The sequence below is a fragment of the Brevibacillus laterosporus genome (assembly GCF_030489605.1).
Lineage (GTDB): Bacteria > Bacillota > Bacilli > Brevibacillales > Brevibacillaceae > Brevibacillus_B > Brevibacillus_B laterosporus_E.
In genome coordinates, this window is the sequence record NZ_JAUKFY010000011.1 from 115,344 (window position 1) to 160,503 (window position 45,160).

Genomic DNA, 45,160 nt, shown 5'->3' on the forward strand with positions numbered 1-45,160 from the left:
CCAATGGAAGTAGTAAGTAAGAAAAAAATCTATGAACCGGGTGAGCGAGGAGAAATCCGAGTCGAATTACCTGAAGCTACTATTAAGAAACAGGCAATTGCTAATGTTAGCATGGTTGAAACAAAGAATAGACAGCTTTTGGCTGCAGATGATTATCTGAAAATTAAGGAAAAGGACGATGAGATTCAAGGAACTTTTAAAGCTCCTCGGAGACCAGGGATTTACAACATTTGCTTAGAAATCACTGGGGTTAATGAATTGGGGGAAGAGTTTTCACGGTCGGTCTGGTATAATTTTGCGGTCGTAGATGAGGATACAGAGGAAGAGCTATAGGTGCATTTTGTAATAAATTTTTCGTATTACGTTACAAGAATAGAGGAATGGCACAATTATGATATTTTTAGTAAAAAAGAAATACTGTATTGTATGCGCTTACATTGTGTGGTATTATTCATTATACAAAAATGAAAATCAGTTATACGCGTGTTACTAGTACGACTAGGCATGAGCTAAAGGGTGCGAAGGGAATGATTTCTGCTACCTTTTTAGTTCATGCTTTTTTGCTTATGAAAGCCATTTTCCTTAGGCATGAGGGATCGTGCAAACCCGTACTTCTGATTAACCTAACAACATAGAGCTGCTCATAAGGAGGAATTTTTTATGGTGTTACGCAACAAAAAATTACTAGCTAGTGTAATTCTAGCAGCATCCTTGGTAACAACGTCTAGTGTATTCGCGAACCCAAGTACCACTACTGTAAAAAATGATGAGCCTACAAGCTACCGTATTAACCAGCTAAAAGAAACAGCGATGTACTATTACTGGCACGGCGGAGATTTAAAGAAAGCAGAAGCGGAGATTTTTAAGGGGATTACCCTAAAAGGAAAATACGATGTTGTTGAAAACGCTTACTTAGAAGCGACTATGCTTGACCCTTTTGATAATGACCTGAAATTCGGACTTGCTTCTACTCAAATCATTCAAAAGAAGCTTCCTGAAGCATTAGAGACCTATAAGCAAATCCTGAATCTTGACCCTACTAATTTTAATGCTAATTTATTATACGGTGTTTATTCCAAGGTGAATGGCGATACCAAAACATATGATGCTCAAATGGCTAAATTAAAGAAATTAGATGAGAAAAAAGCAAACGAGTACGCAGCAAAGCTTGCCTCTGCTGAAGCATATATGCAGACTGTTTTTAACAAGGACGTACCAAAAGGCTTGCCGCAAAAAGATCATGCCATCGTCATTCTAGGCTATGCGCTAGCAGAGGATGGAACCATGCGAGAGCCATTAATTGAACGTCTAAAAGCAGGGCTTGCTCTAGCAAAGCAGTATCCACATTCTAAAATTATCGTGAGCGGCGGGGTACCGAAAAAGGGTGTAACGGAAGCGGACGCTATGAGCAAATGGCTCATGGAGCAAGGTATTGATAAGAGCCGCATTCTATTAGATAACAAAGCAACTGATACCGTTGAAAATGCGCTTTTTTCCATTGCAATCATGGAGCGTGAAGGCTTAAAGGATATGACACTGGTATCCAGTGCAAGTCATATGCGTCGTGGATTAAGTGTGTTTAAAGAAGCGAGCGAGCATTATGCGAAGCAATTAGGTAAAAAGAACGATCGCAACATCACCAATATGGTATATCTAGATTATAAATCCTTGGAAGAAGCCCATAAAGTAACAAAGGATGAGCAGTTAGTTATTTATCGTGATTTATTGAGAACAAGCGGAATTTGGGCGTACCCTGGTATGCAGCGTTAGGCTTTATTTTTCACTTATTGTAAGCTATTTAATATAATCTGAGACTTTTATTAGTAGAGTAATGCTGATGCTGCAAAACAGAATTGGACATACGGGTAGATGTAACTAGCAGAGAGCGCACACTGTATTTTATTTCTTCAAGTAAAAAAGTCAAAAGGCTGTGGAGCCGTCTTGTCTGCAAGTTTATCTGTGGATGAGACGGTTCTTTTTACGTGTTTTTTTGTGGTATTTACTATAATTAACTTTAATTACATTCAGAGGTATATATTCACAATAATGTTTTTTAAAAGAATTTTCCTAAATAGTTACATAAAAGTTGGAAAAAAACCGATGTAAGTAATAGATATAAAGTCCTAGTCAGCTATACTGTCAGGCTGATCTACTATCAAGGGAGGGCATAGCTAATGAAATGGCTAGACATACGAAATAGTATATTTAATCGAAAGACCTTGCGGAGTAGGCTGATGTTTCTGATTATTGTTGTCCTAATATTACAGGGAATCCTCATCGGCTATTCCTCCTACTACATTTCGAAATGGCAATTGGAACAAAAATTAGAGGAAACAGCTAAGTCGAATGTAAGCTTATTGAACCAAGCAATTGACCAGATTATCCAATTAGAGATTGCTAATCTCGATACTCTGGTCCTACAAATTACCTCTAGTCAAATCGACGCACAGAGTCCTGAGCTTCGAAAAATAATGGAGGACTTTGCAAAACAACATCCTGAGATCGAAATCGTAACAGTTGGGAATCAAAATGGTGCATGGATGAAAGCTCCTAACCCAGGTAAACAAGACTATGATCCACGAACACGAGATTGGTATAAACAGGTGATGAAGGATCCGAGCGCCATCGCTATCCATAATCCTGTCATTTCGATGACAACAAAAAATTACGTATTGAATATCGGTAAAGCGCTTCCAGATGGACAGGGTGCTGTAAGTATTAGTTTAAGCATTAATAAGCTTCACGAGTTAGTGGGAAGCGTAAAATTTGGTTCTGAAGGATATGCCTATCTGCTAGATCGTACGAACAAATTCATGTCCCATCCTACGCAACCCATGGGAAAACAGATAGATGGTGAGCAATACACTTACATACAGCAAAATGATAAGGGTTCGATCAGCTATGATTCCCCCGAGAACGGTAAAAAATTAAAAGCGGTGTTTGAGACCAACCCTTTAACAGGCTGGAAGATCGCAGGGGTCCTTTCAAATGAAGAATATGCAAAGGCTTCTGCCCCGATTCTGAACCAAACGGCATTCATTTTAGTTGTCTTTCTTGTAGCCGCTTCAATCTTAATATTTATCTGGACAAGTAAAATTACAAAACCATTAGAACTGCTGGCTGTCTCTGCCAAACGAGTCAGCGATGGTTATTTAGACGAAAAGGTGAATATTAATCAAAACGATGAGATTGGTCAATTAGCCGCCAACTTCAATGAAATGGTCGGTTCTCTGAGAGGGATTGTCACAGAGATGATGGAAACATCTAATCAATTGGCGGCGTCCAGTCAACAAATGACAGCTAGTACGCTGCAAAATTCTAAAGCGGTTGAATATGTGACTGAACTAATAGAGGAGTCGGCAAACGGATCAAAAGCGCAAGCAGTAGCTACATCTGAAAGCGCTCGGACCATGGAAGAAATGTCATCGGGTATTTTTAAAATCGCCGAGTCAGCAAATGCCATTGTAGATTCATCGGCTAAAACCTCAGAGGATGTACAGAATGGTAATCAAAAAGTAATAGTAGTGACAGAACAAATGGAAGCGATTCGTCAATCTGTGGAAGAATCCGCAAGTATTATGGAACAATTGCAAAAGCATAGCGGACAAATCGCTGAGATGAGTACGGCTATCGTCGATATTGCGGAGCAGACGAACCTTTTATCATTAAATGCAGCGATTGAAGCAGCACGGGCAGGAGAGCAGGGAAGAGGCTTTGCTGTTGTTGCGAATGAGGTCAGAAAGCTTGCAGATCAATCCAAGCAAACGGCAGATCGCATCCAAGAGATTATCATACAGGTAACCAGCTTGACCCAGAATGCATCAGAAGTCATGAAAAAGAAAGTTCATGCAGATGTTCAAAAGGGTATTGTGGTGACAACAGAAGCTAGAGAAGCTTTTACTAACATCCAAGCATCAACACAGCATATCGTTGAACAAATTCATGACGTATCAGCCATTACCGAACAAATGTCGGCAAGTGCACAAGAAGTCTCTGCCTCAATGCGCGAGATTGCCCAGATTGCCCAAGGCATGGCGGCCTCTTCACAGAGTGTTACCGGAGCATCTGAGGAACAGCTTGCCTCAATGGAGGAGATTACTTCATCTGCAACTGCATTGACTAAAATGGCAGAAGGAATGCGTCGTGCTGTTGAAAGATTTAAGATAAACGAGTAAGAGAAAAGCAGATAAGATAGATAAGATAGAGAAGCAATATGGAGTGCCTACCTGGCAGAAAAGTTCTGTTAGGTAGGCATTATTCATGTAGAAATAACTTTTATTATTACAAATTGATCTAGAGTATAATGTGAGAATGAACAGAACCAACAGAAACCAGAGCTCTGGTAGGATGGGCAGATCCTTACAGGGAAAAGCTTAGCTTAGTAAAGAAAATGATGAGTGTTACTATTACGATAAAAAATAAACGTTTGGGGAAAATTCACAAAAAAAAGCAGAAAAAGTTTTATTTAACTATTGAATCTTAGATGAAAATGAGTTATACTTATTTTTGTCAACAAACAATGCTTATATATGTTTTACATAACGTTTTAAGCACAAGGGCCCTTAGCTCAGTTGGTCAGAGCGGTCGGCTCATAACCGATTGGTCGTAGGTTCGAGTCCTACAGGGCCCACCAAATACATATTTCATTCCCAGAAAAGTTTGATCCGGTAGCTCAGCTGGGAGAGCACCATCTTGACAGGGTGGGGGTCGCTGGTTCGAACCCAGTCCGGATCACCATAAAATAAGCGCTAAAACCCTTGAGAAATCAGGGGTTTTTCTTATTTTATCAACTCCCGCCCTGACAACATGATCCCTCTTAACAGTCGCTTGACAACATTTTGACAACCTTTACTCAACTAAAGTCTTTTAGGTTGCTTTTGTTTCATCATTTTTTCAAAGTTGTCAGCTGCATCTTTTTGCATGTCTGGCATGACGTGACTATAAACGTCCATTGTGATACCAACTCGACTATGGCCTAATCGTTCAGATACTACTTTTGGATGCTCTCCCAGCTGTAGAAGCATTGTTGCGTGAGTATGTCGTAAATCATGAAATCGTATAGGCGGCAATTCGCATCCTTTGATTAAACGTTCATAATGTCTCAGGAGATTGCGAGGATCTTGTGGTCTTCCATCATCATAAGCAACAATCAAATCAAAATCTTGATACCCCTCACCATATTGCAGCTTGTTTTTATTTTGTCTTACCTTATGAGCTTTTAACTCATCTATCACAAAGTTAGGTATGGAAATTCTTCTTTTTGCGCTTTTAGTTTTAGGCTCTTGAAAAGTAATTCCTTGTTTAGCAGGTCGGTATAATGTTTGTTGAATGCTTATTTTTGCTTGTTCGAAATCAACGTCCTTCCACCTAAGACCAAGTATCTCCCCGCGTCTCATTCCTGTATATATTGCTAAAACAAAAGCAATAAAGTATTTGTCTTTCCTGGCATAATCTAAGAACTCATTTGCTTGTTCGGGGCTCCATGTAACAATTTCTTTTTGTTCTAATCGAGGTGGGTCAACATTGTCCATAACATTTTTTGAAATCAGTTGCCATTTCACTGCTTGATTCAATGCTTTTTTTAGTACAGAGTGAAGATATTTAATATAGTCAGCAGAGAGATTTTCTTTTTGAAGATCAGAAAGATATTTAGTCACCTTAATAGGGGTTAACTTATCCAAATCAACCGCACCAAGAACAGGCTTAATGCGACTATTTACAGCTATTTCATGGTTAGCATAAGTAGATGAGCGAAGTTTATTTTTTGCATAGTTCTCCAGCCAAAATTCCAGATAGCTCCCTAGAGATTGTTTCTTAGAAATAGTTAAATCACCATTTTCATATTTCGTTATCATTTCCGCACAAGCTGCTTCGGCTTCTTTTTTTGTTTTAAATCCTGATTTGGTAATCTGTTTTCGTTTTCCCGTTTCCGGATCAACTCCTAAAGAAATGGCAAATGACCACTTGCTTCCTCGTTTCCTGAAATGTCCCTTCAAAATCTAACTCCCCCTTTTTGAAAAATAAAAAATAATGAAGGCGTATCTGACTTGATACGCCTATTCACTTTTATCTGGAACATGCTCGATAATGTCCTCGATCTTGCAGTCCAAATGAGTACAGATCTTATCAAGTACTTCTAGTGCTACATATTCGTCCTTGCCCATCTTTGCAACGGTAGACGCAGAAAGGAAATCCCTTAAATCTCCTTTTTTAATGCCACGGTCAATCATCATCTTAAAAAGCGGCTTATAGGTGAAAGGCAATTTATTAACACCTCCTTAAAAGGTTTTAAGACCTTTTAAAGTATTCTAAAACAATATTTTGAGTTTGTACATGTTTTTTTGATTTCGCAAACATTTATATTGACATTTCATACTTCATAGAGATAATATTTGCATAGTAATATAAAAGTATGAGAAATCGAATAAAAAGGTGTGATTGCGTTGCTTACTTCTGATAAAATTATTGAGATGGCTAAGCATAGTCATTTCAAATCAAAGGTTCAGCTACGAGAGTCAATTCAAGACCATCTTATATCTCTTAAGGAGAAATTAGCTCCTTCAACGTTGAAAGTGCTAGATGTAATTAGAAAGCGTGCAATGAACTCCTCACAGGGAACTCTAGGTGTTGCCTATCTCTTAATTGATTCTATATGTAAGATGGCTAAAACCAGCCGCGCGAGCGTTGAAAGGGGGATAAGAAAGCTAGAGCAGTTGTGTATCATCAAGCGTATTACCACAGCTAGAAAAACGGGGCTTCAAGGAGCTAATATGTTTGTCTTTTTACCCTCAAATGACGGGGTTGGAATGAAGGGGTTAGATGATGGGAAGAAGCCAACAGTATCAAGCTCTGAGGCTGACAAAGGGAAGTCTAATACAGGTGTTTTTAATACTCCTAAAAACAAAAAAGAAATGAATAAAGATAACGTTAAAATAACACGGCTGGAGAAGGATTTCTCAGTTACTCCAAGCTACATTCCAGGAGATTTTGTCAAGGCAATCAAATCGGCATTCTCTTGTGGGACAGTTATTAAGCAGTTCTGGAGTAAGGTTGTGATGTTTAAACGCGTAACAGGCTGGGAAAGAAACAAGAATGTCGTACCTGTGGCCTTAGATGCCTGGGAATACACGAAAAATGAGTATAAACGGGATCAGAAGGAATGGGGGATAGACAGATTTTTGAAATGCTTCTACGGTACGATGAAGCGGATCGAGGAGAAGAGAACCAAAGAGTTGGTTGCTCAGTGGACATAAAAAAGTTATATACCGAATATTCCATTTACTGCTATAATTCACCTTAATACAATAGTTCGGCTCTCAAGGGTGGTCGGCTCACCTCGCTTACTGATTGTTGCCATACTGTCTTTCCACAAAAGGAAATAGACTTCCCTTGATACCTGACAAGTAGGGGAAGTCTATTCTTCTGAAAGTCATTGAGCCGACCCTTTGCAGGGACAAACTATTGTACCGACCGTGGGTGTTAGCAGCACCTGCGGTCTTTTTTATTATACGTATTTACGTTTAGTTTAACACAGAATCGGACTAAACTAAATTATCGCACAAAGAAAAATGGGTTTTTTATCTTTTTTAACAAAAAAATTTATGACGAGTAATATTTATAAGTAAAGATAAATCGTTCCGGGTTAATGGCTAGACCAAAACAGACAAAAAAACAATAAATCAATCCAATTAGCGCCATAATATGGAATTTAACAAATAACTATTCCAAAATTTTCATGGTTAGGTCTAGCCTAGAAAGTTAAATTTTGTTAAGATAAAGAAAAATTTAGTGAAAATAAAAAGCAAGCCAACATGCCTAACTAGATTGGCGAATCTAATTAGGTCTGACCACCGACCTCAGCTCGGTGAACAGAAGCACTTTTCGTACCCGTCGGCTTACTTGCTATCCATTGTAGCGAGTTTTCAAATTTTTGTCATTAGAAATAATTTAGTATGTGACAAAAGTTTAGTTGGTGGGCAAAAGTTTCCTTGCGGAAAAGCTCTGTCACCAGAAAGCAAACGGTGATGGAGCTTTTGTTTTCAGAAGGGGAGATTTTAGTGAATAGTTGTACTTTAGGTCAGTTAATTCACACTTATCGTAAGAAATGTGGAAAGTCTATAGCTGATATAAAAAATGAAACGAACATATCAGAGAAAGTTCTACGCAGACTAGAAAATGACCTGACAAATCACCCAAAACTAGAAACGATTGAAAAAGTTGCAGAATCATTAGTTATTCCATATACGGAGATTGCTGAAAAGGTTGTGCCGATACAAAGAAGCCAAGAATGTGTAAGAGAGATATTAATTCGAGTTTTACCTGAAGCATCTAAAAAGCTTTTAACTGAGGTTGTCCACCAATATGTGACGTTAAGTAATGATATACGAGAGGGATTGATTGAGGTCTTAAGTATTGCTAAGACAGCCAAAAATATTGATAATGCTGAAAAGCTATATTCAGTTTTGGGAAAACATGCGATGAATTACCAAGAAAATGACATTATGGCAATTGCTATGTTTGAGGAGTATCTTATTGCACGTGATAAAGATTTATCAAATAGTTATTATCTAGGAAAGCGATTATTTGAAGTTGCTCACTTTTTGCCAGAGGAAAATCGTATAATAGCGTACTATAAAGTAGGAGTCCATGCTCGTATTATTAAGAATTACCATGAGAGTAATGAATACTTAAAAAATATTATTGATAATCCTAAATCAAAAAATAAGCAGTTCCAAGAGAAAGCCTACCATGCTTACTACAATAACTTAATAACGCTAGAAAAGCTTGATGAAGCTGAGTTTTACTTGGAAAAGTACGCTAAGTTATTTAATAGATATAACAGTGCGTATTACAAGATTGATAAAGCTATTATTTATGCCAGAAGGAACCAAATTACTCTCGCGATAAGTCTACTTGAAAAATACCTAGAGGATTATGAAAATCACCATAATACAATTTTTGTGATCTGCGAATTAATGCAACTATACATCAAATGCAACAAAATATATGATGCCAGAGAAATGTATCGTTTTGAAAGTGTGTTCGATAAAATTTTAGAGAGTAATAACCTTAAAGGACCTTTTAACCAGCTTTACTATGGGTTATACTTACGTATTAAGGGACGTATAGAATTTCTATTAGGTAAAGTAAAAGAAGCTGTTAAGTTCCTTTTAGAGAGCATGCAGACTTTTGCAGATCTGGGGCATAAGCAAGAATTTTTAGAAACTATGAAATTATTATTTGATCTTAATGGATCGCAACTTATGGGAATCCAAGCTCCAGGAAAATCAATTATGGATACAAACGTACAACTAAGAATTTCGGAATTATTGCATGTAATTACAAGCAATGAAGAAAAGGGGTGTATGAGATGAAGAAAAAAATGGTGGTCTTTTCGCTTGCTCTAGTAACTTTAGTTGCTTTGACATCGGTAGCTGGTGCTGAGAAATCTATCAAGATGGTATCTAACAAACCGACTGCTATTCACTATATAACAGAGCCTGATTGGTGAAAACTGAAATATTTGTTAGTGAAACCCCTTGAAAAAGGGGTTTTTTCATGTCGAATTTCCATATAATTTGTCGAAAGCACAAAAACGTGTCCCTCATAATATAATGGTTTCAGGAATAACGTGTAAAAGAGAAAGGCTTTTTTAGAGGGGGAAAAGCAATTGAATTCAGACAGCAATGCCAAGATCGAGTTTGTTATTTGGGAGGTAGCAAAACTGTTAAAGCAATCAGAAACATGCGAGGAGTCAAAAGAAAAAATAGAAAAAATAAAAACCCTTCTCCATAACTAATTAGAAGAGGGCTTTATGATCTTAATTAAAGCATCCACGATATCTGGTCTATTTTTTATTTCTTCTAGAAGTTGTTTTTGATTGTCAGTCAAGGCAATATCTTTGTGGAAATCGTAATCGTTTGGTTGTTTATTATCTGTTCGACCGAGGATATAGTCAGTAGAGCAATGATAGAAATCCGCAAGCAGCTTGAGCGTATCTACATCTGGTTTTGATCTACCTATTTCGTAATGCCCAAGCCTTGCCCTTGATATACCTATTTTATCAGCTACTTCTTCTTGGGTCAGAGAGCCTCTAAGTTCTATCAACCTTTTACCGATCATAATGATCACCCTTTTTTTACCCATTTGTGTATCATTATAGATACTTCTTGTATCATTTTCTAGCATATTTCATAAATACGATTGACGTTTTTTGGTTTTGGGTGTATCTTGTGTATTATGAATGATACGTACGGTATCAAAAAAGGAGGTGCATGATGAGACGAATTGCATTAAAAGCAGCAAGGTTAGAGAAAAATAAGTTACAAAGGATTGCCGCAAAAGAGATAGGAATTTCTACTGTGTTTCTTGTAAAGTTGGAATCTGGAAAGCGTAAACCAGGTAGAGATACATTGATACGTATATCAAATTACTATCAAAAACCTGCTGAAGAGCTATTCCCCGATCTTTTTTGTGCCTTCGATGATACGTAGCGTATCAAAAAAAGAAGAGGAGCGAAATCAAATGAACCAATTGGTTTTCATTCAGAACAATCGGGTAGTTACGGATAGCTTAACAATTGCTGAGGTTTTCAATAAGGAGCATAAAAATGTAATGCGTGATATTGAAAATCAAATTGATAAGTTAACAGAAGCGGGAGAACAAGAATGGGGTCTGCTCAACTTTGAGCTTACCCAATACCAGCATCTACAGAACAAGCAAATGTACCCCAAATACGATTTAACAGAAGATGCTTTCGCAATTGTGGCAATGAGCTATGTAACACCTGAAGCCATGAAAATGAAGGTTAGATTTCTAGAAGAGTTTAAGCGGATGCGTGAGCAACTTCAGGAAACGGACAAGCCAAAAACACACCTCGAAATCCTACAAGCCTCTATATCGCAATTGGTTGATCAAGAGAGGCGTCTAGCTGCTGTGGAAGCCAGACAAGAGCATATTACAGAGGTTCTCAGCCTGAACCCAACAGAGTGGCGAAAGAAGGTCAATTCACTCATTAACAAAATGGCAAAAAAACTAGGCGGTTTTGGAGCTTACTCTGATATTCGGAACGAGAGTTATCAAAGGTTAGAGGAACGATCAAAATGTAAGCTCTCTATTCGTACAACCAATATACAGAAAAGAATGGCTTTAGAAGGTGTATCAAAATCAAAAATTGATAAGGTAAACGCTTTGGATGCTATCGCTGAAGATGCGCGCTTAACCGAAATTTATCTAGCAATTGTAAAAGAAATGGCTATTCACTACAAAGTGGGAATGGTCTCAGAAACGGACAAGCAAATTGCGAATTAAAAGGAGGGAGTTTTTATGCAAACATTTGAAGAGCTGCCACCGATTTTGACAGCCGTGCACATTGCGGCATATTTAGGAATCTCTAAACGTAGAGCATATGAATTAATGGATCTAAAGAACTTCCCGCTGATTAGATTGGGTAGAAGTAAAAGAGTTAATAGAGAAGGATTTATTCGCTGGCTTCAAGATCAAGAGGGGGCTAATCAAGTTCTTTCTTAGGGTAGTTAACAGCCTATGAAATCTGATCTATCAATAAAAAGGAGATGGTAATTTGAAAATCAACCACATCGTCCGTCGTGGTCACTGGCACTTGGTTGTTATTGGAAAGGCTAAGGACATCCAGAGATTTGCGAGGGAGAACATAAAGACTTTGAGGGGGATGAAGGAATAGATGAACATTCAGCCGATCAATTATTGGTTTGAATCCTTAAAGAATCAGGTTGTGGGATTAGATGAGTTAACAGTTAACACACAACCTGAAATATTTAAGGTAGAGATTGTAATGAAAGGTACTGTTGAAGCATGTACCTATGTAAAACGCGTGCTAGAGGAAAATAAATTAGCTCATATCTTTTTAAAATTCAATCACAAATAAGTTGTTAGCCCTTAAAAACTTTTACTTTAGCAGTAGCGTGAATAAGTTCTAATCCTAGAAGATGGATTTCTTCAATTCTTTCGGGGCTCACATCAGTATTAATTTCTATGCCAATGACGCCTGGTTCAAGAGGAGAGTGTAACTTGAAATCTCCTAGTTCAGGAAATGCCTCTTTAAATTTCATTTCAACACCATAAGCAGTGTTATCGGGATTCATAGCGAGTTCTCTAACTAACTCAGGTAGTATAGGTTCCTCGGGAATTTGATCTGTTTCTACCTCGGAATACGCTTTGTATCCATGTGCAGTTCCAGCGTCACGGTACTGCCCTAAATCAGGAATTACGACGTTATTTATATAATCATCAAGTTGACCATCTTCATTCCCTAAATAAAAATTCATAATCCAAGGCTCTTTTGGATCTGGATAGACTCTAACCTTACTTACCTGAGGAAATTTAGCTTTAACTAATTCTTGAAAAAATAATTTTGTGCTCATCTGAACAACTCCTTTTTCATATTTAAAGACCGACACTCGCCAAAGTTCACGGTCTTACGACATAGTTCTACATTCGTGAGTAAAATCCTGTAACAAATAGGTTTATTTACCTAAAAAATTAACTAGGAGGGATTAGTGTGAAAATGAATGTGGTCTTACAACGGATCTTTGCTGAAATGGATAAATGCATTGAGCAGCGTATTTCAGTCGCCAAAATGGAACTCGACTACGAGCTGGCTGTTTTATTTGACGCATTGGAAATCGGGGATCAGGAACAAGTTCAACGGTCAAAAGTAAAGCTAGCAGAATTAAGAGAGGAATTACTTGTATTAGAGAAGTGAGGAGGAGGTTGCTAATGAATATCCAAGAGATTGAGCGCAGGGAAGGGCTAATCAAAAAGGCTAGAGACATTTTGGAAAGAATCGAGGAACTAAAGGAACGTATCAATAAGGTTAAGGGATGCTTATTCGGACACATAGTGATTTATTTTGGAATAGAAGAGAGTAGTTTTTCTATGAGTGATTGGAGTTCCAAACAACGCTCAAATGATTACAACGATGAAGTTGAGGCGTACATGATTAACGCTTTTATTGATATCACCAAGGCTGAAATTGCACGTCTTGAAAGAGAACTAGCGGAGTTGTGGATATGGGGCTGAATAAACTGAAAAAGACCCTGCGTAGCACCGCAGAGTCCCCGTTCAAAACACTTATACACCCAGCCCTATAGTACCTTTTTCGGGTTGGAATTTCAAGTCGGATTAGTAGGAAACCAGAAATTCAAATATTTCTATAGGGGGACAAGCTTTTGACAATTGATCATCGATTGAGAGCTCTCGAAGCGGAAATGGATCGAATAGTAGCTATACAGGAGCAAACAAGGGAAGAGATCAAGCAACTTGTAACTAGCCTGGGAGCAAAATACTCAAAGCTTCAAGAGTTGCTAGCGTATGATGCTGAGTTGACAGAGCTCTTTCAGTTTAAACGGGCAGAGATCACCAGACTGAAGATAGATAAAAGCTAACTTCACTAGGTGTAGTTGAAATATAGGATCGGAATAAACCATTTAAAAATTGGAGGGGTTATTTATGAACGCTAAAGGTGTTGTAAGAAAAATCGATGATTTAGGAAGAATCGTTTTACCAAAGGAGCTTCGCGACTCAAACGGTTTACCTTCTGGTACACCTATGGAGATATTTGTTGATGGGGATCGAATCGTTTTAAGAAAATACGAGCCTGGTTGCGTCCTATGTGGAGATGTAGATGATCTGGATATGCACAAGAGCGGGAAGCTAGTTTGTAAGAGTTGCTTATAAGCTAAGGAGGTATTTTGATTATGGGGAAATTTTCTCAGATGGAACAAGAGGAGCAAGAAGTAGAGGTTTTTGATTATTGCGATAAATGCGAGAAGGAAATTTACGTAAATCAGAGAGCTTGGAAAGCTGGAGATGAATTGTTTTGCGATTGGGGGTGCTTAGTGAAAGGCTTGAATCTTGATTATGTGAGGCTCAGAACCAAGCGCAAGTAGTCGAAACCAGGAGTCGTCTCCTGGTCGCAGGGAGCTGACCTACCCTGCCTGATGAGACAGGTCTACATAGCGAGGCAGAAGCGTGGAGCATCCCAGGAGGTGCAACGGTCGGCAGAGAGGTTGGGCTGCTGGCGGCCTCGTGACTAATAGAAAGGGGTGAGAGTTGTGGATTTGCTAGAGAAAAGGTTGAAAGAAGAATTAGAAGCGCTAGACGACGATTCATTATTAGAACATTTCTGGATCTTCTGCATGAAATGTGCAGAGGGGCGGGTTGGGCACTGTTATGTGGAAAAAGTGAAGGATGTAATACTACGAAGACTTGAAAATAAAAATGACCCGTCTGCCAACGGGCCATCAGTAGAAAACACTTATCAGCCCTAGTCTACTACGACAGCAGTAAGGGCACAAGAGGGAGGTTGCATCGATGAATCTCTTCTGGAAGCTTTCTAACCAGAATGGAGGGTTCGCAGAATTACGGATAAACAACGCATCAGACGAACTAGGTAGACTTATGATCGAAAGAATGGAAGCTTTGCAGTTTGATAGGGGTATTTCAGATGTACCAGAGTTTAAATCTTCACCAGTTGTGGAGAAGACACCCCAGGAAGAGAAGCAAGAAAGCACTACAGATAAAGATGTAACGGTGGTACAGTCTCGACCGAAACAGCTTCCTTATGTCAATGGAACAAGCTCTCTAAGTCAAAACGTAGGCGAGAAGCTAAAAGAGGCTCTACAGAAACAAGTTGGTTCAGGGACCAGAGAGGTGGGCGGAGTCACGCTATACCAAACCGGTTATAGTTGTCCATCATGCAATCATACCGGTATTCGATATATGCAAGAGACGTGCGATTTTTGTAAATGTCACGAGTGCAAAACAGAGATCAGAATGCACAACGCTACCCCAGAGGGCTTCCCGTCTAGGGACGAAAAGGGAAATTACTTCATAGCAGAAACACCGTGGAATTAAACCACGATAAATAAGGAGGTTTCATATATGAACATCACTGTCACGATCAGCGCACCAGAGCTGGCAAACGCTATCCAAACATTAGCTCAAGCTCTTAGTACCGGTTCAGCTACAAAGGTTAGCCCATTCAGGATACCATCTGATTCAACTGAGAGCGTGGCTGATAAAAAGGGAAAGCCTACAGATGAGAAAAAAGCGGCTAACGAGGAGAAGGCAAAAGAAGAAGGGACCGGAGAGCAAATTATCCCTTTGGAGCCTGTGCGTGCAAAGCTGGCCGCGTTAGCTAAGTCAGGTAAACAAGCTGAAGTGAAAGAGTTAATTGCCTCGTTTGGTGCGTCTAAGCTAACCGATATTCCAGCAGATAAATATTTACAGCTCCTTATGCAAGCGGAGGCGATTAAATGAGTGTAGCCCACTCTGAACGCGCCCATGCTGTTTTATCAGCATCTGGCTCTAAACGGTGGATGTCATGCACACCAAGTGCCCAGCTGGAGCAGCTGTTCCCGAATTCCACCAGTGAATTTGCAGAGGAAGGGACAGCAGCGCATGAGTTATCAGAGCTACATTTGGGGCTTTATCTTGGAGAAATAAGTAAGAGGGCTTTTAACAAAAAACTGAAGGAACAACAGGCAGGGAAGTATTATTCACAGTCCATGAGTGATTACGTACATCAATACGTTGATGCGGTAGTTGAGAGAATCAATGAAGCGCGAAAGAGATCAAAAGACGCTACTGTCTTAATCGAACAGAGGTTAGACTACAGCGCTTGGGTTCCGGAAGGATTTGGGACGGGTGACGTGGTTATCATCTCAGACGGAATCATGGAAATTGTTGATTTGAAGTATGGGAAAGGCGTTCCTGTATCTGCAGAAAATAACACACAAATGCGTTTATACGGTCTTGGAGCGCTTAACTTGTTTAGCTTTCTTTATGATATCGAAACTGTTCGCATGACCATTGTTCAGCCAAGATTGGATAGCATTTCTACAGATGAAATCACTGCAGAAGATTTGCTTCTATGGGCCGAAAGTGAAGTAAAGCCTCTTGCTGAAAAGGCGAATGCAGGTGAGGGAGAATTCATTGCAGGAGAGCACTGCAGGTTTTGCCGTGCAAAAGCAATATGCCGAGCTCGAGCTGAAGCCAATCTCGAAATGGCCAGGTATGAATTTAGAGAGCCAACTCTATTAACCCCTGAAGAGATTGGAGAAATTTTGGCCCAGGCAGATGAATTGCAGAAGTGGGCCGCAGATGTGCAAGCTTATGCGTTTAACCAAGCGGAGAAACATGGGGTTAAGTTCCCAGGCTGGAAACTGGTTGAAGGCCGTAGCAATCGAAAATACGCAAATAAGGATATTGTGGCTGAAGTGTTACTCGCAGAAGGGTTAAGCAAGGATGTGATATACGAGCCTAAATCAATACTGGGGATCTCTGCTATGGAAAAAGCAATCGGTAAGAAGTTATTTAATCAACTACTTGGCGAGCATGTCATAAAACCAGTTGGGAAGCCTACCTTAGTTCCTGAGTCAGACAGTCGGCCAGAGCTTTCAACGGCTGCATCAGCAAAGGCGGATTTTGCAGATGATTAAACATTTAGCAATTCAGGGAGATTACCCTGGCGAGACCATCTATGTTTCTAAACGTGTGTTTGAAACGATTCAAAGAAAATCAGTTATTACCAATACCAAGATTATCGATAGAAAGATCGTTATCGAATATAAAGCCAAAAAGGGCGAGAGTTACGGTGTCATGGAGCTGTACGACATTGGACCCGCACCTATAAAAAAGGAGAAATCAAAATGACAACGACAAATAAAGACACAAAGGTAGTTACCGGAAAAGTTCGTTTCAGCTATGCCCATTTGTTTAAACCGACTGCAATTGATGATAACCAAGAACCTAAATATAGTGTTTGCCTACTGATTCCAAAATCGGATAAAGAAACACTGCGAAATATCAAAGCGGCAGTAGATGCAGCTAAACAGGCAGGTGCAGGTACGTGGGGTGGAAAGATACCAGCGAATTTAAAAACACCATTACGTGATGGGGATGAAGAGCGTCCAGATCAGCCTGAGTATGCAGGGCATTACTTCTTAAATGCAAACTCCAAACAGAAGCCTGGAATCGTAGATAAAAATTGCAGTGAAATCCTCGATTCTACTGAGGTGTATAGCGGTTGCTATGGACGTGCAAGTGTCAACTTCTATGCCTTTAATACAGCTGGTAACAAAGGGATTGCTTGCGGACTTAACAATGTTCAAAAGCTTGCAGATGGCGATTACCTAGGTGGTCGTTCCAGAGCTGAAGATGATTTCGATGCTGTTGAAGACGATGAAGAGGATTTTCTAGGGTAACTGGAAAGCGGGGGAGACGAAAGTTTCCCCTTTCTTATCCAAAAGGAGGAGTAATCGAATGGGCACCTACGTAAGAATAAAGCCTGAGACAGAAGCATGGGACTTGATGAATAAGATTTTCACCTTTCAAGAAAAGTGGGTAGAGCATCGTGAAGAGATTGAATCGTTTCTTGGATTTTCTATAGACGGCAATTTATATTTTGATATCAATGATCTAGTTATTGATCGCAAGATGGTCAAACCAGAATGGGAGAAGGAGTTCAAAAAGAACTCTCATCCAGCAGTAACAAAAGCCAGGTCGAAACTAGGAAAACAGTGGATTGATCTGTGTAAACGTCTAGGTCTTGAAGTTTATCGAACAAGTGATTTTTACATCAAATTTGGATTTTGGGGAACGTCTTCTAAATATCACAGTATTAACAGCGATTACTTCGTAGAGTTTGATAAAGATGTTGATCTAGGACCGCGCGAGTGGGCAGAAGAAATTAGCGAGCTGGAGTTTCTACGATTAAGAGCTGATTGGATAGAAAAGTCGAACAGCTCAAATGTGGAGAGTGGAAACATTGGGTGAACTAGCTGATTGGCATGTAGAACAAATGCAAGAAGGGCGGATTCCTAGCGGATATTTAAGCAGCTCAACCCGATCTGTAAGAGCTAACCCAAGAGAAGACTTTGACAAGTGGGACGGCACGACAACTTTAGCAATTGATATAGAAACATATAGCAGTGTAGACCTTAAAAAATCAGGGGTATATCCCTACACAGAGTCGTCAGATTTTGAAATTTTACTTTTCGCCTATGCCTTTAATGATGATCCTGTTGAGGTAGTTGATCTGACCAATTTTGAGTTTTTACCTGACCGCGTTGTTCACGCTTTACAAGATTCTTCCATCATCAAAACGGCATTTAATGCAAGCTTCGAACGGACATGTATTGCCAAACATTTTAAAATGCAAATGGCTCCAGAGCAGTGGCGTTGTACTGCTGTTCATGCTCTTACCCTTGGGCTCCCAGGTACTCTTGATGGCGTAGCCAAGGCACTCAAATTAACACAGCAAAAAAATAGCGCTGGTATGTCTTTGATTCGTTATTTTTCGATCCCTTGCAAACCAACAAAAAGAAATGGACAACGTACCAGGAACATGCCAGAACATGATTCAAAGAAGTGGGAGCAGTTCAAAGAGTATTGTATTCAAGACGTAGTGGTTGAAAGGGATATCCGTAGAAGACTTCTGCAGTATGAAATTCCTGAAAATGAACAAAAGTTATGGGAGTTAGATCAACGGATTAATGATAGAGGGATACGAGTAAATCCCCAGCTTGTTCAGAATGCAATCGCTTGTGATGTAGCAAACGAGGAGCGTCAGTTAGAAGAAGCTATCAACCTAACTGGATTAGAGAATCCAAACAGCGTGGCTCAGATAAAAAAATGGCTATCGGATGCAGCTGGTTTAGAAGTGGAAAGTTTGAATAAGGATGCCGTCCCTGATCTACTTGCACAGACGGATGATGAAACCGTTAAAAGGGTGCTTCAATTGCGTCAAGAGATGTCAAAAACCTCTGTGAAAAAGTATCAAGCCATGCAAAGAGGGCTTTGTTTAGATGAACGTGTGAGAGGGCTTCTGCAGTTTTACGGAGCCGGTCGAACAGGACGGTGGGCCGGTAGATTAGTCCAGGTTCAAAACCTTCCTAGAAATAAGCTGAAAGATTTGGATTTAGCCCGTAACCTTGTGCTTTCAAGTGATTACGAATTGCTTGAGCTATTGTTCGGAAATGTATCTGATACCCTTAGTCAATTAATACGGACAGCGTTTATTCCTTCGGAGGGTTGTCGCTTTATTGTATCGGACTTTTCAGCGATTGAGGCGCGGGTAATCGCTTGGCTGGCTAATGAGCAGTGGAGGCTAGACGTGTTCAACACCCATGGAAAGATTTATGAAGCGTCAGCTGCACAGATGTTTAAAGTGCCTATTGAAAGTATCGGTAAGGGTTCCGATCTGCGCCAACGCGGAAAGGTAGCAGAGCTCGCCCTTGGGTATCAAGGCGGTCCAAATGCATTGATCAATATGGGCGCTCTTGATATGGGGATTCCTGAAGAAGACTTACAGCCCCTTGTAGATGCTTGGAGAGCCGCTAATCCTGCAATTAAAAAGCTATGGTATGACGTTGGCAATGCGGCAATTAAGGCTGTAAACGAAAAACGGACTGTTAAGCTTCAGTATGGCCTTGCGATTTCATCAGAACCTGGTTACATGTTTATCCATCTTCCATCAGGTCGCCGTCTTGCCTACGTGAATCCACGATTAGAACAAGATAAGAAATTTAACAGGCTATCTCTCACCTATGAGGGTGTGGAACAGGGTCAGTGGCGTCGCCTTAAAACCTATGGCGGGAAACTCGTGGAGAATATCGTGCAAGCTGTAGCACGGGATTGTTTGGCCGTAGCAATGCTAAGGCTAGACGCCAACGGTTTTAATATGACCATGCATGTTCACGATGAGGTAGTTATCGATGAAAAGTGCGATTTAGATACGTTGGAAAAAGTGGAATCGATAATGGGCGAGCCGATTGAATGGGCTCCACGTCTTCCACTTCGAGCAGAAGCATTTGAAGCGAACTACTACATGAAAGATTAGATTAGGAGGATATCAATGCGTGAGATTACTCTCGTTTGCATGAGTTGCGGATCGGAAGAATCAAAAATACCAATTGGCAAACAAAATTCCTTTTATGACACTTTTTCAATTCAGTGTAAGTGCGGTAAATGGCTGATAGAAAATGGGGTGTTTGCGCAAAAAGAAAATCATATTCGTGCAGATTTCACTAGTAATCAGGCTCTTTAAAAACGTAGGGAGGGCGCGGAATGATCAGGGCTTGGAACCGCTTTTGGTGGAAGAGAAGAAGGAAAAGAGCGCTACGAAATATTAGGAGGGAATTTACTCTCTGGGGAATGTTTGTTGATGATATGTCCGATGACGAGCTGGAGAAGCGGATTGTTAATACATCCCGATTTTTGGTTAGGGGGATGCCGCACGTGTATAGGCTTAGCGTCTCAATCGAAGAAGTAGCTCACGCCCTTCAAAAAATGATGGGGGTTAAGACAGATGACGCGTGAAGAAATTGAAGCGATACGTAAGCGTGCGGAGAAGGCAACGGAAGGACCTTGGCGAGTGGTTCCTGGTAAGATGGTGTGTTTCGATATATACGACGTATACGATAAGTTGGATCGCTCGCTTATTCATCGGGAAGAAGACGCAAAGTTCATTGCCCATGCTCGGGAAGACATACCGAAGTTACTAGCGGAGATTGAACGATTGCAGAGGGGCTGGGGAAAAGCAATGACTTATTTGGAGCAAATAACTAAAATCACGGGACAACTACCACTAGAGGTATTAATAGACATTAATCAACGTATAGGAGACTGGCTTGCAAGTGGAGGAAAAGAGGACGATCCGTATATACAGCAACAACTAAGATTCGCAGAACGGTTTTTGAAATCGACTAGCAGGGGCTGAATGAAAGAGAGGGGTTCAATATGAATACATGCACTTGCGGAGGAACACCGTTTACAGATTCTAAATGTAAACCTTGCTTAGAGGCGCTTATCCAGAAAGGAAAGGCAAAGATTGTCGAATTGCAAGAACGGATCAGTGATATCGAAAACGATTTGGACGATGCTGAATATTATTCTGAACTTTGGAGCGAAGGGAAGCACCCTGAGCAGGAGGATGTGTAGACAAAATCATTGCTTGAGGAGGCTGACAGCATATGAACATTTCAGAGATTGATCAATTGGCTGCGACTTTTACCGATCATGCCAAGGTGTTATTCGAATATATGAAAAAGCTACAAGATGTAGGCTTTTCCAGAGAAGAAGCCTTACAACTAACTATAAACTTTCAAACAAACTTGGCAATGCTTAATCAGAAGTGAGGCGAGAGGATATGGAGGAGAAGGCTACAGAGTTATCGTTTGCTGAGTTTTATAAAAGGCTTAAACAGTCATTAAGTAATTTCTACAAACGTATCTCCGTGTTCTTCAAGAGGCCTTGGAAGGTTTTATTCGATAAGTCAGTGCCCATCACACGACAGCTTGCTGAGATAGAAATTAAAAGAGGGATACAAAGAAGGCTGTATTTCAGGAAAAAGCGTAGCCAAGCGAAACGAAAAGCGCGGAGGAAATGGGGGTAAGGGACAGGCCGTGTCAAAGACGCGAATAGATAACCCGCACCTTGGATGTAGGGACACGTTTATTAGAGAGAATAGAAAACTTGTGTATATGATTGTTCACAGATACTTTCTTGACGTTGCTAAGAGTACGGGAATTTCCCTGGATGATTTATATAGTGAAGGATTTGTCGGATTAATTAAAGCCTATGACTCATATGACCCTACAAAATTTCAGGGTGCCCCAAAGTTTTCTACGTATGCAGTACCTTCTATTATCGGGAGAATTAAAGAGTATCTAAAACGTGACGGCAGCCTTGTTCGTGGTCCAAATTATATCATTCGCATGCTGCCAAAAGTCGTAAAAATGGATGAAGAAGGAAAGTCGGTTAAAGAGATTTCAGAAGCACTACAGCGCAGTGAGCAAAAAGTGAAAGACACCCTTGAATATGTCAGTAAACAGATCCCATTTACTTTAGAGCAACAAATCACCGACCGTAACGGGGATCAAACAACCTTATTAGATTCTTTAGGGGTTCAAGATGATATCACTGAGATTTACGTCAACGAGTTTTTAGACAAATTGTCTGATCGTGACCGCATGATTGTTGATCTTGTGATGAAGGGCTTTTCTCAAAGTGAGATTGGAAAAAAGATGGGGGTGTTTCAAAGTCAAATAGCACGTCGGGTAGCGAAGATTAAAAAGGTATGGAAGAGTATCCGTGAAGGTACTGAGACCTCCAAAAATACAGGTACCGTCAATAAGAAGCGAAGTAAAGTGACAGAGTACAGGACTAAAAAAGCAGAGAGAAGGGATAGCGTGAAAGCACAGGAGGCAACGCCTGAAGGAATGAAAAAACACAATATTCAAACGATTGTTGATCTAGCTGACTGGTTTACAGATGTGAAGCTACCAGATGTGCCGTCTATTGGGATCAACCGTCATGGGATATCTTTCAACGCTTCAGCCGTGGAGATGATGGGATTAGCGAAAGGTATGAAACTAGAAATCGGCTTCTCATTAGATCATCTGTCTTTAGTCTTCAGGGTAGGTGATAAAGGTGCAAAATTAAAACAGCTAAGTGGCCAGAAGTCTTTAACGATTGTTAATAAAAGATTGATTAACTGGCTTTTAGCAAGATCGGTTATACAGAAACGGTATTCTCTTGAAGTTGATCAGCTTACAGGTGTTTGGATCTCGAAGGTTGAGCTTGGAATGAAAAAGGAGAAACCAAAGGGTAATGTGAGCTAATGGAAAAACACCCAAGCAAATTTAATGGTAAGCCTACAATACAGACGCGGGAAACCCAACTCGTTATCGATAAAACAGAAGAGGATTAATTAAGCATTTTATATAAAGCCTACCCCGTCGTTTTAGATGACCGGGTAGGCTCAAGGAGAAGTTAGCTAAAGAATTTTAATATTTAGTAGGGTTATGTAATTCTACTGTATCTGTAAAAGTTACTTTTTTGTTAATATCCAATATTCTTAACTGGCCTTTCAAGTTTTGAACTAACATGTGTTCGTAGAATAGACGTTTTGGTAGTTTAAAAATTAGTTCAACTCTAACTGCATCATTAGGAGCTATTTTTAAAAAATTTTCGTTACTGACGTTATGTGATGAGGCCATTTCTGAAGTTGAGAAAGATACTAAATTAAGTGTAAATATTTCCTTATCTCTATCGTCATAAACGATCAAAGATGTATCAGTAAGCATGTTTATCCTTGAACCGGTATTTAAAAGATTAATGGTGCATGACCACCAAAAGCCATCAGAAATTTTGGGATAAATAGCAAGAGGTGTACTTATAATAGAGGGCTCTAATCTATAAGGTGGAGTTACTTCTTTATCTTTCTCTGCATACATTTGATCTAAATCAAATTTATTCGCGGGCACCGTACGAGTACCCTTTCGAATAGGGATAAAGTTTTCTCTATTTTTATAGCGCCGTAGCATATGGGGTTTATTGTTTGAGCTAGGAATGTGAACAACTATGATGTTTATTCCATCTACATCTACTTCTAAAAACTCAACAGGAAAAGATTCTTGCACCTTATTAGCGATAATGTCTGAGAGTTGAGCTGCGTCTGTAGGGAGTGTGGTGTGTGTTAGTTCACCTGTATCGCCATCAATTCCTACAATGATATCACCGCCACCGTATGGCGAGTTAGCGAAGACAGTTAAATCCTTAGCAAATTCCTCCTTACCGTCGTTAGTTGATACATCCCAGAATTGCTTTTTTAATTCTAATTTTGGGTCTTCGTTTTGAACACCGGTTCTTATAGTGGTGCTAATTCGTAGTATTCTCTCAGGGGTAATTTTCGAAAAAGAATTAGGCAAGTCATACACTCCTTTTAGTAGTATTTACCTATTGATTATAGCAATTCTAAAAATTATCTGAAAGGGTGGCGGTTATTAAAAATCAAAGAAAGCAATCAGCCATCAAAGGATAATATGGGCTGATCAATCATCAAACGCTCGTATGGTAACAGTGTAATAAGAGAGTGAGGTCGTGTCGTGAAAACACAGGATAGCCGAAGAATAAACCTAAATCGGATAAAAAAAAGAAAGGCCAAACAAGCATTGAAGCGACTTTATTCGCTCCCTGGAATGGGATCTCTAAAAAGTCAGGTTGATGAGTTTATCTATTTCGCTAAGATTTCTAAGCTGCGTGAAGAGAACGGGCTAAAATCGGAGGCCCACTCCAATCATATGCTTTTTCTAGGAAATCCAGGTACAGGAAAGACAACGGCTGCAAGACTTATCGGAGAGGCTTTCGGCTATATGGGGCTATTGAAGACGAAACATGAAAATATCCCTTTTGTTGAAATGCACCATTCAGACATCTCATCTGAATTCGTAGGGAGAGCTGAAAAGAACGTTGCGGAAAAATTCGAAGAGGCTAGGGGCGGCGTATTGTTCATTGATGAAGCGTACACACTTATTGGAACAGATAGCCATAAATCCAGTGAGAAGGTAGTAGCGGCCATCGTTCAAATGTTGGAGGATATGCGTGACGAGGTGATGGTAATTGCGGCTGGTTATCCAAAGGAAATGGAAGACCTTATGGACTTTAATCCAGGACTCCGTTCACGTTTTCCAAACAAGGTTTATTTCCAAGACTACGGCATACCTGACTTGCTGAAAATAGCTGAATTCATTTGCGAGGAGCGAGATTACCGAATGTCTTCAGGGTTTACGGATCGGCTATCTGTTCACCTATTACAAGAAATAAATCAACCTAATTTTGGGAATGCCCGTTCCGTTCGAAATATTGTTGAGAGGTCTATAAAGCGTCAAGCGATACGTCTTTCAGAGGTGGAAGACCCACAGGTAAACGATCTCATGCTTTTAACTGATCAGGATCTGGAAGAGCCTACTACAACAAAAGAGGTACCTGAAAAAGAAGAGCTGATACATCAATTGAAGCTCATTCATAAACGATTAGAGGAGTTAGAATTACTAGAAATGTTGGGGTGACTAGCGTGCTTGAAATCTCATTCGGACGCAACCGAAGCGACATAAATTGGAAACCCGACTACTTAACGTGGGAAGAGTTCGTAGAGAAGCTACGTAAAATCCGTCGTACCAGTGAGTCGATGGCTGAATATGATCGAATGACAAAGGCTCAAAAAGGAAAAATCAAGGATGGACCTGCTTATGTGGGCGGGTTCATCCGAGGTGGTAGACGGAAGAAAGAGAACGTGGAGAATCGCTGGTTAATAACGCTAGATGTTGATCATGCAGATGAGGATTTCTGCTTTGCTGTGGATTTAATCTTAGGCGGTCAAGCCTATGTTATCTATTCCACACACAGCCATCGATCAAACGCTTGTAAGTATCGATTAGTAGCTCCTGTCTCCCGTCCCATGTCACCAGATGAGTACGCCGCAGTAAGTCGTAAACTGGCGGATCAAATTGGCATGACATCTTTTGATAAAACGACATTCGATGTTCATCGATTAATGTATCTACCTAGCTGCTCTAAAGACGCTAAACCGTTTTTGGAAGAGTCGGAAGGAGATCTGATAGACGTTGATGCCGTTCTAAACAGCTATGTGGATTGGCGAGATCCACTAGAGTGGCCACGACATCCAGGTGAAGAGGCAACAGAGAAGAAGCGCAGTAATCGGATGGAAGACCCACGTAGTAAAGCCGGTATTGTGGGGGCATTCTGCCGAGCGTATACCATTAGCGAAGCGATCGAAACCTACTTAGAAGGTGTATACGAGCCTACGGCTCATGATGGACGGTACACCTATGTAGGCTCTACATCCTACGGGGGTTTGGTTGTTTACGATGAGGATACGTTTGCCTTTTCACATCACGAATCTGACCCGATTAGTGGTCGAGAAGTAAACTCATTTGATCTAGTACGCCTTAATCGATTCGGGGCGCTGGACGACAACGCTAGTGACCGGACAAATGTGTCGAAGTTACCTTCTTACAAAGCAATGGTGGATCTGGCCATTAAAGATATAAAAGTAAAACGCGACATCATCTCCGAAGAGTTTGGAGAACGAGAAGAGATAGACGAATCAGACTTAGATTGGATGACCCAGCTGGAGATGCATCCGAAGAACCCAAAAGTGGTGTTGTCGAACGCATGGAATGCCGAGCTCATCTTAACACATGGGGATTTTGCAAACGTGCTTGCTTATGATGCGTTCGGGAATACAGAGGTAATCAGAAAGGATCTGCCTTGGCGAAAACGTGAGCGGGTTAACGCCGACTATGAACCGTGGCTGGGGGCTGATGATCGGAGACTGCAGCATTATTTCGGGAAGAGATACGGGTTCAAGTCGGAGGCCGTAATCAAGAATGCGCTAACGGAAGTGGTCCACCAAAACACCTTTCACCCTATTAAAGAGTATCTAGAGGAGCAACAATGGGATGGGGTAAAGCGGCTTGATACTTTGTTTATCGATTATTTAGGGGCAGAAGATTCTCCCTATACACGTAGCGTCACGCGGAAAATGTTTGTCGCAGCTGTGAAACGTTTATATGAGCCTGGGTGTAAGTTCGATCAAATGCTCGTTCTTGTAGGCCCTCAAGGATGCGGGAAAAGTAGTCTTCTGGCCATGATGGGCCGGCAGTGGTTTAGCGATTCTCTACGGACATTTGACAATAAAGAAGCGGGAGAACACCTACAAGGCTCTTGGATTTTTGAGATCGGCGAGCTGGCGGCCATGAAGAAAGCAGAAGTAGAAGAGATCAAACTATTTCTATCTAAGGAAAACGATAAATACCGAGTCGCTTATGATCGACAGGTATCAGAGTTTCCGCGTAAATGCGTTTTTTTCGGGACTACTAATAACCATAACTTCTTGAAGGATACGACAGGGAATCGCCGCTTTTGGCCTGTAACAGTTGAGCCTGAACGTCGAACGAGAAACCATTTTGAACAGCTGACAGACAAGGAAGTGGGGCAAATATGGGCGGAGGCCTTGAGCCTATACAGGGGCGGTGAATCCTTGAATCTTACGAGGGAAATAGCAGAGATGGCACAAAAGATTCAAGAGGGACACATGGATACTGATCCACGTGAGGGCTTGGTTCACGAATACCTAAACACCTTACTTCCAGACAACTGGGACGATATGGACTTATGGGCAAGAAGAAGTTACTTAGAGAAGCCTACAGGCATGATTCCAAGAACCCGTGTTTGTGCAGCTGAGATATGGGCAGAATGCCTTGGTAACGACCCTGCGAAAATGAATGCGTGGGAGGCTCGGAGCCTATATGACATCCTGAGAGGGGTGCCAAATTGGAAAGAAAGGGTACCAAGCAGAGGCCAATTTAAAATCTACGGCAAGCAAACCGTGTTTGAAAGGATTGGACAGTAACATCTATTTTCGTGGACATTGCGGACACTATGAAATTTTCACACGGACAGCATGGACAGTAAAACGGACAGTAGAATTAGGTGTACTGTCCGTGTGAAAAAGCTTAATCGTCAAGAGGTTAAGAGCTATCGGGACAGTAAGGACAGTAAATCTATTAAATATAAGAAATATATAAAAGAGCATATAAAAACGCGTATAGGTACACGCGAAACGCATGCTAACGCGTATATTTGCGCGCGTAAGGAAATTTAGAGTCATTCTGTCATGCTGGAAATTACCAAAAAGTTGAAGGTGATCAGATGAGAGAGTCAGCACTTGAGCGGAAATTAAAAATGGCTGTAGAAAGCCTTGGTGGGGAATGTATAAAATTCACTTCTCCTGGTAGGAGGGGCGTACCGGATCGCCTATGCCTTTTTAAAAATTCCCGAATGGCTTTCGTTGAAATGAAGGCGCCTGGAGGTAAACTTCATCCGTTGCAAGAGAAATGCAAAAGAGACTTTGAAAAGCTAGGCTTTCAGGTATGGGTGATTGATTCTGAGGTTGGCATAAGGGATTTTGTGGAGGGGTTCAGGTGAGATTCACACCGCATAAATATCAAAAATTTGCGATAGAAAAAATCTTAGATACACCTGCAGTTGGATTGTTCTTAGAAATGGGTTTAGGCAAAACTGTTATCACGTTAACGGCTCTTGAAAAACTTTTATTCGATTCTTTTGAAGCCTCTAAGATTTTGGTAATTGCCCCCTTACGGGTAGCAGAGGATACCTGGAGTCGAGAATCTCAAAAGTGGGCGCACACAAAGCATCTACGGATATCGAAAATACTAGGTGATCGTAAAAGACGTGAGAAAGCTATACAAGCCGATGCTGATATTTACGTGATTAATCGGGAGAACGTAGAATGGCTGGTTAGTACAACAGGTAAGGACTGGCCCTTTGATACAGTGGTAATCGATGAGCTTTCTTCTTTCAAGTCAAGTAATTCTAAGAGATTTCGAGCACTTCGACGAGTTAGACCGATGATGAACCGTGTTATTGGATTAACGGGAACACCGGCACCAAACGGGCTAATGGATCTGTGGGCGCAGATTTATTTACTTGATCAAGGTGAGCGACTAGGAAAAACAATTACCGGATATAGGGACCGATATTTCGATGCAGGAGCTCGAAAAGACCATATAGTGTATGAGTGGAGAGAGAAAAAAGAAGCGGAGAAGAATGTGTATGAAAAGATTGCAGACATATGCATGAGCATGAAAGCGGAAGACTGGTTGGACCTGCCTGAACGAATTGATCGAGTCGTTCCCGTAAAACTAACAGGTGATACACAATTACAATATCAAAAACTCGAGCGGGATCTACTACTACCTTTTGTAGATGGTGATGTGGTAGCTAATACGGCAGCTGTTCTTAGTAATAAACTACTTCAAATGGCAAACGGTGCGGTCTATAACGAAAAGAGCAGCATTCGAGAAATCCATTCGGCCAAGCTTGAGGCCTTACAAGATATTGTCGAGGCGGCCAACGGGAAACCCGTTCTTGTATTCTATGCCTATAAGCACGACCTGCAGAGAATAAAAAAGGCAATCCCTGAAGCACGAACACTAGATACCGCTGAGGATATTGCTGCATGGAATAAAGGGGAAATTCCTGTTTTATTGGCGCATCCCGCTAGTGCTGGCCACGGTTTAAATTTACAAGACGGTGGGAATCAAATTGTATGGTTCGGGTTAACATGGAGTTTAGAACTTTATCAACAAGCGAACGCCCGTCTTCACCGACAAGGGCAAATGCAAAAAGTAATTGTTCACCACATAGTAGCCGAGGGAACAATGGATGAGGACGTCATGTTGAGATTAGAAGGCAAAGCGGATGATCAAGACGCACTACTTGAAGCGGTAAAAGCAAGAATAGAACGAGTGAGTAGCGAAAACGAATCTGGAAAAGGGGAAACGTAAATGGGCACACCAATTCCAAAACGAGAAAACGAACTTATGTCTACGCGATCATCTCCAATGAAAACCTATATACTGTCTCCAGAAGAGCTTGAAGCAGAGCGAGCTAGACTAGCGATACTAACCAAAGACCAAATAGTAACCAAAGGGAAAAAACCAATCGAGTTGATAACTCAAAAGCAAGCAAAAGAGAGAAGAGACAGTGGGAAACTTCCTTCCCCACGTAAAAAACTTTCATAGGTTTAAAACTCAGGGGGTGCTAATAGAATGGATCAACAACTAATTGAACAAGTAACCAAGCTATCTGCTGAGATTGCTATTAAAGCAGCGATGGATCACCTTGAAAAAGAAAAAAGAAAACAAGAGAAAGTAAAGAAAGACTGGCGTTTACGGAACACTAGATTGCTACTTAAAAACTATCGATCTTTTGTAGTACATTGTGGAAAGATTGAAAAAGAGATTGAGCTTCTAGACATGGCTGAGGTTTTAGACGAGCTGTACACGGAAAACTTTGCCGTTGAATCAATTAGACGTAGTAAACAACGAACAAAAGCGATGATGAAATTTATAGGTCGTATGTTAAACGCCTATAAAGACATGTGTGAACAATCAGGGAAGACAGAAGAGATTCGACGGTATAAAATTATCCACGCTTTATACATCTCTGAGCAAAAACAAGAGATTGATGATGTAGCCAAATGTCACAAAATCGATATCAGAACAGTGTATAGGGACATAAACGAGGCGGTAAAAACCTTGTCAGTATTGATATTTGGCGTCGATGGCATCAGACTTGAGGCATAGCAATAGCGTTACAAAAATCCGCCCTATTAAAGACATACAATCCATGTTAATATGATAGTGTGCAATAAATAGGTAAACTATTAGAGCCACTCAAAGTGAGGTATCATGCGAAATGTATGACCTAGCAATGAGTGGCTTATTGATTAAAGTTTTAAGTAAAAAAGGGCGTAAGCCCCCTGTTACGTACCGAACTAAAAATCGAGAAATTAAAGGATAAAAAACACAAAATATAATATCTATTATCTTTTGAGTATGCTATACTAGCCTTACATTATATAAGGCTTTTTAGACTCGTTATAGCTCAAAAAACTCAAAAGATAATGGGTGATGATATGATAAATGAGTACCTTAATCGTTTGGCCGCTGTTGGCAAAAGTGATAACACGATAAAGACATATCGTAGACAGCTTACTAGTTTCTTTACCTGGCTTGAATCAAACAGTGATTGTAGCGATCCGAAAAGCATTACTTCTATCGATGCGGTAGAGTACAGAAGATACTTACAAGAAACTAAAAATCTAAAGCCCGCATCCATAAACACAGCTCTAGCAACCATTGAAGCTTTTTGCATCTGGATGCAGAAAGAAGGATACATAAACCACAACCCGCTAGCTGACGTGAAAAGAGTGGAGCAGGTACAAGAAGCACCAAAGTGGCTGAGTAAGAATGAAAAGTATCGGGTTATCCGTACAGCTCTTAACGAGAAAAACAAACGTAATGCGGCAATTATCCTTACCCTCCTAATGGCCGGACCTCGCGCGGAAGAGCTAATCAATCTTCAGCCTGAAGACGTGCTGATCAGTGAGCGCAAAGGCTCGCTCGTGATTAGATCAGGTAAGGGTAATAAACGGCGTGTCGTGCCAATCCCTAACGATTTACGTAAATGCTTAGGGGAGTATCTGGTGACAGAGAACGCTACAGGGAAATGGCTATTCAGAAGCCAACGCGCAGACCAGTTGACCTACGATGGACTGTATAACTTATGCGTAACCATTGGTAAAAAAGCTAATGTGGAAACCTTAACCCCTCACGTTCTGCGGCATACCTACGGACACGATTTAGTGGTTAGCGGGGTACGTATCGATATTGTTGCTAAGTTAATGGGCCATTCAAAGATTGATACAACACTTATCTACACCCAACCAGGCGAAGAAGAGTTGCAAAACGCCGTTGAAAAAATTAGTTTCACATAGACAGAAGTCACCTATCAGGTGGCTTTTTTGTTTACAGAAAGGAGGCGATTACATGCACGATGGAAAAAGCCAAGAAAACGGACCGCAACACATGGGAGAGCTTGATGAAGAATTTATCACAGCAACCAACGAGGATTATGAGAGTAAAGTAAATAGCGCTATGCTTGAAGTGGCGCAAGCCCAAGTGGAAGAAAAAAAGAAGAGGACGAGAACGTACCTTTCTTCAGAATTGCCCGTCAGACCTTGTACAGGGGATTGTCCTCATCGTACTACTTGTAAAGATTTCGTGAAAGGCAGGGTAAAAGATTTAGAACCGTGCAGGCCTGAACTACGAAATATCAAGAAGTGGCAACGGGCGTTCAGAAGCGGAAACCTTGACGAGCTGAAGGATGAGGCGGGAGCAGTAGCGGGTTCTATGGCCGTTCAGATCGGGAGGCTTCTGGAAGCAGTAGTGAGGGACGGGGTAGTAGTAGAATCTACAAGGTATACAAACAGTGGAATCCCATATATCGAAAAGACAGCTCATCCAGCTTTAGCCACGGCTACAAAAATGGCCAAGGATCTCGGTATTGATCTCAGTCAGTATCTCATGACACCAAAAGCCGCTAAGGATAATGGGACACAGGTTCAGGTGAATATAGGTATTTCTGCTGAAGAAGTACAAGCTAGGTTCTCAGCTAGATTTTCTAAAAAAGATGATAGCTCATGAGTAAAAAGAAAAAACCAACAGTTATCACTCCTAAAGAGATCACAAGCCAAACACTGCTCGATGCATTAGCAACCGAAACAGGCTATATTGAGCTCCTAAGTTCTGACGGGCTAATCTTTGAAGACTATCAGCGGGACTTTCTGGAATCCAATGATAGATTTCAGATATGGCTTAAAAATAGACAATCGGGTATGTCTTTTGGTTCAGCTGCTAGAGCATTAGCAAGGTCGCAGAACTTAGACGATTATACTTGCATCATAGCGTCGTATAAACAGGACGACTCTAAGGAAAAGATCAGGTATGCCAAACAAATATACGACTCGCTACCAGACAGTTACAAGAAGCGTAAGCTGGTCGACAATACTACCTCACTAGAATTTGTAAGCAGGTCTGGAAGACAATCCACAGGCACACGTATCATTGCGCAAGGGAAAGGGCCTATTCGGGGGAAGGGGTCTAATAACGTTCTCGATATCATTTTAGATGAATTTGCTTTCTTTGGTGGCTGGGACAGTACCGTATACACGTCAGCGGTCCCTGTTCTTACAAGGGTAAAACACGGGTCTTTAACGATCATTAGCACCCCGCTAGGGAAAGCAGGAAAGTTTTACGAGCTGTGGTCAGAGGATAAGAAATACCGGAATTACAAGCGTCGCACTATTTACTGGTGGGACTTTTCGTTGTTGTGTAAAGATGTTGCTAGGGCTCGCTTAGAGGCCCCTGGTATGCACACGTTACAACGGGTTGAAGAGTTTGGGACCGACCAGCTGCATGAGTTATTTAATGCCATGGACCTAGAAGCTTTCCAACAAGAATTTGAGTGTGCGTTTATCGACGATAGTACCTCCTACTTCCCTTTGGAGATGGTGTATAAGTGTGTAATGAACGATGAACGTACTGATAATAAACCAAGCCAACAAGAAGAGCTCATGGCGAAGGACTTCAATGCTTTACGTGAAAAAACAATAGGCTCACTTGGTGGTGGCTATGACGTAGGACGCCGTAAAGATGCATCCGAACTAACCTCACTAGACGGCACAGGAAACGGGAAGATTCTACGGTTTATGGAGACTTATAAGCAGTCAGATTTTGATTTACAAGAAAGGGAGCTTGGTAGATTCCTTGAAATAGCAAAACCGGTTAGGCTATGCATTGATGAAACCGGTCTGGGCATGCACATGGCAGAGAACTTGCAAAAGAAATACAGCGGCCAGGTTGAACCGATTCCTTTTACTAATGCTACAAAAGAGGCTATGGCCATTGCACTACACAAGGAATTCGAAAAAGGACCTAGCGGAATTCTAATTCCAAATGAACGGGATCTCATTACACAGATTGTGGCCATTAAACGTGAAGTCACGAGCACAGGGGCGTTCAGGTATAGTGTGGAGAGAAACAACAATCACCACGGGGATAAGTTCTGGTCCTTAGCATTAGCTAACTGGGCCATCAATGAGAATAAAGCATACAGCAAACCTGTTGGCTTTTCGATTATGGCGAATCCTGAATCGATACTTTTCCATTAGGAGGTGAACTTATTGAGTCGGATAACGCAATTGACAACGAAAATTTTCGATTACTTTGGATATGCAAAAAAAGAAGTAAGTAGCGACAGCAGAAAAACTGATCGGGTTTCTTATAGCGAGTCACCTCTAACACAAGTTTTTGATCAATATAAGGTTTCGACTGAACGTATACAGATCATTCGAGATGTAAGAAAACTATTTAAAACAGACGCTCGGTTCAAGATAACTAATTTACGTTTAGGAGCCGATGCAACCCGTGGGGGCTGTCAAGTCATTGTCCAGGGAAGCGAATCCCATCGCAAACATCTCAGAAAATTAGGCAAACCACAGCCAAAGAGATTAGTTCCTGGAGCCAATATAGCCCAGCAGGTAATAGATGATTTTATGCGTCGAACTAAGCTGTCTGCTAAATCTACCGAACATTTACAGGTACTTTTACGGGATGGTGATATCTTTCTCAACCCTATTGTGGATTTAGGCTCAGGGCTTGTTTTAGATGTGAAGAGAGGACCTGCAACAACAATTAAACGAAACAGTGATGAATTCGGCGATTTCCCTGATATAGAAAGAGCATTTAGTCAAATAGATCCCCAAACGCAGATACATTCGTTAATGGATATCGGACCGCCTAAGTCGTCCCGCGAAGACTTTGCCTTATATCAAATGAATCACATCCGATGGATGTCAGAAGAGACGGAACTATATGGGACCTCGCACTATGCAACGGCTCGACAGCTTCATAAAATTCTTTTGAAGATGGAGATTGCAGCCGCCATACGTCGGGAATTCCGATCGGTTCAAAAGGAGTATCACCGGCTACCTGACACTGCTGGGGAATCGGAGGTCGCTGAATACACAAGACGCGTAGGTTTGGTTGATGACAAAGGGAATCCCACAAAGAATGCTCATCTGCTATCGACTTTTGTTGGTAATGCGGATCTACAAACCATAAAAGCAGATGCAAATTTGTCAGAGATGGGCGACATCGAATATTTCGATGATCTTCTGTGGCTTAATCTTGGTGTACCCAAAGCCATACTTACCAGTGGACAGAATTTGAATAGGGACATTTTAAAAGTTCAATACCCCCAATACCTGCAATCACTGGATAGCATGACGGATTTACTAGAGTATGGGGATATAGGACAGTACAGCGGGTATCGCGCTTTAATAGATTTACAGCTAATGTTAGCGGGCATTAATCCTACCTCTATTGCCTATGACGTTGTTTGGAGTACGAAGACAACAGAGACAGCCTTAGAGCGCTTAGAGCGTGTTCAAAAAGCTCGTGGCGCTAATGGTGGCGATATCCTTATTACAAACGTCAAAGCTATTCAAAGCATTGCTGGAGACTTCGATATTGAAGATCCAGTGGAGATGGCTATGATGATTGAAGAGGAAAGAGCTCGAAACGCTGTTTTAGTGGCCAAGTCTCTGCCTCCAAAAGAAGAAGAGAATGCAGATGAAGAAGAGGACAAAGAACCGATTACAGACGTGGCGGCTGAAGATCGATCAAAACTTAAAAAAGAAGAGGTCGAGGCGGAGGAGGCAGTCCTTCGTTTTTTTAATGCCGTTAACAAGCGGTTCACCAATTATGAGTCTGATAATGAAGGTATAACGGACTTTGTTATCTTAGACTACGCTGAAGATGAGATCCTAAATGCTCTTGAAGAGACGTGGGAAGCTGAGCAAGGAAAGTTACAGCTTTCATTAGTCAAAGCAATGACCATAGCTGGGGCGATGGGTGCAGAAAAGGCGGCTTCCTTACTCGCAACAGAGATTAAACCACGTATTGCACGTAGCGATATCAGAGAAGATCTGCTTCAGCAATCTGCGCAGCGAATTAAAGGCATGAAAGAAACGACACTGAAAAAAATCCAAAAAGAATTAGCAACTGGCTTTGATAATAACCTTGGATGGCGCAAGATAGCAAAGCGACTGGAGCCTATTATTTTGGATGAAGTGCGAGCCAATTTGATTGCCCGCAATGAACTAAGCTGGGCTTACGATCGCATGCAAATCCGAACCTATAAAGGCGCTGGCGTTAAAAAAGTCCAATGTGATGAGGTTATAGACATGCGTACCTGCGATAAATGCCGATCTAGGCACGGTAATGTCTATGATATTGATGATTACCCTGGTCTTGCTCATCCGTTATGTAGGGTTAGCTGGTTGCCTGTAGATGAGTAGTAGTTGAAAGGTGGTGGTTTTGTGTGACCGGAATAGTATTCTCATCATAGATTCAATGAAAGGAGGAAAACGTGTGTTTACAAATTTACCGTTTGAAATGAATCTTCAATACTTCTCCAAAATAGGATTCGTATCAGGAGAAGAGCCCATCAAGGACGCCTTAAAGGACGATCAACTAATGCAACAGATTTTAGAGGCGAGTAGCGCCATTGCTCTTCTATCCATAAAGAGAAATTTGGCCAACACTCCACTCACTGAGGTGGATCGGCAAATCTACTATGAAGCAATTCATGCTAAATGTAGATCAGAATTTGGTTACTACGATGTCGAAGAAGCTGCACAAATAGAGAAGGTGAACTCAAAGCCAAACCTTGGTTTTGCGGTAGAAAGTGAAAAGATGACAATCGTAACAGATGCGTCTGAACCAGTCATGGGGGCCGTCACTGACTCAGCAGGAGAGGCGGTCGATGTTTGTGTCTCGAAAGCCGTTGCTATTGTGGATCAAGCAGGTAAAACTTCAGGGTGGTACAAACAAATTGTGGCCAAGGTAGATGCTATCAACGGCAATATGAGGCTGTACCCTAGAGGCACTTATGAACATGCTCTCAAAAAGCTAAAAAGTGCTGGCTTTCCATACGCTGGGGAACACCCACACCCAAGAAGCTATCTCACAGCACAGGGAAAGACCATGTTTGATTCGAAGATACCTAATCAATGTGTTAAGTTTCGAGACGCATATATCGATGATTCAGGATATGTTTGGGCGGAGTATAAAACCATTGATACCGATATGGGAAGACAGGTACAGACCATGATAGATGAAGGTCTTCCAATTGGTTTTAGCAATCGTATGACAGGAGTGATGGTACCGATTAATCTTCACGGTAAAACGGTTAAGGTACCAAAAAGCCTGGATATAAAAACGTGGGACGTACTTCTAAATCCTGCTGAAAGTGAGTCATATCACTCACCCATTGCGTTAACCGATTCAGCTATATGCGAAATTCTTGATTCATTAAAGGAGGAAGAACCATTGAACTTTTTTACAATGACACTCTCTGCACTGAAGGATTGGAAGAAACAAAATCCTGGCCACGCTGATATGGCGGTATGTGATGCCGCTATCGAAGCTAAGGAAAAAGAACAAGCATTAACAGATGAACTTGAAAAGTTAAGACTTGAAAAGCAAACACGTGAACAACAAGAAGAGGCAAATCGCAAGAAAAAGGAAGCACAAAAAGCTCTTGTTGATGCTGTTAACGAGCTTTCCTATGACAAACAAGTAAAAGACGGGCTACTTCAAAAAGGCGCTGCTATTACGGACGCTTCGGAAGTAGCCTCTTTTATTGACACCGAAAAAGCCTTTGTCGATGCTATCCAAATCGATAGACAAAAACAGAGCCTTGGGATTTCTTCTGGAAGAGCTGCTATTGTTAATCAAGAGGTTCAAGTCGGTGCAGAAGGTCAGCCTTGGAAGCCGATTATGGATAACTTGATGGCAGCATTTGATGATCGATTACGTTCAACAGAACGTAACTTCCACGTGGATACGGAAATGCGAAAAGCAAATACGGAGATCCTCGATCGTGTTATGGCTAAAATGGAACGCGACAATCATGAACAATACCGGCGACATATGCAAGATCTAACAGATTCGGCCCAATCCATTGAGAATGGAGCCATTACCGACAGTGCCATGAGTTCAACCGGAGACTTCGCACAAGCCGCTTTGATTTCACGAGCGTTCATGTATCAAGTATGGCAGGATTTAAAGTTTGCTCAATTAGCAATGGCAGAACCGTTCTCAGGTTCAACCTATAAAATTCCGGTTGAGTTCCAGGGACATGACCTGTACACACAGGATGATTTTGTAACGGGAGAATACGAGGGTATCGTAACCGAGGGTGTCGAAACCTTCTTCCTAGAATTTGCAGCGGAATGGTTCAAGCGAGGAACGCTACTTTCGAAAGAGGCTCTGACCGAACTACAAAGCGGCCCGATGAATTACGACTCACTTGCTCGCAATTTAGCCAATCTAGCAGCGCGTTTCCAACGAGTCAAAGATCAAAAATTAGGTTTGGAAATGATACATGTTTCCGATGAATACAATGCAAAAACAGTAACAGATGAGAAGGTAGAGGTTGCTGAATTTACTAAAGCCTCTGGCAACGTTCCTTCTGGTTCGAATGTTGCCTTTATCGCTACTATGCTTTGCGGGAACCCATCGGGAACCGTAACAAAACAGGTACCACCAATTGTACGTCCACGTACAAAAGTATGGCTTGACCAGTTTGGTAGAAAGCAATCCGCTATTGTAAACGATATCGTGGTTAAAGTTGGGTCAACGGTGCTTCAACGTGGAACATGGGACCCGATTAAAAAGTTAATTAATAACGGAGATTATGCGATTGATTTTGAAAATGCGAAAGCTTATTTTACAGAGTCTTCGAGAGTAAGCGAGTCTAAATTACCTACCCTTACTTACGCCTATGCAACAAACGTCTCCTTCTTTGATTTAACTGTCCCTACATCCTATAACGGTCGAAGCTCTTTGTATTACAACAAGCTCTTGGAGCAACTAGACTACGAAAAAGCCTATATGGGTAGCGCCCCTCGCTATGTAACACCTGACTTTGCACTTGGTAGCCTTAATGCGATGGTAAATCTTAAAAATGCAGAGCTGTTTTACAAGTGGGCAAGCCCAGAGGGTACGAATCTTTTAAAAGGTAAAATGTGGTTTGCAGATCGCAATGGTCTGGACATTGGAGAAATGAACACCCCTTGGGCTGCTGGAGATCAACGTATTCTCCTTGGTAAAGTTAACGCTACTCGTCTTGGTATTGGTAGCCCTATGGCAATTGAGGGGCCAGAAGCCTATTACGATCCAAAAACAACGAGAATAACTTCTGCCCGTCAATACTTTGCGACTGAACAAGTTGCAATTGCTACGCCTCTTGTAATTGACGATGCAGGTAATACGTATAACCCTCCTTATCGTACAATCAAACTGTTCAATAGCTAGGAGTTGATAACTGTGAAGATTAATACAGGATGCTCATTTCTTCATCCGTTAACTGGTCAGATGATTCACCCTGGCCAGTCTTACGATGAACATTATAGATATCCAGATCAAGATGAGTCGGTAGAAGTGATTGAAGATGAAACCGAGTTTGCCACTGAAGAAACTCCTGAGGAAGTAGTAGCCCAGGAGTTTCTTACGTTAGAGGAATTCGACAAATTGGAGGCAGTCAAACAAAAAGAAGTGTTAGTGGAGAATCTAGTTGTTTCTACCGAGGATGTAGACGCGGTTAGCAATAAAGAAAAACGTCTGCAATTGTATAAACAGTTTTTGGAGGCGAATGCACATGATGGAGCTGGTCAAGAAGTTACGCTTTGATCTAGGAGACATGGAAGAACCCTTTTTCTATTCTAACGATGACTTAATCAGTAGATTGACAGAAGCACTCTACGATTATTCTCGCTACCGTCCAAGAAGACGAAAGGGCTTAATCAAACTAGTACCAGGTGTGACAGAATACGAGCTTCCCGAAGATTACCAAACATGGATAGAAGGCTTAGCGGGGTATGAGATTCTTGATCGTACCCTGATAACTCCTGTCACACCTGCTGGCTATTCTAAACTAAGCTTTTATTACTACGCAGACCATACAATTGAAAGCCTATCAGTAAGAGATCACCGAATTTTACTAGATTACTGCATGGCGAAGATCCTATATGAGATTGTTCGTGAGGGCGCAGAGATCAGCGGCTTAAAACTGGGCAAAGGGCTACAAATTAACTTTGACAACTTTGATAAAATCGCACAAGAAGCAATTTTTCGTGAGAAACGCTATGAACAATCGGTGAAGAAGCCTATAGGGATGTGGTCATAATGAACGCCTCAAAGTTGGCCAAGAAAATCAAACGAATTATTGATCGGCACATCAAGCAAAAGGGCTACGAGGTAGAAGCTGTCTTGCAAACGTTGACGGAAGAACAAACATCTAGCGGGCTTTCAATTATCGATAGAAAACAGCCTGATCCTATAAAAGAAACCATCAAAATAGTTGTTACGGGCCATTCTATCGATGAGGAGGCTACTGCGTTAGGGGATAATCCTGTACAAAAACTAGAGTTTATCTCTATTGAAGATGGCACGGAGCCACCTGAAAAAAGAGTAGAAGAAGGAAAGGTTCTCGTTTATGACGGCAAGCAGTTTAATATCATATTAGCATCTCCTGCGACTTTAGCGGGTGAGCTAATTATTAAGGAATGTCAAGCGAGGTCGATGCCATAATGGGTGACTTTAACGACTTGTATCGTGTGCTAGGGAATATCCCGCATTTGATGGCGAAAGCAGAAAGGAATACGCTGAAAAAAGGCGCAGCCGTTGTCATGGGTGCAGCTAAAAAGAAACTGGGAACCTACCAAGGGGAATCCGGAGGGTATAAAGCGTGGGTAACATTAAAACCAGAAACGGTCCGTAAAAAGCACATGTCCAAAACAAAGGCAGGTGTCTTAACACGAGCAGGGAAAAGGTACAAAGAGAAACATGGAGCATGGGGAGCTGGTGGAAATGACGATTCGCCATTAGTTGATTCTGGTAGCTTGCGACAAGCAATTACTACGGACGAAAAACAGATTAACAAAGGCGTTGCATATGTAGGAGTGGCTTCTGGATCATCTGATAGTAAGAAGGGTGATCCAGGAAGCTACGCGGCTACCCATGAATTTGGATACGAACCCAAAAATATACCGGCACGTCCTTTCCTACGCCCAGCACTTCACGAAAATAAGGACCAGATTAAAGAGATTGCTAAAAAAGAAATCATTAAAAGCCTAAGGAGGCTCTGACAGTGAGAGATCCACTTGTGTCAGTCTACACCGCCTTAGAAAAAGCCATTAAGACTGTTCACGGCTCAAGTTACCTAGTGACTAATGATACACCGAACCCTATAGAGACTAAAAAAAGAGTCCTTCCTGCTGCTAATATCACGTATGTTAGCGGGACATCTGAAAAGGCCCTCATGAGGGAACACCAGCCACACGGAGTGCTTTCGAACGGGAATGGTACTTTTACTGTAGGGACGGAAGCAGTACGGTTTCATTATCTTATCCAGGTTTCCTTTTTTGCTGAACGGCCAAGCCAAGCGCAACAGTTATCTACCAAGTTTTTAGCTTACATCGAAACAGAAAATGAGATACCCATCCCTGAAGATAAGTGGGGGGACCTTGTACAGATTTTCATTGCTTCTCCACCTCTACCACCACGCGGTGAACCTAACCTATACCAAGTAGATGCAACCTATCAATGTCTGGGACAATTGATCATAGAGGAGCAAGTGAATGCGATTGATGTAAGTAAGTTCAAACCAAAAATAACGTAAGGGAGCTGGTCTTGTTGACCATATTACGCGGAGTAACTTCGCTACAGGATTATCCTCCTGGGCTATATGTGAATGAGCTACCTGTACCTCAAAGCGAAGAAATTAGTACACCACAATTTATCTTGGGTTTTGTAGGCGAATTTGATCGTGGCCCAATCAATAAATACATGTTGATTTCTGAAACACCGTCCAAACGGTTAATTGAAATAGCCGAGCCTATTCTCGGCTCATCTACCAAAAAACTTGCGGGCAATCAATTGCTAGACCATCTACACCATGCCCATATTAAAAAGGCAGCTTTCGTGCGAGTTTTAGGAAATGGACACCAAACAGCTAGTTTGCACTTGAAAGATCGACAAGACAAAGAGACAGCACATGTTTACCCAAAAGCCGGTCCTGGAGAGTACGCAAACATTTTTACTGTTGAGGTACAAGAAGGGACTAAAGCAAACACCTTTAAGCTGATCTTATGGTCAGACTTAGGCGGGTTTGAAACCTACGACAACCTTTCAAAAAACCCAGAGGATGCTCGTTATGTGGAGAAAGTAATTCAATCCACTAGCGAGCATTTTGTATTTGAAGATGTCAAAGCGGAAAAGGATTTCGACACAACACGTCCAGCAGTCATGGCCAGAACTCAATTGAAGAATGGATCAAATGGGGCTCCTTTAACGGATCAAGACCGTATAGGCTCCTTTGATCCAGGTACCGGTATCCGGACGGGCCAGAGGTTACTTGGTGTTATCGGGAACATTTTAACGGATGTAGCTCATATTAACTATTCGAGTCCAGAAGTAGACAAAGCATTGATTGCCCTAAGTGAGAAGTATAATTTTATTGCTTACATTGGGACAAACAAAGCTCAAGCTATTGCAGATACTTTCGAATATCGAGATCAGTTTGACAGCGACTTCGGTCAAATGGTCTACGGGTATTATAACTCTACGACTGGCCAACGGATCTCCGGAAGTTGTCTTTCAGCTATTGCGCACGTGAAAGGCCAAATAGAAGACTCTGGACTTGCTGTGGAGTGTAACTGGATTGCTGGTACTGACCAAGAACTTGAATTTGAGGACTACCAGGAGCTTTTTGCTCATCAAATAGCGGCTTTCCAACTCAAGCCTTCTGCTAAAGGGGATGGATCTTATGCTTGGCGCATGGCTAACGATTACACTCTTGCGAAAAACGATGTAGCGGGCGATCCAATTGCTGATAACAAGAATCGAAAAGTGAATCGTCGTCGCTTGAATAGCTGGATTGAGAAGCAATTGGAGGCTGTAGCCGCACCTTGGCAGGGAAAGGCTATGACCAAGCCGATGAAAGAAGCAGCAGACATGCGCATTCGTACTTTCTTCGATAACCTAGTTAAACCGACCAATCCATTAGAAACAAGTAAAATCGAAGCTTATTCCATTCGGTTTAATCAAAAAGCTCAATCAATCGATCAATTCGTGCAAGAGTTGAAAGTCAAACATTATAACACTGCTGAGTGGATTCTGCTGAATTATCAAGGCGGTACTAACGTGGAGGTGGAGGTTTAATGGCACAGGCGGGCTTACTTGGCAAAAAGTTAGTAATTGCAGTAACAGATTCGAACGGTAACGTCTTGAAAAAATCACCTGAGATACTGAAGTGGTCTGAAGAGGAAATTACGACCGAAGACAAAAAGCATCCTATTGGTGAGGAGACTGAATACAGCACCAGCACGATAGATGGATGGAAAGGCTCATTTAGCGGCCAAGACACGAACGGTGCTTATGACGACATTGTAGATGCTAGACTCAAATATCAAAAAGAGACAGGTGATACACTCTCTTTTTCGATGTTTACAACTAGAGTCTACAAAGATGGAACGGTAAAAAAATACAAGTTTACAGGCGTAACCTTTAGCGGATTTAAAGCTGATGTAGACGGCGGCAATAAAGCAATTAACAACTCAATCAATTGGCATGCGACCGAACGCATACCACTATAGGAGGCTTACAAATGGAATACACACTATCAACTGGTAAAAAAATTGTTATTCGTAAAAAGAAAGGCCCGCACCATTTTATTGAACGAAAGCTTCTTTCAGTCGTGCAAGGGGATGGTGGAGCAAATCTTGGTGGAGTTATACTAACAGTATTAGTTAAAGCAGTAGTAGGAATTGAAAGCGTAAATGGGGAGAAAGTTGAAATTCCTGAAAATCTTACTGGAATTTTGGAATTTATGGCTAGCTTTGAATATGAAGAGTGGGAGGAAGTAGAGAGAGTTGTACTAACACCGGAAGAAAAAGCTAAACTTGAGGAAGCGGCAAAAAACTTGCAGGAGAGTCCTGGTTCCGAAAAAGAGTAGAACTAGCTATGGGCTCAGGTGCAGGTATATCATATTCCGATACGATGGAAATGGACGACGAAACAGTAATGGCGACAACGATTATTGTTAACGAATGGAATGAGAAGAACCCTCGAATGTTTTAATTTGGGGGTTCTTCTCATTTTAGGAGGGAGGTCCTCTTATTAGTACGATTTTAGATTTAGCTATTGCTATTAGCTTAACTGACCGTGTTTCAAGTGCTTCTCAACGGATTGTTAGTCAATTCAAACTGATGGAGCACGCCACAGATCAAGTACAAAGCAAAATGAACCGTTTAAAAAACATGGCCTTTGGCGGCGGGGCTCTTGCGGTAGGTGGAGTCCTGGCATTTAATTCGATTGTAAACGCGGCAGACGAGGTTGTTACTAGAGCTGGTAACTTGCAGGAGATCATGACTGAGATTAAAGCACAGACATTTGGCAAGCAGTTGTTTGATCCATCAAGTGCCAACGAAATTACGCAGAAGATGAAAGAAATTGAAGACCTGTCTACCCGTTTAGGGCTAGAAACCACATTTTCAAATCTGGATGCTGGAGAGGTCATTCGAGATCTTCAAAAAGGTGGTTTGCAATATAAAGACATCATGGATGGTGCGGCAGAGGCGACTATCAAGTTTGCACAGCTAAACCAAATGGCGCCAACGGCTGCGGCTGAACTAATGGTACAAACACGAGCTGGTTTTCAACTCACTGGCCAGCAAATGTTAGAAGCAGCGGACACAGTAACGAAAGTGGCAGCGGCTTCAAGCGCTGGAGCTGAAGATATCAACCGTGGTCTTGGTAATATGGCGGGTGTAGCCTCTCAGATGTGGGGCACAAGAGGAAAGTTTGAACAGGTGATGGATTCCTCAGCCTTGGTAGCATTAACCCGAACGCAGACAGCAGAGGGCTCCAGTGCGGGTACATTTGTACGTAACTTCTTAGAGCGACTTGTACCTCAGACCAAACAACAAACCGCGTATATGGCTTCTGTAGGCTGGCTAGATAAAAACGACAAATCGCTTTTCTTGGATTACTCAAAAGACCCCCGTGGGCAATTAAAATCTGCCACAGAAATAGCAAAAATTCTAAGGAAAACAGTAGGTAGCAATAAAATTATTGCGGATGAAAAAGCTGTAGAGAAAGAATTCGCCTTAGTTGAACAAGGAATGGGAACAGATAAACTAATCAAGCTATTCCACAAGGTTTTTGGTGAGCAGGGCGGTCGTACTGCCTATACGTTACTTCGAACGGGAGAAGGATCTCTGGAGGAAATTCTTGATAACGTAGATAAACAACTGTCTTTAAACGATCGAGTCAAGATGCAGATGGAAAACTTTAATCAGGTAAAAGATACAGCGGGCGAGGCATGGAATACCTTCTTAACCTCTCTTGGCTCTCCTTTACTCGAATCAGGAACAAAGTTTTTTGCGTTTCTAAACGACCAGTTATCCGAGGCGGCTCTGTATTTCCAACAGCACCCTGAAGTAAGCAAGTACATGTTTGCAATTGCTGGTGGGGTTGCGGCTTTAGCTGGAATTGGCGGTATTATCACAGTGACGGCGGCTTCTTTTGGTGCCTTGTCGCTAGGATTAAGCGCAGCCGGTATCGGTTTAGGAACCATCGCTTTGGTAAGTGGCGGAGTCTTGCTTGCAATTGGGGCAATAGCAGGCGGGGCTTACCTGATCTACAAGAATTGGGATGAACTCCAGCCCTATGCAAAGGCTGTATGGGATGGGATTAAGGATGCCATATCACCAGTTGTGAATTGGGTGAAAGTTAACGTTATACCCGTCTTTACATCG

The 45,160-nt window shown here is 41.5% G+C and carries 56 protein-coding genes and 2 tRNA genes (1 of these 58 running past the window's edge); 53 read left to right on the forward strand and 5 right to left on the reverse strand.

The window, feature by feature from the left end; all coding sequences use genetic code 11:
• The 5 genes from QZ995_RS13785 to QZ995_RS13805 all read left to right on the forward strand — a co-directional run.
• Positions 1–333, forward strand: partial view of an esterase/lipase family protein gene (locus QZ995_RS13785; RefSeq protein WP_301807798.1) — the 3' end only. The gene continues 1,314 nt to the left of window position 1, outside the view; the window shows 333 of its 1,647 coding nt (coding positions 1,315–1,647); the start codon falls outside the window, past its left edge; the stop codon is at positions 331–333.
• Between the two features lie 327 nt (positions 334–660).
• On the forward strand, positions 661–1,770 hold the full coding sequence (locus tag QZ995_RS13790; protein WP_301807801.1) for a YdcF family protein: 1,110 nt from the start codon (positions 661–663) through the stop codon (positions 1,768–1,770).
• Positions 1,771–2,174: 404 nt separating this feature from the next.
• A complete protein-coding gene (locus QZ995_RS13795) occupies positions 2,175–4,175 on the forward strand; it encodes a methyl-accepting chemotaxis protein (RefSeq protein WP_301807804.1) in 2,001 nt (666 codons plus the stop codon).
• Positions 4,176–4,556: 381 nt separating this feature from the next.
• Positions 4,557–4,633 (forward strand) — tRNA-Ile (locus tag QZ995_RS13800).
• Positions 4,634–4,661: 28 nt separating this feature from the next.
• Positions 4,662–4,737: transfer RNA gene (locus tag QZ995_RS13805), tRNA-Val, on the forward strand.
• A gap of 119 nt (positions 4,738–4,856) precedes the next feature.
• On the opposite strand, the gene QZ995_RS13810 is transcribed toward QZ995_RS13805, so the two are convergent.
• Positions 4,857–5,996, reverse strand: coding sequence for a site-specific integrase (locus QZ995_RS13810; protein WP_301807807.1), 1,140 nt, complete (start codon positions 5,994–5,996; stop codon positions 4,857–4,859).
• A 60-nt stretch (positions 5,997–6,056) separates the two neighbouring features.
• Positions 6,057–6,263 (reverse strand): helix-turn-helix domain-containing protein, encoded by a 207-nt coding sequence (locus QZ995_RS13815; RefSeq protein WP_301807809.1) that lies wholly within the window; start codon positions 6,261–6,263, stop codon positions 6,057–6,059.
• Between the two features lie 180 nt (positions 6,264–6,443).
• Between QZ995_RS13815 and QZ995_RS13820 the strand changes: the two genes are divergently transcribed.
• The 4 genes from QZ995_RS13820 to QZ995_RS13835 all read left to right on the forward strand — a co-directional run bounded on the left by QZ995_RS13820 (position 6,444) and on the right by QZ995_RS13835 (position 9,799).
• A complete protein-coding gene (locus QZ995_RS13820; RefSeq protein ID WP_301807812.1) occupies positions 6,444–7,253 on the forward strand; it encodes a hypothetical protein in 810 nt (269 codons plus the stop codon).
• A gap of 735 nt (positions 7,254–7,988) precedes the next feature.
• The gene (locus tag QZ995_RS13825; protein WP_301807814.1) at positions 7,989–9,374 is read left to right on the forward strand and encodes a helix-turn-helix domain-containing protein; all 1,386 of its coding nucleotides are present in this window, start codon (positions 7,989–7,991) and stop codon (positions 9,372–9,374) included.
• Positions 9,371–9,511 (forward strand): hypothetical protein, encoded by a 141-nt coding sequence (locus tag QZ995_RS13830; protein ID WP_301807817.1) that lies wholly within the window; start codon positions 9,371–9,373, stop codon positions 9,509–9,511. The genes QZ995_RS13825 and QZ995_RS13830 overlap by 4 nt, the downstream gene beginning before the upstream one ends.
• A gap of 159 nt (positions 9,512–9,670) precedes the next feature.
• Positions 9,671–9,799, forward strand: a complete 129-nt coding sequence (locus QZ995_RS13835; RefSeq protein WP_301807820.1) for a hypothetical protein — start codon at positions 9,671–9,673, stop codon at positions 9,797–9,799.
• On the opposite strand, the gene QZ995_RS13840 is transcribed toward QZ995_RS13835, so the two are convergent.
• Positions 9,796–10,122, reverse strand: a complete 327-nt coding sequence (locus QZ995_RS13840; RefSeq protein WP_301807823.1) for a helix-turn-helix domain-containing protein — start codon at positions 10,120–10,122, stop codon at positions 9,796–9,798. The two genes, QZ995_RS13835 and QZ995_RS13840, sit on opposite strands and share 4 nt — an antisense overlap.
• A gap of 155 nt (positions 10,123–10,277) precedes the next feature.
• Between QZ995_RS13840 and QZ995_RS13845 the strand changes: the two genes are divergently transcribed.
• The 4 genes from QZ995_RS13845 to QZ995_RS13860 all read left to right on the forward strand — a co-directional run bounded on the left by QZ995_RS13845 (position 10,278) and on the right by QZ995_RS13860 (position 11,905).
• Positions 10,278–10,493 carry a helix-turn-helix transcriptional regulator gene (locus QZ995_RS13845; RefSeq protein WP_301807827.1) on the forward strand — a complete coding sequence of 72 codons (216 nt, stop codon included), beginning with the start codon at positions 10,278–10,280 and terminating at the stop codon, positions 10,491–10,493.
• Positions 10,494–10,524: 31 nt separating this feature from the next.
• Positions 10,525–11,310 (forward strand): Rha family transcriptional regulator, encoded by a 786-nt coding sequence (locus QZ995_RS13850; RefSeq protein ID WP_301807830.1) that lies wholly within the window; start codon positions 10,525–10,527, stop codon positions 11,308–11,310.
• Positions 11,311–11,325: 15 nt separating this feature from the next.
• Positions 11,326–11,529 (forward strand): helix-turn-helix domain-containing protein, encoded by a 204-nt coding sequence (locus QZ995_RS13855; protein WP_301807831.1) that lies wholly within the window; start codon positions 11,326–11,328, stop codon positions 11,527–11,529.
• A gap of 172 nt (positions 11,530–11,701) precedes the next feature.
• Positions 11,702–11,905, forward strand: a complete 204-nt coding sequence (locus QZ995_RS13860; protein ID WP_301807833.1) for a hypothetical protein — start codon at positions 11,702–11,704, stop codon at positions 11,903–11,905.
• A gap of 4 nt (positions 11,906–11,909) precedes the next feature.
• Here the strand turns inward: QZ995_RS13860 and QZ995_RS13865 are convergent, their stop codons facing one another.
• Positions 11,910–12,401: a hypothetical protein gene (locus QZ995_RS13865; protein ID WP_301807836.1), complete on the reverse strand. Its 492-nt coding sequence runs from the start codon at positions 12,399–12,401 to the stop codon at positions 11,910–11,912.
• A 143-nt stretch (positions 12,402–12,544) separates the two neighbouring features.
• Between QZ995_RS13865 and QZ995_RS13870 the strand changes: the two genes are divergently transcribed.
• From QZ995_RS13870 to QZ995_RS13960, 19 genes are all read left to right on the forward strand, one after another.
• Entirely contained in the window at positions 12,545–12,742 is a 198-nt protein-coding gene (locus QZ995_RS13870) for a hypothetical protein (protein WP_301807938.1), read from the forward strand.
• A gap of 14 nt (positions 12,743–12,756) precedes the next feature.
• Positions 12,757–13,059, forward strand: a complete 303-nt coding sequence (locus QZ995_RS13875; RefSeq protein ID WP_301807839.1) for a hypothetical protein — start codon at positions 12,757–12,759, stop codon at positions 13,057–13,059.
• A 149-nt stretch (positions 13,060–13,208) separates the two neighbouring features.
• Positions 13,209–13,424, forward strand: a complete 216-nt coding sequence (locus QZ995_RS13880; RefSeq protein ID WP_301807841.1) for a hypothetical protein — start codon at positions 13,209–13,211, stop codon at positions 13,422–13,424.
• Between the two features lie 64 nt (positions 13,425–13,488).
• A complete protein-coding gene (locus QZ995_RS13885) occupies positions 13,489–13,716 on the forward strand; it encodes an AbrB/MazE/SpoVT family DNA-binding domain-containing protein (RefSeq protein WP_301807844.1) in 228 nt (75 codons plus the stop codon).
• Between the two features lie 20 nt (positions 13,717–13,736).
• The gene (locus tag QZ995_RS13890) at positions 13,737–13,928 is read left to right on the forward strand and encodes a hypothetical protein (RefSeq protein ID WP_301807847.1); all 192 of its coding nucleotides are present in this window, start codon (positions 13,737–13,739) and stop codon (positions 13,926–13,928) included.
• 165 nt (positions 13,929–14,093) lie between these two features.
• Positions 14,094–14,309 carry a hypothetical protein gene (locus QZ995_RS13895; protein ID WP_301807849.1) on the forward strand — a complete coding sequence of 72 codons (216 nt, stop codon included), beginning with the start codon at positions 14,094–14,096 and terminating at the stop codon, positions 14,307–14,309.
• Positions 14,310–14,352: 43 nt separating this feature from the next.
• Positions 14,353–14,895, forward strand: a complete 543-nt coding sequence (locus tag QZ995_RS13900; RefSeq protein WP_301807851.1) for a hypothetical protein — start codon at positions 14,353–14,355, stop codon at positions 14,893–14,895.
• Between the two features lie 27 nt (positions 14,896–14,922).
• Positions 14,923–15,300 carry a hypothetical protein gene (locus QZ995_RS13905; protein ID WP_301807852.1) on the forward strand — a complete coding sequence of 126 codons (378 nt, stop codon included), beginning with the start codon at positions 14,923–14,925 and terminating at the stop codon, positions 15,298–15,300.
• Positions 15,297–16,481 (forward strand): DUF2800 domain-containing protein, encoded by a 1,185-nt coding sequence (locus QZ995_RS13910; protein ID WP_301807855.1) that lies wholly within the window; start codon positions 15,297–15,299, stop codon positions 16,479–16,481. Before QZ995_RS13905 ends, QZ995_RS13910 begins: the two co-directional genes overlap by 4 nt.
• Entirely contained in the window at positions 16,474–16,695 is a 222-nt protein-coding gene (locus QZ995_RS13915) for a hypothetical protein (RefSeq protein ID WP_301807857.1), read from the forward strand. Before QZ995_RS13910 ends, QZ995_RS13915 begins: the two co-directional genes overlap by 8 nt.
• The gene (locus QZ995_RS13920; RefSeq protein WP_301807858.1) at positions 16,692–17,246 is read left to right on the forward strand and encodes a DUF2815 family protein; all 555 of its coding nucleotides are present in this window, start codon (positions 16,692–16,694) and stop codon (positions 17,244–17,246) included. Before QZ995_RS13915 ends, QZ995_RS13920 begins: the two co-directional genes overlap by 4 nt.
• A 58-nt stretch (positions 17,247–17,304) precedes the next feature.
• Complete coding sequence (locus tag QZ995_RS13925) at positions 17,305–17,817, forward strand: hypothetical protein (RefSeq protein ID WP_301807859.1); 513 nt, start codon at positions 17,305–17,307, stop codon at positions 17,815–17,817.
• Positions 17,810–19,882 carry a DNA polymerase gene (locus QZ995_RS13930; protein ID WP_301807860.1) on the forward strand — a complete coding sequence of 691 codons (2,073 nt, stop codon included), beginning with the start codon at positions 17,810–17,812 and terminating at the stop codon, positions 19,880–19,882. The genes QZ995_RS13925 and QZ995_RS13930 overlap by 8 nt, the downstream gene beginning before the upstream one ends.
• Before the next feature lie 15 nt (positions 19,883–19,897).
• On the forward strand, positions 19,898–20,089 hold the full coding sequence (locus QZ995_RS13935; RefSeq protein WP_204407469.1) for a hypothetical protein: 192 nt from the start codon (positions 19,898–19,900) through the stop codon (positions 20,087–20,089).
• Between the two features lie 20 nt (positions 20,090–20,109).
• Positions 20,110–20,361, forward strand: a complete 252-nt coding sequence (locus tag QZ995_RS13940) for a hypothetical protein (RefSeq protein ID WP_301807867.1) — start codon at positions 20,110–20,112, stop codon at positions 20,359–20,361.
• A gap of 223 nt (positions 20,362–20,584) precedes the next feature.
• Entirely contained in the window at positions 20,585–20,761 is a 177-nt protein-coding gene (locus QZ995_RS23835) for a DUF6877 family protein (RefSeq protein ID WP_366919701.1), read from the forward strand.
• Between the two features lie 20 nt (positions 20,762–20,781).
• Complete coding sequence (locus tag QZ995_RS13950) at positions 20,782–20,982, forward strand: hypothetical protein (protein WP_301807869.1); 201 nt, start codon at positions 20,782–20,784, stop codon at positions 20,980–20,982.
• A 32-nt stretch (positions 20,983–21,014) separates the two neighbouring features.
• Positions 21,015–21,179: a hypothetical protein gene (locus QZ995_RS13955; protein WP_301807871.1), complete on the forward strand. Its 165-nt coding sequence runs from the start codon at positions 21,015–21,017 to the stop codon at positions 21,177–21,179.
• Between the two features lie 267 nt (positions 21,180–21,446).
• On the forward strand, positions 21,447–22,664 hold the full coding sequence (locus tag QZ995_RS13960) for a sigma-70 family RNA polymerase sigma factor (protein WP_301807873.1): 1,218 nt from the start codon (positions 21,447–21,449) through the stop codon (positions 22,662–22,664).
• A gap of 165 nt (positions 22,665–22,829) precedes the next feature.
• On the opposite strand, the gene QZ995_RS13965 is transcribed toward QZ995_RS13960, so the two are convergent.
• Positions 22,830–23,753, reverse strand: a complete 924-nt coding sequence (locus QZ995_RS13965; RefSeq protein ID WP_301807876.1) for an AlbA family DNA-binding domain-containing protein — start codon at positions 23,751–23,753, stop codon at positions 22,830–22,832.
• A gap of 177 nt (positions 23,754–23,930) precedes the next feature.
• Between QZ995_RS13965 and QZ995_RS13970 the strand changes: the two genes are divergently transcribed.
• From QZ995_RS13970 to QZ995_RS14070, 21 genes are all read left to right on the forward strand, one after another.
• On the forward strand, positions 23,931–24,893 hold the full coding sequence (locus QZ995_RS13970; protein ID WP_301807878.1) for an AAA family ATPase: 963 nt from the start codon (positions 23,931–23,933) through the stop codon (positions 24,891–24,893).
• 5 nt (positions 24,894–24,898) lie between these two features.
• Positions 24,899–27,259, forward strand: coding sequence for a virulence-associated E family protein (locus tag QZ995_RS13975; protein ID WP_366919699.1), 2,361 nt, complete (start codon positions 24,899–24,901; stop codon positions 27,257–27,259).
• A gap of 93 nt (positions 27,260–27,352) precedes the next feature.
• Entirely contained in the window at positions 27,353–27,511 is a 159-nt protein-coding gene (locus QZ995_RS13980) for a hypothetical protein (RefSeq protein WP_301807883.1), read from the forward strand.
• 47 nt (positions 27,512–27,558) lie between these two features.
• Positions 27,559–27,834 (forward strand): VRR-NUC domain-containing protein, encoded by a 276-nt coding sequence (locus QZ995_RS13985; RefSeq protein WP_301807884.1) that lies wholly within the window; start codon positions 27,559–27,561, stop codon positions 27,832–27,834.
• Positions 27,831–29,216, forward strand: coding sequence for a DEAD/DEAH box helicase (locus tag QZ995_RS13990; protein WP_301807887.1), 1,386 nt, complete (start codon positions 27,831–27,833; stop codon positions 29,214–29,216). Before QZ995_RS13985 ends, QZ995_RS13990 begins: the two co-directional genes overlap by 4 nt.
• Positions 29,217–29,453, forward strand: a complete 237-nt coding sequence (locus tag QZ995_RS13995; protein ID WP_301807890.1) for a hypothetical protein — start codon at positions 29,217–29,219, stop codon at positions 29,451–29,453.
• A 27-nt stretch (positions 29,454–29,480) separates the two neighbouring features.
• On the forward strand, positions 29,481–30,017 hold the full coding sequence (locus tag QZ995_RS14000; RefSeq protein ID WP_301807894.1) for a hypothetical protein: 537 nt from the start codon (positions 29,481–29,483) through the stop codon (positions 30,015–30,017).
• A 332-nt stretch (positions 30,018–30,349) separates the two neighbouring features.
• The gene (locus tag QZ995_RS14005) at positions 30,350–31,210 is read left to right on the forward strand and encodes a tyrosine-type recombinase/integrase (RefSeq protein ID WP_301807896.1); all 861 of its coding nucleotides are present in this window, start codon (positions 30,350–30,352) and stop codon (positions 31,208–31,210) included.
• 52 nt (positions 31,211–31,262) lie between these two features.
• Entirely contained in the window at positions 31,263–31,919 is a 657-nt protein-coding gene (locus tag QZ995_RS14010) for a hypothetical protein (protein WP_301807901.1), read from the forward strand.
• Positions 31,916–33,445, forward strand: coding sequence for a terminase large subunit domain-containing protein (locus tag QZ995_RS14015; RefSeq protein WP_301807903.1), 1,530 nt, complete (start codon positions 31,916–31,918; stop codon positions 33,443–33,445). The genes QZ995_RS14010 and QZ995_RS14015 overlap by 4 nt, the downstream gene beginning before the upstream one ends.
• 3 nt (positions 33,446–33,448) lie before the next feature.
• Positions 33,449–35,635 carry a minor capsid protein gene (locus QZ995_RS14020; RefSeq protein ID WP_437124734.1) on the forward strand — a complete coding sequence of 729 codons (2,187 nt, stop codon included), beginning with the start codon at positions 33,449–33,451 and terminating at the stop codon, positions 35,633–35,635.
• A gap of 73 nt (positions 35,636–35,708) precedes the next feature.
• Positions 35,709–38,657 (forward strand): hypothetical protein, encoded by a 2,949-nt coding sequence (locus QZ995_RS14025; protein ID WP_301807908.1) that lies wholly within the window; start codon positions 35,709–35,711, stop codon positions 38,655–38,657.
• A gap of 12 nt (positions 38,658–38,669) precedes the next feature.
• A complete protein-coding gene (locus tag QZ995_RS14030) occupies positions 38,670–39,032 on the forward strand; it encodes a hypothetical protein (protein WP_301807910.1) in 363 nt (120 codons plus the stop codon).
• Positions 39,001–39,528 (forward strand): hypothetical protein, encoded by a 528-nt coding sequence (locus tag QZ995_RS14035; RefSeq protein ID WP_301807913.1) that lies wholly within the window; start codon positions 39,001–39,003, stop codon positions 39,526–39,528. The genes QZ995_RS14030 and QZ995_RS14035 overlap by 32 nt, the downstream gene beginning before the upstream one ends.
• Complete coding sequence (locus QZ995_RS14040; RefSeq protein WP_301807915.1) at positions 39,528–39,932, forward strand: hypothetical protein; 405 nt, start codon at positions 39,528–39,530, stop codon at positions 39,930–39,932. The genes QZ995_RS14035 and QZ995_RS14040 overlap by 1 nt, the downstream gene beginning before the upstream one ends.
• Complete coding sequence (locus QZ995_RS14045) at positions 39,932–40,489, forward strand: hypothetical protein (RefSeq protein ID WP_301807918.1); 558 nt, start codon at positions 39,932–39,934, stop codon at positions 40,487–40,489. The genes QZ995_RS14040 and QZ995_RS14045 overlap by 1 nt, the downstream gene beginning before the upstream one ends.
• Positions 40,490–40,491: 2 nt before the next feature.
• Positions 40,492–41,022, forward strand: a complete 531-nt coding sequence (locus tag QZ995_RS14050) for a hypothetical protein (RefSeq protein WP_301807920.1) — start codon at positions 40,492–40,494, stop codon at positions 41,020–41,022.
• A gap of 14 nt (positions 41,023–41,036) precedes the next feature.
• Entirely contained in the window at positions 41,037–42,563 is a 1,527-nt protein-coding gene (locus QZ995_RS14055) for a phage tail protein (protein ID WP_301807923.1), read from the forward strand.
• The gene (locus QZ995_RS14060; RefSeq protein WP_301807925.1) at positions 42,563–42,997 is read left to right on the forward strand and encodes a hypothetical protein; all 435 of its coding nucleotides are present in this window, start codon (positions 42,563–42,565) and stop codon (positions 42,995–42,997) included. The genes QZ995_RS14055 and QZ995_RS14060 overlap by 1 nt, the downstream gene beginning before the upstream one ends.
• Positions 42,998–43,008: 11 nt before the next feature.
• A complete protein-coding gene (locus QZ995_RS14065) occupies positions 43,009–43,356 on the forward strand; it encodes a hypothetical protein (RefSeq protein ID WP_258429596.1) in 348 nt (115 codons plus the stop codon).
• A gap of 286 nt (positions 43,357–43,642) precedes the next feature.
• On the forward strand, positions 43,643–45,160 hold a 1,518-nt coding region (locus QZ995_RS14070; RefSeq protein ID WP_301807932.1), incomplete at its 3' end, for a phage tail tape measure protein.

Bases quoted from the DNA above. Each gene is read 5' to 3' on its own strand.
- QZ995_RS14000 (WP_301807894.1), top strand. From the start codon at position 29,481: ATGGATCAACAACTAATTGAACAAGTAACCAAGCTATCTGCTGAGATT.
- QZ995_RS13855 (WP_301807831.1), top strand. From the start codon at position 11,326: ATGCAAACATTTGAAGAGCTGCCACCGATTTTGACAGCCGTGCACATT.
- QZ995_RS13850 (WP_301807830.1), top strand. From the start codon at position 10,525: ATGAACCAATTGGTTTTCATTCAGAACAATCGGGTAGTTACGGATAGC.
- QZ995_RS13955 (WP_301807871.1), top strand. From the start codon at position 21,015: ATGAACATTTCAGAGATTGATCAATTGGCTGCGACTTTTACCGATCAT.
- QZ995_RS13885 (WP_301807844.1), top strand. From the start codon at position 13,489: ATGAACGCTAAAGGTGTTGTAAGAAAAATCGATGATTTAGGAAGAATC.
- QZ995_RS13840 (WP_301807823.1), bottom strand. From the start codon at position 10,122: ATGATCGGTAAAAGGTTGATAGAACTTAGAGGCTCTCTGACCCAAGAA.
- QZ995_RS14005 (WP_301807896.1), top strand. From the start codon at position 30,350: ATGATAAATGAGTACCTTAATCGTTTGGCCGCTGTTGGCAAAAGTGAT.
- QZ995_RS13870 (WP_301807938.1), top strand. From the start codon at position 12,545: ATGAATGTGGTCTTACAACGGATCTTTGCTGAAATGGATAAATGCATT.
- QZ995_RS13830 (WP_301807817.1), top strand. From the start codon at position 9,371: ATGAAGAAAAAAATGGTGGTCTTTTCGCTTGCTCTAGTAACTTTAGTT.
- QZ995_RS13845 (WP_301807827.1), top strand. From the start codon at position 10,278: ATGAGACGAATTGCATTAAAAGCAGCAAGGTTAGAGAAAAATAAGTTA.
- QZ995_RS13985 (WP_301807884.1), top strand. From the start codon at position 27,559: ATGAGAGAGTCAGCACTTGAGCGGAAATTAAAAATGGCTGTAGAAAGC.
- QZ995_RS13890 (WP_301807847.1), top strand. From the start codon at position 13,737: ATGGGGAAATTTTCTCAGATGGAACAAGAGGAGCAAGAAGTAGAGGTT.
- QZ995_RS13995 (WP_301807890.1), top strand. From the start codon at position 29,217: ATGGGCACACCAATTCCAAAACGAGAAAACGAACTTATGTCTACGCGA.
- QZ995_RS13860 (WP_301807833.1), top strand. From the start codon at position 11,702: ATGAACATTCAGCCGATCAATTATTGGTTTGAATCCTTAAAGAATCAG.
- QZ995_RS13865 (WP_301807836.1), bottom strand. From the start codon at position 12,401: ATGAGCACAAAATTATTTTTTCAAGAATTAGTTAAAGCTAAATTTCCT.
- QZ995_RS14035 (WP_301807913.1), top strand. From the start codon at position 39,001: ATGATGGAGCTGGTCAAGAAGTTACGCTTTGATCTAGGAGACATGGAA.
- QZ995_RS13935 (WP_204407469.1), top strand. From the start codon at position 19,898: ATGCGTGAGATTACTCTCGTTTGCATGAGTTGCGGATCGGAAGAATCA.
- QZ995_RS13920 (WP_301807858.1), top strand. From the start codon at position 16,692: ATGACAACGACAAATAAAGACACAAAGGTAGTTACCGGAAAAGTTCGT.
- QZ995_RS13795 (WP_301807804.1), top strand. From the start codon at position 2,175: ATGAAATGGCTAGACATACGAAATAGTATATTTAATCGAAAGACCTTG.
- QZ995_RS13900 (WP_301807851.1), top strand. From the start codon at position 14,353: ATGAATCTCTTCTGGAAGCTTTCTAACCAGAATGGAGGGTTCGCAGAA.
- QZ995_RS13790 (WP_301807801.1), top strand. From the start codon at position 661: ATGGTGTTACGCAACAAAAAATTACTAGCTAGTGTAATTCTAGCAGCA.
- QZ995_RS13910 (WP_301807855.1), top strand. From the start codon at position 15,297: ATGAGTGTAGCCCACTCTGAACGCGCCCATGCTGTTTTATCAGCATCT.
- QZ995_RS13905 (WP_301807852.1), top strand. From the start codon at position 14,923: ATGAACATCACTGTCACGATCAGCGCACCAGAGCTGGCAAACGCTATC.
- QZ995_RS13875 (WP_301807839.1), top strand. From the start codon at position 12,757: ATGAATATCCAAGAGATTGAGCGCAGGGAAGGGCTAATCAAAAAGGCT.
- QZ995_RS13950 (WP_301807869.1), top strand. From the start codon at position 20,782: ATGAATACATGCACTTGCGGAGGAACACCGTTTACAGATTCTAAATGT.
- QZ995_RS14040 (WP_301807915.1), top strand. From the start codon at position 39,528: ATGAACGCCTCAAAGTTGGCCAAGAAAATCAAACGAATTATTGATCGG.
- QZ995_RS14045 (WP_301807918.1), top strand. From the start codon at position 39,932: ATGGGTGACTTTAACGACTTGTATCGTGTGCTAGGGAATATCCCGCAT.
- QZ995_RS14065 (WP_258429596.1), top strand. From the start codon at position 43,009: ATGGAATACACACTATCAACTGGTAAAAAAATTGTTATTCGTAAAAAG.
- QZ995_RS13940 (WP_301807867.1), top strand. From the start codon at position 20,110: ATGATCAGGGCTTGGAACCGCTTTTGGTGGAAGAGAAGAAGGAAAAGA.
- QZ995_RS23835 (WP_366919701.1), top strand. From the start codon at position 20,585: ATGACTTATTTGGAGCAAATAACTAAAATCACGGGACAACTACCACTA.
- QZ995_RS14010 (WP_301807901.1), top strand. From the start codon at position 31,263: ATGCACGATGGAAAAAGCCAAGAAAACGGACCGCAACACATGGGAGAG.
- QZ995_RS13925 (WP_301807859.1), top strand. From the start codon at position 17,305: ATGGGCACCTACGTAAGAATAAAGCCTGAGACAGAAGCATGGGACTTG.
- QZ995_RS14015 (WP_301807903.1), top strand. From the start codon at position 31,916: ATGAGTAAAAAGAAAAAACCAACAGTTATCACTCCTAAAGAGATCACA.
- QZ995_RS13915 (WP_301807857.1), top strand. From the start codon at position 16,474: ATGATTAAACATTTAGCAATTCAGGGAGATTACCCTGGCGAGACCATC.
- QZ995_RS14060 (WP_301807925.1), top strand. From the start codon at position 42,563: ATGGCACAGGCGGGCTTACTTGGCAAAAAGTTAGTAATTGCAGTAACA.